33 protein-coding genes (1 of these 33 cut by a window edge) are annotated in these 43,830 nt (G+C 67.5%); 10 read left to right on the plus strand and 23 right to left on the minus strand.

What is annotated here, in order from left to right:
- Positions 1-305, plus strand: the 3' end of a protein-coding gene (locus FHR90_RS03710) for an oxygenase MpaB family protein (RefSeq protein WP_183274770.1). Its footprint begins 538 nt before the window's first position; the window shows 305 of its 843 coding nt (coding positions 539-843); its start codon lies off the left edge, out of view; its stop codon occupies positions 303-305.
- 25 nt (positions 306-330) lie between these two features.
- Here FHR90_RS03710 and FHR90_RS03715 read toward each other — a convergent pair whose 3' ends face one another.
- From FHR90_RS03715 to FHR90_RS03755, 9 genes are all read right to left on the minus strand, one after another.
- The gene (locus FHR90_RS03715) at positions 331-1,401 is read right to left on the minus strand and encodes a beta-propeller fold lactonase family protein (RefSeq protein ID WP_176623939.1); all 1,071 of its coding nucleotides are present in this window, start codon (positions 1,399-1,401) and stop codon (positions 331-333) included.
- Positions 1,402-1,450: 49 nt separating this feature from the next.
- Entirely contained in the window at positions 1,451-2,506 is a 1,056-nt protein-coding gene (locus tag FHR90_RS03720) for a YncE family protein (protein WP_218062036.1), read from the minus strand.
- 47 nt (positions 2,507-2,553) lie between these two features.
- Complete coding sequence (locus tag FHR90_RS17715) at positions 2,554-4,590, minus strand: lipoxygenase family protein (RefSeq protein ID WP_176623937.1); 2,037 nt, start codon at positions 4,588-4,590, stop codon at positions 2,554-2,556.
- Between the two features lie 475 nt (positions 4,591-5,065).
- Positions 5,066-6,133 (minus strand): peptide chain release factor 1, encoded by a 1,068-nt coding sequence (gene prfA, locus FHR90_RS03730; protein WP_176623935.1) that lies wholly within the window; start codon positions 6,131-6,133, stop codon positions 5,066-5,068.
- Entirely contained in the window at positions 6,130-7,374 is a 1,245-nt protein-coding gene (gene hisS, locus FHR90_RS03735) for a histidine--tRNA ligase (RefSeq protein ID WP_183274771.1), read from the minus strand. Before hisS ends, prfA begins: the two co-directional genes overlap by 4 nt.
- A 45-nt stretch (positions 7,375-7,419) precedes the next feature.
- Entirely contained in the window at positions 7,420-8,577 is a 1,158-nt protein-coding gene (ispG, locus tag FHR90_RS03740) for a flavodoxin-dependent (E)-4-hydroxy-3-methylbut-2-enyl-diphosphate synthase (protein WP_176625923.1), read from the minus strand.
- A 115-nt stretch (positions 8,578-8,692) separates the two neighbouring features.
- Complete coding sequence (locus tag FHR90_RS03745; RefSeq protein ID WP_183274772.1) at positions 8,693-9,949, minus strand: helix-turn-helix domain-containing protein; 1,257 nt, start codon at positions 9,947-9,949, stop codon at positions 8,693-8,695.
- Entirely contained in the window at positions 9,946-11,031 is a 1,086-nt protein-coding gene (locus FHR90_RS03750) for an NAD(P)H-dependent flavin oxidoreductase (RefSeq protein ID WP_408871422.1), read from the minus strand. Before FHR90_RS03750 ends, FHR90_RS03745 begins: the two co-directional genes overlap by 4 nt.
- Positions 11,015-12,253 (minus strand): aspartate kinase, encoded by a 1,239-nt coding sequence (locus tag FHR90_RS03755; protein ID WP_394367856.1) that lies wholly within the window; start codon positions 12,251-12,253, stop codon positions 11,015-11,017. The genes FHR90_RS03750 and FHR90_RS03755 overlap by 17 nt, the downstream gene beginning before the upstream one ends.
- A gap of 97 nt (positions 12,254-12,350) precedes the next feature.
- On the opposite strand from FHR90_RS03755, the gene ubiG reads away from it, so the two are divergent.
- Entirely contained in the window at positions 12,351-13,097 is a 747-nt protein-coding gene (gene ubiG, locus FHR90_RS03760; RefSeq protein ID WP_183274774.1) for a bifunctional 2-polyprenyl-6-hydroxyphenol methylase/3-demethylubiquinol 3-O-methyltransferase UbiG, read from the plus strand.
- A 74-nt stretch (positions 13,098-13,171) separates the two neighbouring features.
- On the opposite strand, the gene FHR90_RS03765 is transcribed toward ubiG, so the two are convergent.
- The 4 genes from FHR90_RS03765 to FHR90_RS03780 all read right to left on the minus strand — a co-directional run bounded on the left by FHR90_RS03765 (position 13,172) and on the right by FHR90_RS03780 (position 22,085).
- Positions 13,172-16,189, minus strand: coding sequence for a TonB-dependent receptor domain-containing protein (locus FHR90_RS03765; RefSeq protein ID WP_176622554.1), 3,018 nt, complete (start codon positions 16,187-16,189; stop codon positions 13,172-13,174).
- 297 nt (positions 16,190-16,486) lie between these two features.
- The gene (locus FHR90_RS03770; RefSeq protein WP_246330003.1) at positions 16,487-19,561 is read right to left on the minus strand and encodes a TonB-dependent receptor plug domain-containing protein; all 3,075 of its coding nucleotides are present in this window, start codon (positions 19,559-19,561) and stop codon (positions 16,487-16,489) included.
- A 418-nt stretch (positions 19,562-19,979) separates the two neighbouring features.
- A complete protein-coding gene (locus FHR90_RS03775) occupies positions 19,980-21,317 on the minus strand; it encodes a dihydroorotase (RefSeq protein WP_176622552.1) in 1,338 nt (445 codons plus the stop codon).
- Positions 21,318-21,326: 9 nt separating this feature from the next.
- Positions 21,327-22,085 carry an AIM24 family protein gene (locus FHR90_RS03780; RefSeq protein ID WP_176622550.1) on the minus strand — a complete coding sequence of 253 codons (759 nt, stop codon included), beginning with the start codon at positions 22,083-22,085 and terminating at the stop codon, positions 21,327-21,329.
- 110 nt (positions 22,086-22,195) lie between these two features.
- Here FHR90_RS03780 and FHR90_RS03785 point away from each other — a divergent pair, with 110 nt between their 5' ends.
- Positions 22,196-23,065, plus strand: a complete 870-nt coding sequence (locus tag FHR90_RS03785; RefSeq protein WP_176622548.1) for an AraC family transcriptional regulator — start codon at positions 22,196-22,198, stop codon at positions 23,063-23,065.
- Here FHR90_RS03785 and asnB read toward each other — a convergent pair.
- The 3 genes from asnB to FHR90_RS03800 are packed head-to-tail and all read right to left on the minus strand — an operon-like array spanning position 23,054 to position 26,783.
- On the minus strand, positions 23,054-24,829 hold the full coding sequence (asnB, locus tag FHR90_RS03790) for an asparagine synthase (glutamine-hydrolyzing) (protein ID WP_183274775.1): 1,776 nt from the start codon (positions 24,827-24,829) through the stop codon (positions 23,054-23,056). The genes FHR90_RS03785 and asnB overlap by 12 nt on opposite strands.
- A complete protein-coding gene (locus tag FHR90_RS03795) occupies positions 24,829-25,839 on the minus strand; it encodes a glycosyltransferase (protein WP_183274776.1) in 1,011 nt (336 codons plus the stop codon). The genes asnB and FHR90_RS03795 overlap by 1 nt, the downstream gene beginning before the upstream one ends.
- Positions 25,840-25,865: 26 nt before the next feature.
- Positions 25,866-26,783 carry a glycosyltransferase family 9 protein gene (locus FHR90_RS03800; protein ID WP_176622613.1) on the minus strand — a complete coding sequence of 306 codons (918 nt, stop codon included), beginning with the start codon at positions 26,781-26,783 and terminating at the stop codon, positions 25,866-25,868.
- A gap of 145 nt (positions 26,784-26,928) precedes the next feature.
- On the opposite strand from FHR90_RS03800, the gene ygfZ reads away from it, so the two are divergent.
- The 4 genes from ygfZ (at position 26,929) to FHR90_RS03820 (ending at position 31,853) form a co-directional block, all read left to right on the plus strand.
- On the plus strand, positions 26,929-27,771 hold the full coding sequence (gene ygfZ, locus FHR90_RS03805) for a CAF17-like 4Fe-4S cluster assembly/insertion protein YgfZ (protein ID WP_176622611.1): 843 nt from the start codon (positions 26,929-26,931) through the stop codon (positions 27,769-27,771).
- On the plus strand, positions 27,768-28,190 hold the full coding sequence (gene hisI / locus FHR90_RS03810) for a phosphoribosyl-AMP cyclohydrolase (protein WP_176622610.1): 423 nt from the start codon (positions 27,768-27,770) through the stop codon (positions 28,188-28,190). The genes ygfZ and hisI overlap by 4 nt, the downstream gene beginning before the upstream one ends.
- Positions 28,187-29,329 (plus strand): lipid-A-disaccharide synthase, encoded by a 1,143-nt coding sequence (gene lpxB, locus FHR90_RS03815; RefSeq protein WP_176622608.1) that lies wholly within the window; start codon positions 28,187-28,189, stop codon positions 29,327-29,329. The genes hisI and lpxB overlap by 4 nt, the downstream gene beginning before the upstream one ends.
- A 175-nt stretch (positions 29,330-29,504) precedes the next feature.
- The gene (locus FHR90_RS03820) at positions 29,505-31,853 is read left to right on the plus strand and encodes a TonB-dependent receptor family protein (protein WP_246330004.1); all 2,349 of its coding nucleotides are present in this window, start codon (positions 29,505-29,507) and stop codon (positions 31,851-31,853) included.
- Positions 31,854-31,855: 2 nt separating this feature from the next.
- Here the strand turns inward: FHR90_RS03820 and FHR90_RS03825 are convergent, their stop codons facing one another.
- The 7 genes from FHR90_RS03825 to FHR90_RS03855 form a co-directional block, all read right to left on the minus strand.
- Entirely contained in the window at positions 31,856-33,250 is a 1,395-nt protein-coding gene (locus FHR90_RS03825; RefSeq protein ID WP_176622604.1) for a diguanylate cyclase domain-containing protein, read from the minus strand.
- 166 nt (positions 33,251-33,416) lie between these two features.
- Positions 33,417-36,005 (minus strand): cation:proton antiporter, encoded by a 2,589-nt coding sequence (locus tag FHR90_RS03830; RefSeq protein ID WP_176622602.1) that lies wholly within the window; start codon positions 36,003-36,005, stop codon positions 33,417-33,419.
- Positions 36,006-36,130: 125 nt separating this feature from the next.
- Positions 36,131-36,733, minus strand: coding sequence for a thiamine phosphate synthase (locus FHR90_RS03835; RefSeq protein ID WP_183274777.1), 603 nt, complete (start codon positions 36,731-36,733; stop codon positions 36,131-36,133).
- Positions 36,730-37,506: a thiazole synthase gene (locus tag FHR90_RS03840; protein WP_183274778.1), complete on the minus strand. Its 777-nt coding sequence runs from the start codon at positions 37,504-37,506 to the stop codon at positions 36,730-36,732. The genes FHR90_RS03835 and FHR90_RS03840 overlap by 4 nt, the downstream gene beginning before the upstream one ends.
- A gap of 12 nt (positions 37,507-37,518) precedes the next feature.
- Positions 37,519-37,716 carry a sulfur carrier protein ThiS gene (gene thiS / locus FHR90_RS03845; RefSeq protein ID WP_176626631.1) on the minus strand — a complete coding sequence of 66 codons (198 nt, stop codon included), beginning with the start codon at positions 37,714-37,716 and terminating at the stop codon, positions 37,519-37,521.
- 5 nt (positions 37,717-37,721) lie between these two features.
- Positions 37,722-38,669 carry an FAD-dependent oxidoreductase gene (locus FHR90_RS03850; RefSeq protein WP_183274779.1) on the minus strand — a complete coding sequence of 316 codons (948 nt, stop codon included), beginning with the start codon at positions 38,667-38,669 and terminating at the stop codon, positions 37,722-37,724.
- On the minus strand, positions 38,666-40,003 hold the full coding sequence (locus FHR90_RS03855; protein ID WP_176624347.1) for an amino acid permease: 1,338 nt from the start codon (positions 40,001-40,003) through the stop codon (positions 38,666-38,668). Before FHR90_RS03855 ends, FHR90_RS03850 begins: the two co-directional genes overlap by 4 nt.
- A gap of 88 nt (positions 40,004-40,091) precedes the next feature.
- On the opposite strand from FHR90_RS03855, the gene FHR90_RS03860 reads away from it, so the two are divergent.
- The 3 genes from FHR90_RS03860 to FHR90_RS03870 all read left to right on the plus strand — a co-directional run bounded on the left by FHR90_RS03860 (position 40,092) and on the right by FHR90_RS03870 (position 43,619).
- On the plus strand, positions 40,092-41,987 hold the full coding sequence (locus tag FHR90_RS03860) for a potassium transporter Kup (protein WP_176624349.1): 1,896 nt from the start codon (positions 40,092-40,094) through the stop codon (positions 41,985-41,987).
- 162 nt (positions 41,988-42,149) lie between these two features.
- Entirely contained in the window at positions 42,150-42,638 is a 489-nt protein-coding gene (locus tag FHR90_RS03865; protein WP_176624351.1) for a DUF3465 domain-containing protein, read from the plus strand.
- Positions 42,639-43,619 carry an MBL fold metallo-hydrolase gene (locus FHR90_RS03870; RefSeq protein ID WP_176624353.1) on the plus strand — a complete coding sequence of 327 codons (981 nt, stop codon included), beginning with the start codon at positions 42,639-42,641 and terminating at the stop codon, positions 43,617-43,619.
- Positions 43,620-43,830: the final 211 nt, after the last annotated feature.

Below are 43,830 nucleotides of genomic sequence, written 5' to 3' on the forward strand. Positions count from 1 at the left end.
TCGGCCTCGCGCTGGGTGCTGCGCCCGTGCCACGCTCGCGACGCGAGGCGCAGGCGCTGATGGCCTCCACCCGGCCGCAGCTGCGCGTGGATGACCGCACGGTGGAGGTGGCCCGGCTGCTGCGTGAACAGCCGGGCGGCAACCTGCCCGGACCGATCCGCGGCCTGCTGATGCAAGCCGCGCTCGACCTGCTGCCCGGCTGGGCTCAGGCGATGCATGCGCGCACCCCCCTCCGGCCACCGCGTCCGCTGGTGAGGCTCGCGGCAACAGGGGCGGCATCGACCCTGCGCTGGGCGCTGCGCTGAACGACGGAGCGCCCGACGCGTCGGATCAGAAATAGACGCCGGCGACGGGTCCGGTCCCGGTCGACAGCACGTTGCCGACCTGCTGGAAGGTCGAGGTGTCGTAGGTGGTCACGTGCCCGGTCAGGCCCGGCGGCAAAACGTAGAAGAAATCGTAGATGAAGAAGCGCAGCGCGGGCGGCAGCGCCGACACGGGGCCAAGATCGCTCAGATAGGCCTTGGTGCCGTCGGGGCTGAGGCCGACGAACGCCGGCGCGTTGGTCGTCGGCATCTTCCGCACGATCTTGTCGGTGGTCATGTCGATGACCGTCACGTCATAGGTGCCGATATCGGCGACCCACATCTTCCTGCCATCCGGCGTCAGCGTGCCAGAGAGCGGCCAGCTCCCGGCGGGCAGGGTAATGGTGTCGGCGATCGTCATCGTGCGCGTGTCGATCTTGGTGATGTTCGACGTCGTGAAGTTCAGCGAATAGACATAGATGCCGTCCGGACTGATGGCCGACCAGGCCGGCACCATGCCGCTGACCGTGATCGCGGACAGACGCTGGCCGGTGGCGGTATTGTAGACCTCGAGCCCGTTGGACGTATTGAAGACATACAGCTTGCTCCCGTCGGGGCTGACCTGCACCGCCATCGGTCCCATCGCGGTCGGGATCGTCCTGACGATGCTGTCGGTCGTGGTGTCGATCACCTGCACGACGTTGGCATTGGTCGGCACGTAGAGATAGCGGCCATCCTTGCTCAGCTCGAACGACGCATACGGGTCGCCCATCATGCTGATGGTCTTGCTGACCGTGTTGGTGGCCGTGTTGATGACGCTGACCTGCCAGGGCAACAGGCCGAAATTGTCGACATACACCTTCGAGCCGTCCGGCAGCGCCTTGAGCACGATCGGATGCGTGCCGACGCCGATCTTCGTGGTCAGCGCGCCGGTATTGGTGTTGAACACGTAGACCGAGTTCTCGTCATCGACGGGAATGTAGATGGTCCCGGCTGCGGGAGCGGCCAGCGCGTTGCCGCAGCCCAGCACGGCCAGGCCCCCGAGCAGGGAGGCACGCAGCGAGCGTGCGAGCACGCCCAGGGCTGAGATGTATTTCATGATTTGCTCCGAATGAGATCGAGATCGCGGGTTGAAGACCGGGAAGGGCCTATGGCGCCGCCGGGATCCACGCACCGATACCGGGTCCGGGACGGACCACGACCGGGGCACCGACGATCCGGTCGGTGGCGGGATCGAAGGCGATGATCTGGCCATTGCCGAGCCAGCCCAGCGTGACGAGATTGAGGAACGAGATGCCCTCGCCGAGCGGTGTGACGAAGGCGGCGGTGGATGCGCCGAGATCGGAAATGTAGCCGCGTGTGCCATCATCGCTGAAAATGACCGCGACCGCGGAACCGGCGGTGGGAATGACGCCGCGGAGCCTGTCGGTGACGACATCGTAGATCCGTACGCCGCTGCCGCCGAAGACGCTCACATAGAGCTTGGTGCCGTCAGGGGAGAGGATCGAGGTGAAGGCGCCCGGCTCCGCGGGCGTGTAGACGCCGTTGAGACTGGTGGGAATGATCGATGTCAGCCTCCAGTTCGCGACATCGATCACACCGATCGAATTGACCGTGTCCACATAGAGCTTTTTGCCATCCTTGGTGAAGGTGTACCAGAACGGCGCGACGCCCCCGGTGGCGATCGGCGCCCTGATCTGCTGGCCCGTCACGGGATCGTAGGCGCCGATCCGGCCATCGGCAAAACCGACATAGAGGGCGCCATCCGGGCCCGGGATGGCACCCACCGGCACGGCGGCAAACCTGAGGCTGCGCACCACCGTGTCGGTGGCGACATTCATCACCTCGACGGTGAATCCCGCCTCCGGGAGATAGACCTCCTTGCCGTCGTTCGACATGAACGCGCCCAGCGGCACCGAGGCCACCGCGATCGTGCGCTGCGTGTTGTGCTTGAGGTCGAGCACCGTGACGCTGGCCGGCAGCAGGCCGAAATTGTCGATATAGACCTTGCTGCCGTCGGGCGTCCTCGCCATGACCGCCGGGCGCGACGCCGGCAGCGGCACCGTGAAGCGGTTGACGACCCGGTTGGTCGCACCGTCGATCACGGCCACCGTGTTGCTGTCCACCTCCGGCACCAGCAGACTGCCGCTGGGAGCGGCCTGGGCGGTGACGCTCGCGCCGATCCACAAGGTCGCGGCAAGCACACCAGAGATCCGCGATCCTCTTGTCTTCAAGGGCATGTTTTTCAATCTCAGATATTGGTGCTGGTCGGAATCCGGCTCGGCAGCAGATACGGGTAGGGATAGCTGCGGGTGGTGTTGGCTGCGTTGATCTTCGCCTCGATCGCCGTCAGCGCCGCCCGATATTGCGACAGCGGTCCGCCCGTTGCGGTGATCGCCGGATCGGTGAGGGTCGACAGATACGCGAAGTTGGCGCTCTGGTAATTGCCGAGCGAGCGGTAATGCACCGAGCCAAGCAGATACAGGAAATGCATCTGCGCGATGGCGGCCACCATGTTGGGCAGCAGCGCGTTCCAGTTCTGCTGGCTTGCCGACAGGCCCGATGGCGGCGGCGCGTTCATCACGCCCGAATAGACCGGCTGGTAGACCATGAACTGGCTTTGCGGAAAATTCACCGCCGCGTGCTGGGCGGATGCCGTGAACATGATCATCGCGACGACCTGTGCAAGCTGGCTGCGCGAGGTGATCGGCCTGAAGCCGAGGATCTTGCCGCTGGAGGCAATCTCCGTCACCCAGGCCGAAAGCTCGCCATCTCCGACCACGTCGGCGTCAGACTTGTAGTACACGCCGATATAATTCGTCGCCCAGTCGAGCAGCGCCTGCCAGATCAGCAGCGCATCGTCGCGATATGGGTATTCGGGCAGCACGCTGCTGCTGGCGACGCCGCGGTTGGCGAAATCCACCGGCGGCATCTGATTGTAGAAATCGAAGGCCAGTCGGTCGCGGGCCGCGGCCTGCTGGGCTGCGGCAATCGGACCCCCGAGAATGAGATCGCCGAACGTATCGGGCGACATGATGATCGCCGCCGCCAGCTCGTTGATGAAGATATCGCCCTCGTAATGCGGCAGCAGCAGCACGCTCAGCGGATGGTTCGGCGCGAGCTGCCGGTGCGTCGCGACGCAGAATGCCTCGGAGACGAGATGCGTGCGGCCGAGATGGACGAACATCTCATGATAGTTGAAATCTGCCGTGTTGACGACGGTCTTCGCCATCTGCCAGGCCCAGTAGGCCTGGCTGCTGGACGCGGCGGTGCGACAGATGATCGGATTCGTCGCCGGGTTCTGGCCACACTGGATCGCCACCGCCGACAGCGTCGCGGCACCCGGCAGCAGCGCGAACAGCGCGATCGGCGCGGCGACATAGCCTGTCCCGGTCAGGGTCTTGCTGGTGCCACCGGCCGGCGCCATCGCACCGAGCTCGACATAGTCGAGAATGAACAGACGCTTGCCGGCAAGTGCCGCCGACAAGGTGTCGGTCGTGTTGAGCGCGGCCTGGTACTGCGCATTGGTGATCGGGAACTTCGTCGGAATGGCACTGATCGACGTCAGCAGCATCGGGTTGGGTCCACCGACACGCAGATAGGCGAACATCGCGTCGTCATGGAGATAGCCGGCAATCTCGGGGCGCGAGATTGCGGTGAACAGCGCATCGTAACTCGCAGGCGTTCGTGTTGCAGTCGTCGATGTCGACGACAGCGCAGTCGTCAGCACCGTCAGCGCGCTCTCGCCCATCGTGCCGAGTTGCGTGAACAGTGCCTGCAGACTCGTCTGGAGCTGACCGGCCAGCAGCGCGTTCACCGTCGCGTCGCTGCCGGTCTGAGCCTGAACGAACAGGGACTGGCTCGCTGCCAGCGTGGTGCGCGCGGAGGCGAGCTGGCTGTTGATGCTGGAGAGCTGCGCGCCGACCGCCTGCCCTCCCACCGTGGCGACCGCGCCCAGCAGGTTCGCAACGATGGTGATGCCGACGGAGATCGCGCCGATCAGCCATTCGATGGTCGGCAGTTCCTGGGTAGGCAGCAGCGCCGAAAGCGGCACGCCGGGCAGCGTCGGGAACTGGTCGGTCCAGACATACTGGAGCTGCATCGATGCGATGGCCGCACGCCGGGTCACTGCATCGATGATGCTGACTTTCTGCGGCAATGTCGGCACCGAGACCGTGGCGGTCGTCGTGAGCGGCATCGACGCCGCGGAGGCGATTTTCGACAGGTTCGGGAACACGGAGAGGGCCGACAGCCCGGTTCCGGCTGCAAGGAACTCGCGACGACGCACGTTCGATCTCCAGCGGCTCAGGATTTCGGCCGCCGCACCCGGCCGAAGGGTGCGACGTCGCGCATTGTCCGGACACACCCGACCCGTGCACCGTCCACAACCACGGGGCGGGGCGAGTAACACTCAGTGACGAATTGCCAAGGGGGGGGGTGCCTTACGTATGCGTTACGTTCCGCTTTAGATACGTATCAAAATTTCGTCAATTCCAAATTCTCTCGATATCGTGATAAATTCGAGACAATGTCAGATGGATACGGCCGCCCTCAGGCCGTCTGCCAGCACAGAGCCTCTTTCAGTATCCGGCTGTGAGGCCCGTCGGGGGCGGGGACACGCCCGGGATGCGCTTTGCGAGGGACCTGAGTGGACCGGCACAGCCAGTCGTCGCCGGCGACGCCATCGGCAGCGCGAGCGCTGCACAACCGTACCGTAACGGGATGTCAGGCGTTGCCCGGCGTCATCCCCGGGGCACCCGGCATCAGACGCCCGCCGCGGCGAGCAGGGCGGCCTGCTCCTCCTGGGTGAGCGCGTCGACGAACTCGTCAAACTCGCCCGCCATCACCCGATCGATCTTGTAGAGGGTCAGGTTGATGCGATGATCCGAAACACGGCCCTGCGGGAAGTTGTAGGTGCGAATGCGTTCGGAGCGGTCACCGGTGCCGACCTGCGAGCGCCGGTCGGCCGCGCGCGCATCGGCGCTCGCACTGCGCTGCGCCTCGTACAGCCGCGAACGCAGGATTTTCATCGCCTTGGCACGATTCTTGTGCTGGCTGCGCTCCTCCTGCATCGCCACCACGGTACCAGTAGGGATGTGGGTAATGCGCACGGCCGAGTCGGTCTTGTTGACGTGCTGGCCGCCCGCACCCGACGCACGATAGGTGTCGATGCGCAGGTCGGCCTCGTTGATCTCGACGTCCACCTCCTCGGCCTCCGGCAGCACCGCCACCGTGATCGTCGACGTGTGGATCCGCCCCTGGCCTTCGGTCACCGGAACGCGCTGAACCCGGTGCACGCCGGATTCGTATTTCAGTCGGGCGAACACCCCCTTGCCGGAAATCTCCGCCACCCCTTCGCGCAAGCCACCGAGCTCGGATTCGCTCGCCTCGAGCAACTCGAAGCGCCAGCCGCGCAGATCGGCATAGCGCCGATAGGCGTCGAACAGCTCGCGCGCGAACAGGGCCGCCTCGTCGCCGCCCGCCGCGGGCCGGATCTCCACGATCGCGCTGCGCTCGTCGGCCGCATCGCGTGGCAGCATGGCAATCCGGATTTCATGACGCAGGCCCGGCAGGCGGCCACGCAGCGCGTCGAGTTCGCCGATCGCCAGCTCGCGCAGCTCGGGATCCGACAGCATCGATTCGAGCCCGCGCTCTTCCGCCTCCGCATCGCGCAGCGCACCGATCCGCCCGACCAGCGGCTCGAGCTCCGCATATTCACGCGAGGCGGCAGCGAATGCCTCGCCGGCAAGTTCCCCCGAGCCGAGCATCGCCTCAAGCTCGGCGAACCGCCCGACGATGCGGTCCAGACGCTCGTCGAGCGACGCGCTCATCGGGCAGCGAGATGGGCAGCCACCGAATTCAGCGCGAGATCCTGCTGCTCGCCACCCCGCAGGTCACGCACCCGGGCGACGCCGCGTTCGAGCTCGTCCTCGCCGATGATCACCGCATGCGTCGCCTCGATACGGTTGGCGCGCTCCATGCGCCGCTTGAGATTGCCGCGATACCCCATCTCGGCCCGCAGGCCGGCGCCGCGCAGAGCCTGCAGCACGCCGATCGCCGCCGCCTCGGCCGCCTCACCGACGGGGATCACGCTGACGGTGGCCGCGATCGCCGGCGGCTCGCCGGCCAGCATCGCCAGGCGCTCGATCCCGCCCGCCCAGCCAATCGCCGGCACGGCCGGGCCGCCCATCTGGGCCACCAGCCCGTCATAGCGTCCGCCGGCCAGCACCGTGCCCTGGGCGCCGAGCCGGTCGGTGGTGAATTCGAACGCGGTGTTCACGTAGTAGTCCAGACCGCGCACGATGCGCGGGTTGTGGACGTACTGCACGCCGAAGCGGTCGAGGCCCCGCCGCAACCCATCCCAGAACGCCTGCGCCGCATCGGACAGGGACGCGCCGATCAGCGGCGCATCCGCGAGAAGAGCGCGATCCTCGGGGGCCTTGCTGTCGAGGATGCGCAGCGGATTGCGCTCCAGCCGGAGACGGCTGTCTTCGGACAGGCGGTCGCGGAAATCATTGAAATAGCCGACCAGTGCGGTGCGCCAGGCGGCGCGGCTTTCCGCGTCGCCAAGGGTGTTGAGCTCCAGCGTGGTCTCGCCCGCGATGCCCAGGGCCGCGAGGATGTCGCGGGCCAGCGCGATCGCCTCGGCATCGGCGAGCGGCTCCGGCGGCCCGATCAGCTCGGCGCCGATCTGGTGAAACTGCCGGTAGCGCCCCTTCTGCGGCCGCTCGTAGCGGAACATCGGCCCGGCATAGAACACGCGCTGCGGGAGCGACTGGGTCAGACCGTTGGTGACCAGCGCCCGGCAGATCGCCGCCGTCCCCTCGGGGCGCAGCGTGAGGCTGTCCCCGCCGCGATCGGCGAAGGTATACATCTCCTTCGCCACCACGTCCGACGTCTCGCCGAGCGAGCGCGCGAACACCCGCGTCTCCTCGAAGATCGGTGTCATCCACTCGTCGAACCCGTAGGTGGAGGCGACACGACGTGCGGTATCGACCACATGGGCGAAGCCGCGCTGCTCCGCGCCGATCAGGTCGCGCGTGCCGCGAACCGGCTGCGGTGTATCACTCATCTCTCGAACAACCAGACCTGACCGAACGTTTTGAAGAAGAAAGCCTTACCCGATATGCTCGGGAATGCGCGACGCGGCTGCCGCCTCCGCGGCGGTCTGCGCGGCCTCGGCGGCCTGGATCTCGGCCACCTTCTGCTCGACCAGCTCGATCACGTGCTCGACCATGTCGCCATCGGCGGTGGTGTGGTCCTGCTTGCCGGCCGAGTAGACCATGTGCCGTCCGGAGCCGCCGCCGGTCACGCCGAGATCGGTCATCAGCGCCTCGCCCGGCCCGTTGACCACGCAGCCGATGATCGACAGCGTCAGCGGCGTCTCGATATGCGCCAGGCGCTCTTCCAGCGTCTGCACGGTCTTGATGACGTTGAAGCCCTGACGCGCACAGGACGGGCAGGAGATGATCTTGACGCCGCGATTGCGCAGGCCGAGCGATTTGAGGATGTCCCAGCCCACCCGGACTTCCTCCTCCGGCTCGGCGGAGAGCGACACGCGCATGGTGTCGCCCACCCCGGCCCAGAGCAGCGAGCCGAGCCCGATGGAAGACTTCACCGTGCCGGCGCGCTGGCCGCCGGCTTCGGTGATGCCGATATGCAGCGGGTGGTCACACACCTCGGCAAGCTGGTTGTAGGCGGCGACCGCGAGGAACACGTCGGACGCCTTCACCGAGATCTTGAACTCGTGGAAATCGTGGTCCTGCAGGATCTTGGCATGCTCGAGCGCGCTCTCGACCAGGGCGTCGGGGTTGGGTTCGCCGTATTTCTCCAGCAGATGGCGCTCCAGCGAGCCGGCATTTACCCCGATGCGGATCGAGCAGCCATGGTCCTTCGCGGCATTGACCACTTCGCGCACCCGGCTGGCATTGCCGATATTGCCCGGATTGATGCGTAGGCAGGCCGCGCCCGCCTGGGCCGCCTCGATGGCGCGCCGATAGTGGAAATGGATGTCGGCGACGATCGGCACGTTCACCTCGCGCACGATCTCGGCGAGTGCCGCGGTGCTTTCCTCGTCGGGACAGGAGACGCGCACGATGTCCACCCCGGCCAGTTCGGCGCGGCGGATCTGGGCGATCGTCGCCTCCGCATCCGAGGTCAGCGTGTTGGTCATCGTCTGCACCGTGATCGGCGCATCGCCACCGACCGGCACCCGTCCGACATGGATCTGTCGCGACTTGCGGCGGGTGATCTGCTGATACGGGCGGTACATCATGAGGCGTCTGTCTCCGGACGGGTCGGCGCGCACGCGGCCGACACGGTCGATTATGCCCCACAACGCCGCCCGCGGTCACCCCGCACGCGACAGATGGGGTCGCGTCGCAAAAAACCTAGGGCTGACCGGCCGGCGGCGAGGCGGCACGATGCTGCTGGAGCTGGATGTTGTTGAGATCGTCCGCACTCGGCTCGTGCGACGGCACTGCGACCGGCTTCGGACGACGCGGATGTGTCGCCTTCGTCCCGCTGCCGCTGAAATCGGCCGGCAGTCCGGCGACACCCGGCGACGGCGGCGCGGTCGCGGCGGGTGCGGGCGGTGCGGCGGAGGAGGCGGGCGGGAACACCGCCTGCGGCGAAACCGCCATGCCTTCGCCACCGAGCTTGACGTTGCGCAGCACCGCCCCGTCGCGGCCGAGCACCGGCGCCTCGACGCCGCCGGTGGCGATCGCCAGCCCACCGGCATTGCCCACCGTCATCACCGCCTGCCCGGCCCCCGGCGGCAGCACCCAGCGATCACCGGGCTGCATGGTGTGGTCATAGAGCACATGGCCATCCCGGCGCACCTGAACCCAGCTCGCGGCCTTCGCCACCAGCGCCACCTCGCCCGGCGCAACGGCCGGCGTCTGCGGGGTCGCCTGCGTCGTGACCGACGGGGGCGGGGCGGGCTGCGGAACAGGTTGCGGCGTCGGCTGGGGGGCGGTCTGCACCGTCTGCGGCACGGCGGCGGGGGCCAGCGCGGCAGGCAGCGGAGCGGGCACGGACGTCTCCGCCGGCGCCGGCGGCAATACGCTCGGCGGACGCGCCGCCTGCCCGTCCGGCAGCACGGAAGCCACCGCCGGGCTGGGCTGCTGGGCGGTCGGCGGCGTCGGGGCGCCGCCTGCCGTCACTGCCGGCGCGGGCAGCGGCGGCACGCTCTGTGCGGGCACCGTGACATGGCTGCTGAGATGATACCAGCCGGCATAGACCAGCCCGATCACCACCAGGCCGACCAGCACCGCAGCACCTGCCGGCACGCCGCGTTCGGGCATCGGGGCGGGGAAAGCGAGCTCCGGCTTGCGGTTGACGTCGCGCGATTCGCTGCGGAAGCGGCGACAGAGCGGTTCCGGATCGAGGCCGAGAATATTGGCGTAGCTGCGCAGGAAGCCCAGCGCATAGGCATTGCCCGGCACCGATTTGAGGTCGCCGCGCTCGATCGCTTCCAGATAGGGAAGACGGATGCGCAGGGCGGAGGCGATCTCGCCGAGATCCCAGCCCAGCGCCTCGCGGCGTGCGCGCAGCTCGTCGCCGACACGCCCCGCCGCCGTGGCACCGGCGCCCGATGCCTGACCTCCGGCAGCCCCCGACGCCATCCGGACGGTCTCGGTCTTCATGCCGCGCTGTGCTCCGACCGCTGATCCGTCCCCGCCCCCTCGCCGCGCCGGGCCAGGGCGGCGATGGCCTGCTCGACCAGTGTGGAGACGATGGTCGCCACCGGCAACACGTCCGATACCATGCCGACCGACTGCCCGGCCATCACCGAGCCGTTCTCGACATCGCCGTCGATCACCGCCCGGCGCAGTGCCCCGGCCCAGAACTGCTCGATCTCGAGCTGGGCCGCGTCGCGCGTCAGTTCGCCCGACTGGAAGCGCTGCAGGGTCTCGGCCTGATGGGCGAGGAACCGCCTGGTGCCGGCATTCACCAGCCCGCGCACCGGGATCACCGGGAAGCGCTCGTCAAGCTGCACCGACGGCAGCGCATCGCGGGCGGAGGCGCGCAGGAAGGCGCGCTTGAAATTCTCGTGCGCGATGCTCTCGCTCGCCGCCGCGAACAGCGTGCCGAGCTGCGCGCCCGAGGCGCCCATCTCCAGCATGCCGGCCACCGCATCGCCGCGCCCCAGACCGCCGGCGACGAACACCGGAACCTCGCTGATATGCGGCAGGATCTCCTGCGCCAGCACGGTCAGCGACACCGGCCCGATATGCCCGCCCGCCTCGGAGCCCTCGATCACCAGCCCGTCCACCCCGGTGCGCACCAGGCGCTTGGCCAGCACCAGCGCGGGGGCGAACGCGATCACCTTGGCCCCGCCATCCTTGGCCCGGCGCATCGCCGCGCCCGGCGGCAGCCCGCCCGCGAAGACGATGTGACCCACGCCGGCGGCAAGGCACACATCGACCAGCGCATCGAGCTGGGGGTGCATGGTGATGAGGTTGACGCCGAAGGGCTGCGTGGTCAGCGCCTGGGTGGCGGCGATCTCGCGCTCCAGCAGGTCCGGCGTCATCGCCCCGCAGGCGATCACCCCGAAGCCGCCGGCATTGGAGATCGCCGAGACCAGGTGGCGCTCGCTGACCCAGCTCATCGCCCCGCCGAGAATGGCGTAGCGGGTGCCCAGCAGCGCGCGTCCGCGCGCCCAGAGCCGCTCGAGGCGCGCCGCCGCCGCGACCTGGGCCTGTGCGGTGTCAGACATCGAGGTCATAGGCGCTGTGCAGCGCACGCACCGCGAGCTCGGTATAGTCGTTGGCGATCAGCACGCTGACCTTGATCTCGGAGGTGGAGATCACCTGGATGTTGATCTGCCGCTCCGACAGGGTGCGGAACATCGTGGATGCGACGCCGGCATGGCTGCGCATGCCGACACCCACGATGCTGATCTTGGCGACATCGGGGTCGCAGAGCAGCTCCTCGTAACGGATGGTCTCGCGCATCTCGCCCAGCAGCACCTGCGCGCGGGCGAGGTCGGACTTGCCGACGGTGAAGGTCATGTCGGTGCTGCCGTCCGCACCGGTAGACTGCACGATCATGTCGACATTGACGTTGGCTTCCGCCAGCGGCCCGAACACCGACGCCGCGATGCCCGGCCGGTCCGGCACGCGCCGCACCGTCAGTCGCGCCTCATCGCGCGAGTAGGCGATGCCGGCGACAATTTCCTTTTCCACGATCTCGTCCTCATCCACCACCAGCGTGCCGGGAAGCGCACCCTCCCGCGGGGCGGGGCCATCCGTGAAGCTGGACAGCACCTGTACCCGCACGCGTTCCTTCATCGCCAGCTCGACGCTGCGCGTCTGCAACACCTTCGCCCCCACCGAAGCGAGCTCGAGCATCTCCTCATAGGTGATCTTATCGAGCTTGCGCGCCTTCGCAACGATCCGCGGATCGGTGGTGTAGACACCGTCCACGTCCGTATAGATATCGCACCGATCCGCCTTTAGCGCGGCGGCGAGGGCGACCGCCGAGGTGTCGGACCCGCCGCGGCCCAGCGTGGTGATCCGCCCCTCGGGGCCCAACCCCTGGAAGCCGGCCACCACCGGCACCACCCCCTGCTCCATCGAAGCGAGCAGCGCATCGGGCTCGATGCGGCCGATCCGTGCGCGGCCATGCGCGCCGTCGGTGTGCAGCGGGATCTGCCAACCATGAAACGAGCGGCTTTCGATGCCGATCGCCTGCAGCGCGATCGCCAGCAGCCCCGACGTCACCTGCTCGCCGGTGGCAACCACGGAATCGTATTCGCGCGGGTCGTGCAGCTCCATCAGCGCATCGCACCAGCCGACGAGCTGATTGGTCACCCCGGCCATCGCCGAGACCACCACCGCGACCTGGTCGCCAGCCGCGACCTGGGCGGCGATCCGGCGCGCGGCGGCGCGGATACGGTCGAGATCGGCCATCGACGTGCCGCCGAATTTCATCACGATGCGGGCCAACTCGATCCCTCGGTCCTGCGCTGCGCCATCATGCGCGGGCGATTTGCCTCGGCACGGGCAGCGGCGTCACATACAGGCGACAAGGGAATGCGGCAACATGGTTGAAACGATACAGAGCCCCAAAACGACGCGAGCGTCCTCGGTGCGCGAGGACGAGATCAGCCGCTTCGACGCGCTGGCGGAGCAATGGTGGGGCACGGACGGGCCGATGGCCGCCCTGCATGCGATGAACCCGCTGCGCATCGGCTGGATCACCGCGCGGCTGCCGCCCGCCCCCGACGCGCACCGCCTGCGCGTACTCGACCTCGGTTGCGGCGCGGGCCTGGCGAGCGAAGCGCTCGCGAGGGCGGGGTTCGAGGTCACGGGCATCGACGCCGCCCCGGCCGCGATCGAGGCGGCGCGCACGCATGCGGTGGCGGAGGGCGTGGCCGTGACCTACCGCGCCACCAGCGCCGAGACGCTGCTCGACGAGGGCGCGCGCTTCGATGCCGTGGCCTCGCTGGAGGTGATCGAGCATGTCGCCGACCCGGCCGCCTTCCTGGCCATGATCGCGGCCCTGCTGGAGCCGGGCGGCCGCGCCTTCATCTCGACGCTCAACCGCACCCTGGCCTCGCTGGCCATCGCCAAGATCGGCGCCGAATATGTCGCCCGACTGCTGCCGGTCGGCACCCATCGCTGGCGCAGCTTCATCACCCCCACCGAACTCGCCCGGATGGCGCATGCGGCCGGCCTGCGGATGACCGACCTCGCCGGCATGGTGCCCACCACGCCGAGCGGCCGCGGCTCCTGGCGCGCCAGCCGCAACACGCAGGTCAATTACATCGCCATGCTGGTGAAGGCCTGAGAGCCTGCCGGAGAACAACGAACCCCCGCCGGTTGCCCGGCGGGGGTCGATGATCGCGCAACGAGCGCTCGGGATCAGAACTTCGCAGTCGCGCCGAAGTGGAACATCCGCCCGATGATGCCGGAAGACGCCCAGGCGGGATTGTACTGGTAGCCACCGTAGGTGCCGGTATCGAGCGGCGGCTTGGTGTCGCCGACGTTATACATGTTGGCGTAGAGCTGGACGTTCTTCGTGAGCTGGTAGGACAGCGTCAGATCGACGTCCCAGAAGTGACCGACATGGCAGTTTGCAGGGTCGCCGGCGAAACCGGTCTGTGCCTGGCTGCAATCGTCGGCAGTGCCCGGACCGGTGATGTCCTCGGCGGTCGTCTTGTAGCCCGATGTGTAATAGGTCGTGACCGTCAGAGCCGCCTTCTTGTAGCCGAACGTGTTCGACCAGTTCGCACGCCAACGCGGCGTGCCGGATGCAGAGGTGATGTTGGCCGGACCCAGCGTCCCCGCATAGCGCTGCGTTCCGATGCCCGGGTAGGTGACGTTGTAGTTGAAGACGTAGGTCGCCTCGCCGGTGCTGACCCAGGTCACATCACGCAGATACTTCGTCGGCAGCGGGATCGTCGCCTGAAGCTGCATGTCGAGACCGGAGGTGACCATCTTCGCAGCATTGATGTAGCCCACATTGACCACACCGGGGCGCGAGAACGCGTTCGGATAATCCGGATCGGGGACGTCGGCGACGACGTTGCTCGGCAGCGTGCCCTTGCTGGCGAACCACTCGGCGATCGGGCCGCTGTAGTCGGCGAGCGTGATGTAGTGGCTCTTCTTGATATGGTAGTAGTCGGTCGTGAAGCTCAGCCAAGACTTCGGCTGGAACACGAAACCGCCTGTGAAGTTCGTCGCCAGTTCCGGCTTCAGATCCGGATTGCCGACGGTGTTCAGTCCGAGGCTGTAGGCCTGTGTGTACTGGTTGTTGTGGTGCTGGGCGAGGAAGGTCGGATCGGTCGGCGTGTAGGTGATGTAGCCGATCGACGTCGAGTTGGTCTCGGCGAAGCTGGGCGCACGGAAGCCCTTCGAGAACGTCCCGCGCAGCGAGAACTCCTTGATCGGCTTGATCACCACACCGACCTTCGGCGAGAAGTGGCCGAAACCCTCCGAGTAATGGTCGTAACGGCCGGCGACGTCGACATTGAGCTGCTTGATGATCGGCAGGCCGACCTCGAAATATCCGGCCGAGGTACGGCGCGAGCCCTCCGCGCTGAAGCCGTTGATGGTCAGGTACTGCTGCGCCGCCGCCGCCGCCCCACCCGGAATAATCGGGTTCATCGACGGATCGTCGAGGGATTCCGAGCGGAACTGACCGCCGATGCCGAGATCGGCCATGCCGCCTGGCAACCGGAACAGGCCCTTGCTGATCGTCATGTCAGTCGCATAGAGCTGCGAGTTGCTGTTCTGCACGAGGACGTGACCCAGCTTGGCACGCTCGGCGGCCGAGTTCTGCGATGGATCGACGAAGTTGTAGCTGCCATCGGCGACGGCGTCGAGGATGCCCTGATAGCTCAGCACGCCCTTCTCGGTGCGCGTCAGGTCCGAGGACATGCCTATGAAGGAGAGGCCGTATTTCCAGTCACCACCCCAGTTCGACGGGTAATAGCCATTGACCGCCGCGCTGCCGCGATAGACCTGGCTGAAATCCTCCGTCGAGCGCGGGATATCACCGAAACGGTAATAGATGCGCGCCACATAGCCCTGCGAGGCAAACGGATTGTTCGGATTCAGCTGGCCGTTCGTCAGACGAACCGGCAGGTAGATATTGGCCGTGCTGATATTGCTGTTGGCGCTCGCGGTGCGGATGCTCTGCGGTGTTCCTGTGTAATAGACGTCGTTCTGCGAATACAGGAAGTTCGACGTGAACTGCACATACTGGCTCAGATTACCAGTGAAATGCGCATAGCCGCTGATGCGACGGTCGTCGGGGGTAATCACCCGGAAATCCGAGACATAATTCTGCTTGCAGATCGTGCCTGTCGAGGTTGCGACCGGGGCGAGACCGTCGCAACCCAGCGTCGAGCTGATCGGCTGATAGTTGCCCTTGTTGCTGAATGTGCCGGCAAGCCCCGGCAGCACGCCAGCCGAGGTGACGGTCGCCGGACGCACCACAGCGGTCGTCGTCGCACCCACGGCGGTTGCGCCGTAGCTGCCGTCGCTGCCACCGATGCCGGTGAGGTCGGAACTGTTGTACGGATAGCCGCGCTGGCGGTTATACAGCATATCGTCCTGCTGATACTCGCCGTTGATGTAGAAATTGTAGCCATCGCGATTCAGGTCGCCGATGCCATAGGTCGCATACAGGCGCTGGTGGCCGGAATCGCCGCGCTGGCTGACGCCACCTTCGGCGCCACCTTCGAAACCCTTGATCTCCTTGCGCATGATGATGTTGACCACGCCGGCCACCGCATCCGCGCCGTAGGTCGCGGACGCGCCGTCCTTCTCGACGTCAATCGTCTGCACCGTCGACATCGGGATGCTGTTGATGTCGACAAAGTTGCGCTCGCCGTCATCGGCCAGCGGGTAATAGGCCGAGCGCTGACCGTCGATCAGCACCAGCGTCGAATCGACCGTCAGGCCACGGAGCGACGGCGCGGACGCGCCGTTGGCGAAGGCGCCGTTGGCCGAGAACGAGGCCGGAAGGTTGCCGGCGTTGTTGGCCGAAAGCTGCTGCAATGCAGCCGCGACGGTCACGATGCCGCGGCGCTGCAGTTCCTTCGCCGTCAGCCGGGTGATCGGGGACGCGGAGGTCAGGTTCGGATTGCGCAGGATCGAGCCGGTGACGACCACGTCCTCGGTGCCGCCCGCCACAGTGCGGGTCGAGCGGGTCGGCGCACCGGTATAGGCGGGCTCGCTGACAGCAGCCGGGGCGACCGCGCCGGTCGACGTGGCCGTGTAGGGAACGGATTTCGAAGTCGCAGCCTTCTTCTTGGCATGCGCCGGCACGACGCAGTGGCCGTGCTTGTCATGCACCTTGCCGGGCGCGCAGGTCGCGGCGTCGACGGTGGTGGCGAAGAAGGTCAGACAACCGGCCGCGACCGCTGTCGTCAACAGAAGGCGGTCACGCAAGGAGGAAGAAGTGGTCAAACCGGAAGCTCCCCGTAGTCATCACGGCGGCCGCGTAACAGACGCTCACATACCGTGACATTCAGTCGTGGGTCGTTCCGTATTATTTTCGACACGTATCAGCAATGACTGTTTTGTCATTTTTCCAACGGAAGCCCGTCACCGTTGCCATCAAGCAACACCCCAGGTATGCATTCTGCGCATGACTATGACGCGATCGTGAACAAAAAAGGGCGGGGCCCGAAGGCCCCGCCCACGTCGTCGAACTGTTGGATGCCCCTGTCAGAACGTGGCGTGCACGCCGAATTGGAAGTTGCGCTGCACGACCCCGTTCTGCGACCAGGCCGGGTTGTAGAGATAGCCGCCATAGGTCGCGAAATCATACGGCGAGCGGAAGCCGAGCAGGTTGTAGACGTTCACGTAGGCCGTGAGTTTGGGCGTGATGTCGTAGCTCACCGTCAAATCGACGTCCCACCAGGCCTTCACATGGCACTGCGACGGCGAGAACGACCCCGTCAGCTGATTGGCGCAGTCATATCGGCTGTCGGGGCCGGTCTGGTCCTCGGCCGTCGTGCGGTATCCGCTGGTGTAATAAACGGTCGGAGTGACCGAAAGCTTCTTGTAGGTGAGCGTATTCGACCAGTTCGCCTTCCAGTGCGGCGTCCCGGACGCCGACACCGCGCCATAAGGACCAATCGTTCCCGCGAAATGTTCGGTTCCACCACCGTTCGGCAATGTCAGGTTGAGGCTGTGGACATAAGTCGCCCGGCCCTGGCTCACCCACATCACGTCATGAAGCAAGCCGGGCAGGCGGCTATGTGCCTGCAGCGCCAGGTCGAAGCCGTCGGTGGTCTCCTTGTTGGCATTGACATAACCCACATCGATCTCCGCAGGGCGGAGCGGCGCACCCGCCGCAACGGCCGTATCCGGAATGTCGGGTCGCACGGAGACCGGCAGGCCGGTCGACGGATAGGCATTGTTGTTGGCGATCCACGCATCCGCCACACCGAACACGTTGATCGGGTTTGGTGTGATGTAGTGGTTCTTGCGAATGTAGTAGTAATCAGCCGTCAGGCTCAGCCACTTGGTCGGTTGAAACACCGGACCGCCCGAAAAACTGGTCGAGGTCTCGGGCTTCAGGTTCGGATTGCCGATCGTCCGCTGCCCCAGCGAGTAGCTCTGCGCATAGGCCGTGGGGGCACCGCCCACCGAATGGGCCGCAATGAAATCCGGATCGGACGGCGTGTAGGTCGTGTAACCGACCGTCGTGCCGCCGGTCTCGGCGAAGCTCGGCACCCGGAATCCTTTCGAAAAGGTCCCGCGCAGCCACAGTTTTTCTGTCGGCTTGAACGTCACTCCGACCTTCGGCGAGAAATGGCTGAAGCCCTCGGAGTAATGGTCGTAACGGCCGGAGACGTCCGCATCGAGCATCTTGATGATCGGCGCATTGACCTCGAAGAAGCCCGACTCCACCCATCGATGCCCGAACGCGCTCACCGGGTTGATCAGGCCCGTGTATTGGTTGGGATCACCCAGATCGTAGGTATTCGCGCTTGGGTCGTTGAGAGCCTCGTAGCGGAAGTTGCCACCGATCGCGAGCTTGACCATTCCTCCGGGAAGATGGAACAGGCCTTTGCTCAACGTGCCCTGAAGCGAATATTCTTCCGATCGAGCGTGGATGTGATTCTTGGGCGCGATCGAATCGAGCACCGCCTGCGAATTCTTCGACGGGTCGACGAAATTGTACGAACCGCTGGTGATCGCATTCTCGATGCCGGCAATCGTGGGCACGCCGGTGATCGTCTGGTCAAGCGTGCTGTTCATGCCGACAAAGTTCGCGTCGTAATCCCAGTCGCCACCCCAGCTGGACGGCACATAGCCGTTGTAGTCCAGTGACCCGCGATAATTCTGGCTGAGTTCGGTGGTGGTGGGGATCAGGTCACCGAACAGGTAGTTGATCTCCGCCGGTTCGCCCTGGGCGGCAAATGGGTTGTTCGGATTGAGCTGACCGTTCGGCAAATACACCGGCAGCGGGGTGGTGAGTGTATTGATCGAACGATCCTGGCTCTGCACACGCACGGCACTCGGCGTCGTTCCGGTGACGACCGACTGCACCTGGCCATAGGTGAACATCGCGACCAGCTGCGATTTGTCGGTGACATTGGCGGTGAAATGCGCCGTCGCATCGATGCGACGCAGCGACGGTGAGATCTGGGCGTATTGCTGGGCATTGCGCTCGCACGCTTGGCTCCGACCGTTGTCGCCGGCAGACGCGATGCCCGTCACCAGAGAGCCGACGCCGGGCCCGCTGCACCCGGCCGACGGATTGAGCAACTGCCATGCTCCGACACCGCCCGTCCCGCCATCACTCGGACGCACGATCGGCACGGTCGTCGCGCCGAAGCGCTGGATCGCGCCGGAGGAGTTGAGGCCGTTGTTGTAATTGCCGTTACTGCCGCCGAGGGCGGTTTCGTCCCCGGTATTGTACGGCGCACCGGCCTGACGATAATAATACGGGTCGTCCTGCTGATACTCTCCGTTGATATAGAAGTTGTAGCCATCGCGGCTGAGATCGCCATGCCCGTAGGTCAGCGAGAGCTTCTGATGGCCGGACTTGCCGTTCTGAGCGACACCGCCTTCGGCATTCGCTTCCCACCCCTGGATCTGCTTGCGGGTGATCAGGTTGACCACCCCCGCCACCGCGTCGGCGCCATATGTGGCGGAGCCGCCATCCTCCAGCACGTCGACCGTCTGCATGATCGACATCGGGATCCAGTTGATGTCGACGAAGTTCCGTTCGCCGTCATCCGCCAGCGGATAGTACGACAGCCGCTGCCCATCCATCAGCACCAGGGTCGAGTCCGTGCTCAGCCCGCGAAGTGATGGAGCCGACGAACCGGCCGCAAAACCACCGCCCGCAGACCACGAGTTCGTCAGTGTACCTGCACCATTCGAAGACAGTTGCTGCAGAGCATCAGAGACGGATTTCACGCCACGACGCTGCAATTCCTGCGCCGTCAAGCGTGTAACCGGGGAGGCGGACCTGGTGTTCGGATCACGAAAGAGCGAGCCGGTAACAACGATGCTTTCGGACGCGTTCGCCGGTCGTGGCGCCGCATCGGCGCGCTCAACCGGCACCGAGGGCGCTGCCGTCGGCGCGGAAACGACGGGAATCGCTGCCGGCGCCGAAACGCGCGCGCGCTTGGGAATCACGCAATGACCATGACGGTCATGAACCTTGCCGGGTGCACACGCAACGGCGGCGCGGGCTTCGGACCCGGCGAGAAGGACGAGACATCCGGCGGCAGCGGCTGTGGACAGCAGCAGAGCCCGGCGCAAGGAAATCGGATCAGTCAACACGGCCTACCCTTCACAGGAGCGGATCGGCAAGGAAACGCTGTCGTTTCGTTGGCCCTACGCATTCAGTGAGTCGGGGTTAAACTTCGATTCATCAAACAGCAATGAGCCTTTGAGCCGCGGACGCCAATCCGTGCGCATGCGTTGCGCGCCTGCCACATCCCTGCCATGTGGCAAACGTATGAGTTCATTTCAACAATGTTCCGAAATAGATGTTCCTGAACCGGATCGTTCCGACGTCGCCGTAGATCATGAGCCGATCACCTCGATGGGATCGTTTCTGAGCAAGGAAACTTTGCAAGCGGGCATTTTCCCGCTGACAGGACCGTTCGACCTGCCTTTTTGATATCACGTATCTGTGATGTTCCGCTCGCAAGCCGCCGTCCGGCGCCGGCGCTACGCGACTGGCGTGCGGGCCTCAGTCTCCGATGCGCTCGCCTGCGAAGCGTGCGAGGCGTCCGCACGGTGGCCCGACGATCATGTCGTCGCACATCGCCACCCGTCCACGCAGGACCGCCGCCACCGGCCAGCCGGCAACCTCCATGCCGTCGAACGGCGTCCAGCCGGCGGGGGTGACGATCCAGTCATTGGTAATGCGACGACGGGCGCCGAGATCGACGATGGTGAAGTCGGCATCATAGCCCGCGGCGATGCGGCCCTTGCCCTGCAGCCCATAGACCCGCGCCGGACCGGCCGCCATCAGATCCACCATGCGCCCAAGACTGGTGCGCCCGGCATTGACGTGATCGAGCATCACCGGAACCAGCGTCTGCACCCCGGTCAGGCCGGCCGGGGTCTCCGGCCAGGGCTTCGCCTTCGCCGAGAGCGGGTGCGGCGCATGGTCGGAACCGATCGTGTCGACGGTGCCGTCATTGATCGCCGCCCAGCTTGCCTCGTAATGGCGGCGGTCGCGGATCGGCGGATTCATCACCGCCAGCGCGCCCAGCGTCTCGTAGCATTCGGGTGCGATCTGGGTCAGGTGGTTGACCAGCACCTCACAGGTGGCGATGTCGCGAAAATCCTTGAGGTAATCGAGCTCTTCGGCGGTCGAGACATGCAGGATATGCGCCGGCCGCCCGGTCTTTCGTGCCAGCGCCATGATCCGGCGCGTGCCGAGAAAGGCACATTCCTCGTCTCGCCAGATACGATGGTTGTCGAACGCATCGCCGACGGAAAACAGCTTGCGACGTTCCTGGAGGCGGTATTCATCCTCGCTGTGGAACGCGATCCGGCGAGCGCCTGCGCGCATCACCGCCTCGATGCCGGCGTCGTCCTCGATCATCAGATCGCCGGTCGAGGAGCCGGCGAACAGCTTGATCGCACACACCCCCCTGCCCTGCTCGTACTCGGCCAGATCGGGCGTGTTGGCCCGGGTCGCACCGACATAGATGCCGAAATCGGTGTGGCTCTCGCGCGGCGCGTAGTCGCGCTTCCAGTCCAGCGTCGCCGCATCGGTGATCGCCGGCTTCGTGTTGGGCATGTCGAACACGGTGGTGATGCCGCCGAGCAGCGCGGCGCGGGTGCCCGTCGGGATGCTCTCGACCGACGCATCGCCGGGGTCGCGCAGATGCACATGCGGGTCGATCAGCCCGGGCAGCACGTGCAGGTGCCGTGCATCGAACCGTTCGTGCGCCGCGTCGGCCGCACCCACCGACAGCGACGCGATGCGCCCGTCGACGATACCGAGATCGGTCTGCACGATGCCCCAGGGCAGCACCACGGTGCCGCCGGCGATGATCAGGTCGTAATGGCTCATCCGCGCGGCTTAGCGCAGCGAGCGGAACAGCGCACCTGCCAAGCCACCGATCGCGGCATCCTCCGCCCCGCCCTCGCGCACCTCGCCGACCAGATAGGGCGCGATCGCGTGGGCGAGGTTGGGCATGGTCATCGTCTGCAGCCAGATCCGGCCCGGGCCGGTCAGACGGGCGAGAAAGAAGCCGTCCCCGCCGAACAGCTTGTTGCGGATGCCGGGCAACATGGTGATGTCGAAATTCACGCTCGATTCAAACATGCCGACATGGCCGGGATGCACGTCGATCACCTCGCCCGGTGCAAGATCGTGCACCACCACTTCGCCGCCGAGCTCGACCCAGAACCGCCCCTGCCCGGAGACATGCTGGAGCCGGAACCCGTCGCCACCGAAGATCCCCGCGCCGAGCGAGCGCTGGAACCCCACCGCCAGGCTAACCCCCGCCTCCGCACACAGAAACCCGTGCCGGTGGATGAGATAGGAGCGTCCGCCGCCCACCTCGTGGCTGTCGATCGTGCCCGGCACCTTGGCCGCGAAGGCCACCGAACCGGGCCCGCCCTCGGCGGTATATTCGGTCATGAACAGCCCGCCACCGGCGAGCGCGCGCCCCAGAGCGCCGAACAGGCCGGACGATCCGGCTGCATTGGTGGTGGTGTGCAGCAGCACATTGGGCGTCTTCCACGCCAGCTCGCCGGTCTCGGAGACCAGTTTTTCATACGCATCGAGCCCGATCACCAGAACGGGCATGGTGGTGCCGATGATCTTGTGCTGCATGATCTGGACGCTCCCGAAACGGTGCCGGCACTACAGCACCGCCTGCGGGCAGCGAAAAGAGCAGGATCGGTCAGGACAGAGCTCCCCTCCCCCATCGACATTCGGACGCGATGAACGACCCTACCGCCCTGACCATCGCGACCATGCTCGCCTGGATTAACGACCACCGCGACGAACCGCTCACCCTCGAGCGCATCGCCGCGCGGGCGGGATACTCGCCCTTCCATTTCGCCCGGCTGTTCGCTGCCGCGACCGGCACGGGGGTCATCGCTCATCTCCGTCATCGCCGGCTCGTCGCGGCAGCACGGCGGCTGCGCGACCAGCCCGGCACCAGCCTGGTCGGTCTCGCTCTCGACAGCGGCTTCGATTCGCAGGAGGCCTTCACCCGCGCCTTCCGTCGCACCTTCGGACTGACCCCCGGCCGGTTTCGCACCGGCCATGACCTCGAACTCCTGGAGGCCAACATGCCCGCATCGCATTTCCACCCGCCGCAGATCACCCTGCTGCCGGAGCTTGTCCGGCTCGGAACACTCACCCTCGCCGGCTTGTCGCAGCACTTCGACGAGGACAGCCGGGCAGAGATCCCGCTGCTGTGGTCGCGGCTGCTGACATGCCTGCCACTGCCGGGACAGGTTCCCGGCCGCGCCTCGTATGGGGTGATCTCGTCCGCAAGACGCGGCGAAGGGGAATTCGACTATCTCGCCGGCGTGGAGATCGACGCCGGGACCACGACACTCCCCGACAGCCTTACACGGATTTGCCTCGCACCAGCCTGCTATGCGGTGTTTCGCATCGGACTGACCGGCGGACCGATGCACCCACAGATCAGGTACGCGATGCTGCGGATCTGGGGCACACGGCTCACAGAAGCAGAACTGACGCCGACAGGAGAGCCGGACTTCCTTCGCAATGACGGTGTCCGGCCGCCGATCGAGCCCGGTGCCGCGCTCGCCTGCCACATCCCCGTCTCAACCGGCTGAACCCAGCACCTCGAATACGTCGCCGTCGACCGGCACCGCGCGCACATGCGCGCGGTGCCACAGCGCATAGAACAGCAGCGTCCAGGCGGCATGGCGCGCCCGCGACGATGCCGCATCGACGAACAGCGCGCGCACACGGTCGGGATGGGCGATGGCGGCGATTGCCTCGTCTGATGCGACCAGCGTGCCGAGCCGCGCGCCCTCGGCCGCGATCCAATTGCCGATCGGCACGGTGAACCCCTGTTTCGGCGCGAAGGGACGCGCCGCCGGGGCATGCTGCTCCACCCAGCGGCGCAACAGGTACTTGCCGCGACCGTCACGCACCTTCAGCACGTCCGGCAGGCGGAACGCAGCCGCCGCCACCTGCGGGTCGATCAGCGGCGTGCGGCCCTCGACGCCGTGCGCCATCAGGCAGCGGTCCAGCTTGATCAGCAGGTCGTGCGGCAGCCAGTCGGCGACGTCGGCGGCCTGGGCCGCGGCGAGGCGCGAGCGGCCCGGTGCGGCGACCAGGGCTGCGGCCTCGAACCCGGCCCGCCAGCCCGACGGCACCTCGCGCAGCAACCCGCCGAGTCCGTCGAACGTGCCGTGCCGGCGCATCGCCCGACGCCCCCGCCACCAGGGACGCATCGCATGGCGGTAGCGGCCGTAGCCGGCGAACAGCTCGTCGCCGCCCTCGCCGCACAGCACCGCCTTGACCGAACGCCGCGCCTGCCGCGCCAGCAGCCAGGACGGGATGATCGCGTAATCGGCGACCGGATCGTCCATCGCGGCGACGATGCGCGGCAGGTGACGCCACACCTCGCTCGCGCCGATGCGCAGCACCTCGTGATCTGCACCGACGCTGTGCGCCATGGCGCGGGCCGTCTCGCTCTCGTCGGCAGCACCGGGGACATCGAACGCGGCGGTGAAGGCGCGTACCGGCGCACCACCTCGCCGCGCCATCGCCGCCAGCACCGCGGCACTGTCGATGCCGCCGGAGAGGAACATCCCGTAAGGCACCTCGCTGCGACAGTGCAGATCCACACTCTCGTCGAGCGCGCGATCGAGGCGCGCGAGGGCGGCCGGCTCGTCGATCACCTCGGGCGGACCCTCGGGCAGGGCGGGCAGGCGCTCGCGCGACAGCACCCGGCCGCCGGCGATGCGCAGCGTCTCGCCGGGCAGCACGCGCCTTATGTCGGGGAAGATCGTGTCGGCACCGGTGGTGAACTGGAGTTGCAGCAGTTCACGCAGCCGCTCGGGACGCACGCCGCGTCCGGCGAGGCCGGCGGCGAGCAATGCCTGCGGCTCGGAGGCGAAGGCGAGGCCATCCGGGCGCTCGACGAAGTAGAGCGGCTTGATGCCGAACGGGTCGCGCGACAGGACCAGCGTGTCGGCACCGCGCTCGTGGATGGCAATGGCGTACATGCCACGCAGCGCCCGCGCATAGGCGGCCCCTTCGCGCAGCCACAGATGCAGCGGCGGCTCACAGTCGCTGCCCGTCGCAAAGCGCACTTCCGGCATCGCGGCACGCAGGGCGAGATCGTTGTAGATCTCGCCATTGGCGACGATCGCCGCAGGGCCGGCGAAGATCGGCTGCTGGCCGCCAGCGAGGTCAATGAACGCGAGCCTCGTATGCACCAGCCCGACCCGGCCGAACTGCACGTGGCCCTGCCCGTCCGGGCCGCGATGGGCGAGGGCAGCGGCGAGGCGCGACAGCGTTTCCGGATTGGCGAGGTGACCGGGGACGGTATCGGCACGTTCGGCGACCCCCGCGATGCCGCACATCAGCCGCGCCCCGTCATCGCGGTTAGCCGCTCGCGCCAGCGTTCCAGCACCACCGATTCGCTGAACGCCGCCTCGTAGGTCGCCCGTCCAGCGCGCGCGAGACCCGCCGCGAACGGACGGTCGTCGAGCACGCGGGCGAGCGCGGCGCCCAGCGTAGCATCGTCCTCGCGCGGCACCAGCAGGCCGTTGCGCTCCGGCACGATCAGTTCGCACGGCCCGTCCGCGTCACAGGCCACCACCGGGCGATCGGCCGAGAAGCCCTCGATCACCACATTGCCGAGCGGCTCATGGCGAGACGGGCAGCACAGCACGTCGCTCGCGGCCAGCAGGGCCGCGCCGTCGGTCCGCCAGCCGAGCAGGAACACCCGATCGGCCACCCCTACCGCGCGGATCAGCGCCTCGAGGGCGTCGCGCTCCGGCCCCTCGCCGGCGATCAGCAGGCTCGCTCCGGGCACGCGCGCGATGGCGCGGATCAGCACGTCGAATGCCTTGTTACGGTGCAGCCGGCCCAGGGCAAGCACCACCCGGCCGGGGCTGACGCCCGCCGGCAGTGCTGCGGGCAGGGCACCGCGCAGGTCGTCGGCGAAATTCGGCACGTAATGTGTGGTGGCAGGATCGCGCCCCTGTTCCACCATCCAGTGCACCAGGCCGCGCGTGTTGCCGATCAGGTGGCGGCAATGACGGTAGTTCTCCAGATCATAGAAGCCGCCGAGCCGGCCCGCGCTCACCCAGTCGCCCTGCGGCAGTCGGCTGGCCGCACGGTTCATCCAGGCGATAGCGATATCTGGGGCGAAATGGCGCAGCGTGCGGCGCAGGGCGGGGCGGGTACGCCAGTCCAGCGCACCGCCGAAGCGCAGGCCGACCGGCTCGACCCCCGACGCGCGCAGCCGGCCGATGCGGCCCGGCTCGGCGCGGATGACCGGCAGCACGCGCAACCCGGGCTGACGCGACTGTGCGCGTACCAGCCGCTCGTAGAACAGTTCCGCACCGCCCCGGGGCGCGCCGGCCATGACATGCGCGACCCGCAAGGGGGGTGTCACGCCGCTGCCTGCACGCGCCCCGGTTGCAGCAGACGAAGGGCTCCGTCCAGCACCGTCTCGACGGCGAGCTGGTCGATCGGCGCATGTCCCTCCGGGCCGGGCGCAACGCAGGCCAGGGTCTGCGGGCCGGTCGGACCGTATTCGCTCACCCGGCTGGGTCCGAACAGGCCGAGAGTCGGTGCTCCGGCCGCACCCGCGACATGCATCAGGCCGGAATCATTGCCGACGAACAGCGCGCAGCGGCGCAGCGCCGCGGCAACCTGGGGGATTTCGAGGCCGGCCAGCACGATCGGCGCGTGCGAGTCCAGCGCGGCGACCAGCGGCGCCGCCATCCGCGATTCCGCCTCGCCGGGACCAGCGAACACCACCGGCACCGCGTTCGGATGGCGCGAGGCGATCGCCTCGAACAGGGCGGCGTACTGCGCCGCGGGCCAGATCTTGCCGCTCCAGTTGGCCGTGGGGCCAAGCCCGACATAGAGCGGGCCGGAGGGCAGCAGCGCGCGGGCGCGCGCTTCATCGGACTCGTCGGTCCAGATTACCGGCATCGGCGGCTCGGCAAGCCCGAGCACGCCGGCAAGATGGGCGAGCCGGTGTCCCGGCCGGCGGCCACCGCGCATGATGCGCCGGCGCCGGGCGGGCAGCATCAGGGTGACGGCGGAACCGCGCAGATCGACGGCGAGGTCCCACGGCCGCAGGCAGGTGGCCCACAGACCCGCCCAGTGCAGGTCGAAGCGGCGCTTCTCGATCACCAGCGTGTCGTCACGGTTCGGCAGCCGTGCGAACACGCCCTCGGCGACCGGACCACAGGCGATGGTGAAGCGGGCGTCAGGATGGCGCTGGCGGAGATGCTCGACGAGGCCTGTCGACAGGACGGCGTCACCGAGCCGCGTCGCGGTGATGAACAGGATGCGCATGCGCGAGCCGATAGCATGCCGGACCACGCACCCCCAAGCGGCATGAGCGACGCTCAGGGCCGCCCGGCATGGGGGCGGCCATGCATGGCTGGCGTGGCAGGAGCGGTGCTTGTCGCGGCGATGGGCTGCGCCCACAGTCAGGATCATGGAAAAGACCGCCCTTCTACCTGATCGCGCCGTGATCTCCGTCACCGGAGCCGACCGGGTGTCGTTCCTGCAGGGGCTGGTGTCGAACGACGTCACCCTCGCCGCTCCCGGGCGCGCGGTATGGGCGGCACTGCTGAGCCCGCAGGGCAAGTGGCGGGCGGATTTCTTCATCCTCGACGCGGGAGACCGGCTGCTGCTCGATGTCGAGCGCGGCCAGGCAGACGAGCTGATCGCCGCGCTGACCCGCTTCAGGCTGCGGGCGAAGGTCGAACTGGCGATCGCACCGCTCCGTGTGCTCGCGGCCTGGGATGTCGGCGACGGCACGCCCGCCTCGGCCGGCCCGGAGGCGATCGCCGCGCCCGATCCGCGCCTGCCGGAGGCCGGCTGGCGCATCCTGGTACCCGACGGCACCGGACCCGGCCCGGACGCGGTGGACGACATCGACTGGGACCGTCACCGGCTGCTGCTCGGCCTGCCGGACGGCTCTCGCGATCTCGAGCGCGACCGTACAGTGCTGCTGGAAGCCGGTTTCGACGAGCTCAACGGGATCAGCTGGACCAAGGGCTGCTATATGGGACAGGAACTCACCGCCCGCACCCGCTATCGCGGCCTGGTCAAGCGGCGGCTGGTGCCGGTGGCGTTCGAGGGCGCCGCCCCCGCCCCGGCGACGCCGATCCTGCATGAGGGGATCGAGGTCGGCTCGGTGCGCTCCTCGCGCGACGGGCTCGGCCTCGCCCTGCTGCGCATCACCGACCTTCATGCGCCACTCTATGTCGACGACCACCACCGGGTCTGCGTGCATCTGCCCGACTGGATGCGGCTGCCGGAGGCGTCGTCATGAGCGCCGGCTGGGTGGCTCCCGGCGCGGAGGCGATCGAGGCGATCGTCGCCGCGGCCCGCTTCGATGCGACCGGGCTGATCGCGGCGATCGCCCAGGCCGCGGATGGCGAACGCGAGGTGCTGATGCTGGCCTGGATGAACGAGGCCGCGCTGCGCGAGACGCTGGCAACCGGGCGAGTCTGCTACTACAGCCGCAGCCGGCAGGCACTGTGGCGCAAGGGCGAGACCTCGGGACAGAGGCAGCAGCTCCGCAGCCTGCGTCTCGACTGTGACGGCGACGCGGTGCTGATGGCGGTCGAACAGACCGGGGTCGCCTGCCATACCGGGCGGGTGAGCTGTTTCTATCGCGAGGCCGGTTCGACCGGGTTGCTGGACGCGACCGCGCCGCTGGTCTCGCCCGAGACGCTCTACGGACGATGAGTGCCGCCCCGCTGGTGTGGCTGCTCGCCGGCGAGGCGAGCGGCGACGTGATCGGCGCGCGGCTGATGGCCTCGCTGCGCGCGCTGCGTCCCGAGCTGCGCTTCGCCGGGGTCGGCGGGCCGCGGATGCAGGCGGAGGGGCTCGAAAGCCTGTTCGAGATGCGCGAGCTGTCGGTGATGGGGCTGGTGGAGATCCTGCCGCGCGTGCGGCGTCTGTCGCGACTGATGGCGGCAGCCGAAGCCGATATCGCCGCGCGCCGCCCCGATCTGGTGGTGACCATCGACAGCCCCGGTTTCGCGTTGCGACTGCTCGCACGACTGCGCGGCGTGACCCGCATCCATTATGTCGCGCCCCAGGTCTGGGCGTGGCGCGAGCATCGGGTGAAGCATTATCCGGGGCGCTGGGAGCGGCTGCTGTGCCTGTTGCCGTTCGAGCCGGCGTTCTTCGCGCGGCATGGCATCGAGGCGCGGTTCGTCGGCCATCCGGTGCTGCAATCGGGCGCCGACCGGGGTGACGGCGCGCGCTTCCGCGCCCGGCACGACATCGCGCCGGATGCGCCGGTGCTGATCCTGATGCCCGGCAGCCGTCGCAGCGAGGTGCCGCGCCTGCTGCCGGTGTTCGGCCGTACGCTCGCGCTGCTCAAGGCACGCTTTCCCGATCTGGTGGCCGTGGTGCCGGTGGCACAGGCGGTAGCCGACACGGTGGAGCGGGCGGCACGCGACTGGCCGGTCACCTGCGTGATCGCCACCGATCTCGCCGACAAGCACGACGCCTATGCGGCAGCTGGCGCGGCACTGACCAAATCCGGCACCTCGACGCTCGAGCTCGCCCTGGCCGGCGTGCCGATGGCGGTGACCTACCGCGTCAATCCGCTCACCGCGGCAATCGCGCGGCGGCTGATCCGTGTGCCGCATGTGGCGATGATCAATCTGCTCGCCGCCCGCGCTCTGGTGCCTGAACTGCTGCAGGGCGACTGCCGGGCGGACCGGCTGGCCATGGCGGTGACGACGTTGCTGACCGACGCCGAAACCGCCGGAGCGCAACGCGCTGGGTTTCGCGCCGCGATAAGCGGTCTCGCCCCTCCCGGCGGCACTCCCTCCGATCTCGCGGCCCGCGAGGTGGCGGCGCTGCTGCCCTGAGGAACGCCCGAGTATGGCGTAACCAATCGTGAGTTTGTTGCGGGCACAATCGGCTCTCTGCTAACGAATCGATCTGCATGTCGGCTATGCGACGAACGCATAGCTTGCGAGGAGATCGCTGATGGCCCCCAAATATGCCCCTGTCCTGCCGCGCCGGAGGGCTGCGCGACCGGCCATGGCTCTGATCACGACCCTGACATTCTGTGCAGGCAGCCCCCTCACGCTGGCCGACGCGGCGAAGCCGAAGGCCAGATCCCATCATCGCCCTGCGGCGAAGCCGGTGGCGAGCAGCGTCGAGACGGTCAGCGTGGTGGCCCGGCGCGCACGACCGCATGCGGCGGTCGAGGTGGTCAGTCGTGAGCAGATGGACCGCTTCATCGCCGGCAGCTCGCCGATGCAGATCCTCGCCCGGACGACGCCGGGGGCGAACTTCACTTCCGACGACGCCTTCGGCCTCGATACGGTGGCGAACCTGCTCTACGTGCGCGGCTTCAACCAGACCCAGCTCGGCGTGGCGATGGACGGCATCCCGATGGGCGGCCAGGGTTTCCACAACTGGAACGGCCTCGGTGTCGACCAGATGCAGATCCAGGAAAACATCACCGGCCTGACCATGTCGCAGGGCGCGGGCGCGCTCGACATTCCGTCGGCGCAGACGCTGGGGGGTGCGATCACCTTCACCACCGACGATCCCGAAGACAGGCTGGGCGGTCGCGTCAGCCAGCTTTTCGGCAGCAACAACGGCTTCCGCACCTTCGCCCGCATCGACAGCGGCGTGCTGAACGCGACCGGCACCAAGTTCTACGTCTCGTACGCACGCACCGCGCAGGACATGTGGAAAGGCTTCGGCGACCAGCAGGAACACCAGGCGAATGCGAAACTGGTTCAGCCGATCAACACACGCGGCAAGATCACCGCCGTGTTCGACTACTCCAATTTCGACCAGTACAACTATCTCAGCCTGACCAAGAACATGTGGCGCCTGCTCGGTCGAGACTACACCTATCTCAAGCCGGATTACGAGCTGGCCAAGGAGTATGCCGTCGCCGCACAGAACGGCACCATTCCGGCCGGACTGCCGGCCGGCATCACCGCCGACGAGGTCGGCGACATCGCCTATGACGGCACCCAGGAACAGCGCAATTACCTCTCGGCAGTCACCGGCGACTACAGGCTGACATCGCAGCTGAACTCGAAGACGATCGCCTATGCGCATGTCTCCAACGGCGTGTATCAGGGCACCAACAATTTCCTCACCTCGCCCGATTCCGGCGTGCCGATGGTCTCGCAGGCCGGCCATCCCGACGTGCGCCGGATCGGCTTCACGCAAGCCTTCGACCTCAAGCTCGACCACCACGATATCCAGACCGGCGTGTGGTACGAGAACGACCGCTTCCGCTACCCGTCGCGCCTCTACGAGGACGGCGTCGACGCCGCGCACAACTCCAAGAGCGACTACTATGCCTGGCAGGCGACGACATGGTGGTCGGATGCGTTCAACACCAACACCTTCCAGTATTATCTCCAGGACAGCTGGCATCTGCGGCCCGACATGGTGCTGCTGGCGGGGTTCAAATCGCTGGTGCAGACCACCCATGGCGGCACCAAGGAAGACAACAGCTCCGATCTCGCTGCCTGGGGCGTGTATTACAGCCATCCGGCGGCCGGCAGCCTGACGGCTGCGAACGGATTCCTGCCTCACTTCTCCTGGGACTGGCATTTCCTGCATCATCACGAGCTTTACTGGGATATCGCCGAGAACATGCGCGCCTATGATTTCGGTTCGCAGTCCGGGTCGGGAAATCCATGGGGCGGGCTGGGCAGCTCCACCAACTCGGCGCAATCCGTGTTCGATGCAGCCCGCCAGACGCTCAGACCGGAGCGCTCCTGGAACTACGTGGTGGGCTATCGCTTCGATTCGACGATCTTTTCGGGCAGCGCCGACTACTATCACACCGATTTCATCAACCGCCTCGCCGCCATCACCACCGGACCGGCCGACAATGCCTATTCGGCCTTCGTCAATGTCGGCCACGAGACGATGAACGGCGCCGACGTGCTGGGCACGATCCGGCCGCTGCGCGGGCTGGAACTCACCAACAGCTTCAGCTGGAACGATGCGACCTATGAAGGCGCGCTGCCCTCATCCGGCGGCGACAGCATCGACATCAAGGGACGCCACCAAGTCTATTATCCGAAATACATGTACAAGGCCAACCTCAACTACACGTATCACGGCGTGGTTTTCAATTTTGCCGCGACGTACAACGCCAAACGCCCGATGACCTATACCAACGACGAATACATTCCCTCCTACTGGACGACGGACCTCACCGTTTCCTACGATTTCGTCAACATCCCGCATCTGCGCGACCTGAAGATTTCCTTCGGGATCACCAACCTCGCCAACCAGAACTATATCGGCGGCGTCTACGGTGCCGCCGCGATCAGCGGCGACGACAATGCCAACCTGTTCGTCGCGGCACCGCGTCAGTATTTCGGCACCGTGGCGGCGCGGTTCTGATGTCACGCCACCGATTGCAGTGAGGCCGCAGGCGCATGGGCGACGCGGAAGGTTGCGCGCCCTGCGGCCTTGGCGGCATAGAGCGCCTCGTCGGCGCTCTGTATCAGCGCGCCCTCATGGCAAAGCGGGGTGCTGATCGCCGCACCGATGCTGACTGTCACGGCACGGCCAGGCAAGGCTTCATAGGGGCGCTGCAGGATGTCGAGGACGCCGTCGCAGCGACGCGCGCAGTCGGCGACGCTGTCGATGGGAACCATCAGCACGAACTCGTCCCCGCCGAAGCGCCCCGCGCGGCCGTCGCACTCACCGGCGATCGACAGCAGCCGTCCGGCAAAAGCCTGCAGCAGCCGGTCGCCGCTGGAGTGGCCGAACGTGTCGTTGATCGATTTGAAGTGATCGATGTCGAGGAACAGCAGCGCGAAGCGGTGCCCGGAGTCCAGCGCCGCGCTCAACTGGCGCCGAAACAGCCAGCGGTTCATCAGCAGTGTCAGCGGATCGTGCGAGGACGCATGACGCAGGCGGATCTCGCTGCGGCGCAGACGCCGCTCCGAGCGGGCACGCTCGGCAAGCATGATGTTCGCCGGCAGCACGGTCAGCAACAGGGTGATGAGGAAGGGCTGAAGCAGGATATAGCCCGGCCAGCTCCCATGCTGCGCCGCCAGCATCGCCATCGGGCCCACGCCGTGTGCCGTCAGCGCCGACGCGCAGGTGGAGACGACGAAGATGGTCATCAGGATCAGCGACGGCCCGAACTGCATCGCCAGCCACGACAGGCACGGATAGAGCAGCAGGTAGCATTGCGTGCCCGCGAAGACGAAAGAGACGACCGACGCACCGGCGGCCAGGAGTGGCAGGACCGCCCCGGCGAGGCGGCGACGCCGCCACAGGCCCGACAGATCGATCCTGCGCAGACCTGAATGCGCAATCACGACTGTCATCGGCATTGCCAGCAGCAGGCCGAGCGCGTCGCAGCAGATCCATTGGATGAAGTCGAGTCCGAGCAGGCCGCCACCGTTGATCAAGGCCGTCAGCAGCGTTCCGACGCAAGCCTCCACGCAGGCAGAGACCAGCGCGATGAGGCCGAACACCGACAGTCTGCGGATCCGCGTCAGATCTGTGGTCGCGCCGCAGAAGCGCCGCGCGGCAGCGGCGGCGATGACTGACTGAAACAGGTTGAGCAGCACGTAGAGAGCGTTATTGGTCAGTGACCAGGGCTTGAGCAGGTTGAGTGCGAAGTTGATGACAAGGCAGGCAGCAACCACGGCCACGACCTGCCCCGACCGCAGCACGAGGAGTGCCGCGCTCAACGCGGCATTGGCGCTCCAAAACGAGGAATAGCCTTGCTGATCGCAGCACAGCAGCCGCACGACCAGTGCATTCAGCGTGAACCACGCCACCAGCAGCGCGGCATCGCCCGTCGATCGTCGCCGCTCCGCCTGCCTCGCGAATGTGAGCCGCATCGCGCCCTCCCGCCCCGTCGCGACCTGCAGACACGAAGGGGCCCGACGCCTGCGAGACCGATCCTAGGCAGCAAGGCGTTAACGGGAAGTTGAGGCGTGCGGCCTAATCGTCATAGGCGGCGCGCAGATCCGACAGGCTGCCGCTGGCGATGCGCATGAGCTGGCGGCGCTCCTCGAGCCCCAGATCGGGTACGCGGTCGACCTGGGGATCCGGCATCACCGCCGCCTCCGGCAGCGCCATCACATTGCGCGCGATGACCGGATGCTCGGCGACCAGACGGCGGAAATCGGCCCGGCTGAGGGCCAGCAGGTGACCGAAGCTCAGCGAGCGCACCGTGGCCGGCAGCGGCCGGTCGTCAAGCACCTCGCGGCCGCCGACGATGCTGCCGGGGCCGAACTCGATGTCGTGTTCGGCGATGTGCGCCTCCAGCCGCCCCGCGCTGACCAGATAGACGGTGCGCGGCTTGCGGTCGCGTTCGAGCAGCGTCTCGCCCGGCCAGGCGAAATGGATCGAGGCGGTCATCGCCAGATCGTGCAGGGCGGCATCCGGCAGGTCGGCGAGCGCGGGGAAGCGGCGGATGCGCTCCTCGATGCCACCCTTGAGGTTGAATTTCAGCCGCCGGTCGAAGGCGTTGCGACGGGTTTCCACGTCGCGCAGGATACGCTCGTGCAGTTCCTCGCCGATCAGCGCCTCGTCGAGCATGTCGTCGTATTCCTGGCTCTCCAGACGCAGCGCGATCAGCCGCAACAGGCGCGATTCGAGCGCCTCCGCGTAGCCCGAATAGTGCAGTCGCATGGTATCGAGTGCGGCAGAAAGCTGCTTCTCGCGCCGCTCGATGACTTCGGAAACGATCTCGGCGACGCGCCCGCCCAGCATCGGCTCCATCCGGCGCTGCATGAAGCGGCGCAGCGCGGTCGAGATGAGATGCGTGATCATCAGCATCTCGAAGCGTTCCATCATCGCATACATCAGCAGCCGGTCGATGCGGAAGCGATAGTGGATCCACTGCGCGAGGCGAAAGCGGAAGGTGGGCTGAAGGCGCCGTCGCGCGGCACGCACATAGCCGTAGCGGCCGTCCATGCGCGCGCCGTCGATCATCGCCTCGGCGGTGCGCAGCAGGTTCTCCATCACCGGGCGCGACAGGCCGCGGATCTTGAACAGGTCGAGCAGGATCGAGCGTTCCTGGGTCGCCGCGGTAATCAGCGCGAGCGTCACGCGCTGGCGGTCGGTGAGCGCGGTGTCGAAGGTGTTGGCCTCCTCCTCGTCGGCGATGCGGCGGTCGAGATGCTCGACGACATGGCGGACGGAATGGCCGGAAATGCCGAGATCGGAGGCAAGCTGCCGCGTCTTGTCGCGCACCTCGCCCAGGCCAAGGGCGAGCACCTGATGATGCAGGGCGGAATCGATCGGCGAAAGCTGGTCGAGCTTGAAGAACAGCACCAGGTAACGCAGCGTCACCCCGTTCACCAGCAGGGTGATGAGCACGAAGCCGGTGGCGATGACGCCGACGAAATGCGCGACCGCAGCCGAGACGTTCTGGTTCTCTGTCACGGCGAGAGCAAGGGCAAGGGTGATCGCGCCGCGCAGACCACCCCACCAGATCGTCACCTTGTAGGGGTTGGGCACCGGCCGCGACAACCCGGCGATGGTCAGCAGCGGCAACAGGCCGAACAGGATCAGGCCACGCGCAGCCAGGGCGGCGACCAGCGCGACAGCGATCAGCACCCAGTCCCAACCGGTCATGCCGAACAGCAGGCGCGGCACCAGCATCGAGGCCAGCACGAACACCAGCGAGCCCGCCCAGAACACGAGCTGCTCCCACAGTTCGCGCAGGAAGCTCCAGGTCTTGGGGCGCAGCGTCGAGGGACCATAGACCGACACCGTCAGCCCGGCCGCGGCGGTGGCGACCACGCCGGAGAAGCCGAGCATGTCGTCACAGACGATATAGGCGATGTAGGGCAAGGCCAGCGTCAGCGTGACCTCTCCGGCGACCGTGCCGCCGAAGAAGGTGATCAGCCACAGCGTCACCCGCCCCATTACCACGCCGACGGCGAGCGCGCCGACAAAGGAGACGACGAACGTCCACGCCGCCTGCATCACGCCCACCTCGGCGTGGGTGGTGGTGGCGTGCAGCAGGATGGTGAAGATCGAGATCGCGGCGGCGTCGTTGAGCAGCGCCTCGCCCTCGACCAGCCGGGTCAGCCGGCTCGATGCGCCGATGTCGCGGAAGATCGCGCTCACCGCCGACGGATCGGTGTTTGCCACGATCGCGCCCAGCATCAGGCACACCGTGAGACTCATGTTGGTAAACGGATACAGCGCGAACCCGATCGCGGTGAAGCTGACCATCACCGCCACCACCGCCATCAGCAGCACCGTGGTCAGGTCGTGCCACAGGCGGCGCACGTCGATCGCAAGCGCCCCCTGGAACACCAGGATCGGCAGGAAGATCAGCAGGAAGATCTCGCTGTCGCCGGGGATCTGCACCAGCGTGCGTGCGGCATCGTCGAACCTGTTGGTCAGCGGCGTGCGCAGCAGCACATCGGCGAGACCGCCGATCAGTACGCCGACGAAGGCGAGCAGGATGGTCTCGGGCAGCTCCAGCCGGCGCGCGACCGGCTGGATGGCGCTGACCACCACCAACAGGATGGCGATGGTCAGCAGCACGGCGGAGAGGCCGGAAATCATCATCGTGTTGCGGCAGCCTCCGTCGATCGTGTCGGAACAGCAACGCCTGCTCAGGCATCAGGCAGTATTGTGCCACCGATTATCCGTCACGCCGACCCCGGACCGGGTAAAAATGCCTCACCGACCGATCAATCCGTCTCCACTGCCGCGATCCAGGCGCGGGCGCGTGCTTCGGGATCGGCATGCGCGAGCACATCGGAGACCACCGCCACCGCATCGGCCCCGGCCGCGCGGCAGGCGCGGGCACGCTCGAGGGTGATGCCGCCGATCGCGACCAGCGGCAATGCGCCGATCCGGGCGCGCCAGGCCCCGAGCCGGGCGAGGCCCTGCGGCGCCCAGGGCATCTTCTTGAGCGTGGTCGGCCAGATCGGGCCTAGGGCCACGTAGTCAGGGGCCACCGACAGCGCACGGTCGAGCTCGGCCTCGTCATGCGTACTGACGCCCAGTTTCAGCCCGGCGCGTCGGATGGCGGGCAGGTCGGCGGTATCGAGATCCTCCTGGCCGAGATGCAGCGCCTGCGCGCCCTGCGCGACCGCCAGCTCCCAGTGATCGTTGACCACTAACAGCGCGCCTGCCGCCTGACAGGCCGCAAGGGCCGCGTCGATCTCGCGCGACAGCCGCACCGTGTCGTCGGACTTGATCCTGAGCTGCACCAGCCGCGCGCCGGCGCCTGTCAGCCGCGACACCCAGGACGCACTGTCCACCACCGGATAGAACCCCGGCAGCCTCACTGGAACGGCGTGCCGAGCACCGGCGTGGAGGGAGCGGCCATGTCGCGCATCGGCACCGGCCCGGCCTCGAACCCGGCGCGGCCGGCCTCGATCGCCAGCGCCATCGCCCGCGCCATCGCCACCGGATCGCCCGCCCCGGCCACCGCCGTATTGAGCAGGATGCCGTCGAACCCTAGCTCCATCGCCGCCGCGGCGTGGCTCGGCAGGCCGATCCCGGCGTCGACGATCAGCGGGATGTCGGGATGATGCGCCCGCAGCGCACGCAGGCCGTAGACGTTGTTGAGCCCCCTGCCCGTGCCGATCGGCGCGCCCCAGGGCATCAGCACCTCGCAGCCGGCGTCGCGCAGATGTGCGGCGGTGACCAGATCCTCGGTGCAGTAGGGCAGCACGCGGAACCCGTCGGCGGTGAGCTCACGCGCCGCCTCCACCAGGCCGAACGGGTCGGGATGCAGCGTGTCGGCCTCGCCGATCACCTCGAGCTTGATCCAGTCGGTCTCGAAGATCTCGCGCGCCATCTGCGCGGTGGCGATCGCCTCGCGTGCCGAATGGCAGCCGGCGGTATTGGGCAGCACGCGCACGCCGAGTTCGCCGAGCAGCGCGAAGAACCGCTGCTGTCCCGAGGCCGCGCCGCCGGTCTCACGTCGCACCGACACCGTCACCACCCCAGCCGACGAGGCACGCACCGCATCGGCCAGCACCGCGGGCGAGGGATATTGCGCCGTGCCGAGCAGCAAGCGCGAGGCCAGCTCGACGCCGTAAAGACTGAAACCCATCGTCGCGCGCTTTCAGCCGCCCTGCATCGGGCCGACGATCTCGACGCTGCTGCCCGGCCGCAAGGCGGCGGAACCGCGCGCCCGGACGGCGACGAAATCGCCGTCCAGCGCGGTCGCGACCCGGGCCGAGGCCAGGCCGAGCTCATCGATCAGGGCGGCGAGGTCACCGGCCACACAGTCGCGGCTCTCGCCGTTGAGCAGGATCTGCATGAGGGTCAGTCTAGCGCCGACACCGCCTGCGCGCCAAGCCACGGGCCGAGCAGGAAGCCATGGCGGAAGGCGCCATTGGCGTGCCAGACTCCAGCCGCGTCGCGGATCAGGGCGGGCAGGTTGTCGTCGAAACCCGGTCGCAGCCCCGCACCGAGCTCCAGCATCTCCGCCTCGGCGAAGGCCGGGTGCAGCGCGTAGGCCGCGTTCATCAGTTCGACCGCCGAGCGCAACGTCATCGGCCCCGCACGGCCACCTTCGAGCATGGTCGCACCCACCATGAAGCGGCCATCGCCACGAGGCACGACATACAGCGGGATACGTGGGTGCAGCAGCCGCACCGGACGCGACAGCGCCACCTCGCGGCTGGACAGCATCACCATCTCGCCGCGAATGCCGCGCAGACCGGCCAGTGCGTCGGTCGCCGCCGTGCCTCGGCAGTCGAGCCGGCGATCGCCGGGCAGCGGCGCGGGCTCTGCCTCGAGACAGGCGACGCCGTGCCGACGCAACGCCCCGGCCAGCGCGTCCAGCGCGCGGCGCGGGTCGAGATGCGCCTCGCCGGGGAAAAACAGGCCCTGGGTGAAGCGTCCGGCCAGAGCGGGCTCGAGTTCAGCGATCGCCTCGGCATCGACGCGCTCGTGACCGCTGGTGCGGGCGGCAAAGCGGGCCAGGTCGGGCACGTCGCGGCTGGAGGCGACGACCAGCGTGCCGGCGCGCACCACGCCCGGGACGTGCGCCGCCCACCAGTCGATTGCGCCGGCCGCGCGCTCGACCAGCACCGCGCCCGCCGCCTCCGCCTCGCACCAGGGGGCGAGCATGCCGCCGGCCAGATGCGAGGCGCCAGAGCGCGTCGGCACGCCGGCGGGATCGACCACCACCACCTCGCGCCCTGCTTCGGCCAGGCAGGTGGCGGCAACCAGCCCGGCTACCCCCGCGCCACGCAGGACGATCCTCATCCGAAGCGCCGACGCAGGCCCCAGCCGAGCCCGGCGACGGCGAGCGAGGCGAGGCTGAGCAGGAATTGCGGCCGCTGCGCCGGGATCAGGCTCATCGCGATACAGACCCCGGCAATGCCCGCCAGCACGATCGCGCTGGCCAGGGGAATCATCATCCCCTGCGCGCGGCGCCAGCGTCCGTAGCCGGCGGCGATCAGCGCGTAGACGAACAGGATGGTGGTGCCGGAGGTCGCCACCAGGAAGGCGAACACCCGGTCGGGCGAGACGATCGAGGCGATGGCGGCGAGGAACCCGGCACTCGCGCCGGCCAGCGTGGCGCGCACCGGTACGCGCGAGCGCCCCACCGCGACCAGCGCCTTGGGCGCATCGCCGCGCCCGGCGAGCTCGAACATCATCCGCGAGGTGACATAGAGGCCCGAATTGAGACAGGACAGCACCGCGATCAGGATCACCACGGTCATCAGATCGGCCGCACCCGGGATGCCGAGGCGTTGCATGGCGGTGACGAACGGCGAATGGCCAGGGCGGATGCCGGGCCAGGCGACGATACACAGCACCAGCGCGATCGCGCCGAGATAGAAGGTCGCGATGCGCAGCGCCACGGTGCGGGCGGCACGGGCGACGTTGCGCGGGGGATCGTCGGATTCGGCGGCCGCGATGGTGGCGATCTCTGAGCCGGTGAGCGAGAAGATCACTACCGGCACAGCCGCCGCGACCCCCGACAGGCCGAGCGGCAGCAGCCCTCCTGCCCCGGCGAGGCGCGACAGGCGGGCCGCCTCGGGTCCGAAGGCGCCGAACAGGGCGGCGAGGCCGAGGGTGATGAACAGCCCGATCGCCGCCACCTTGAGCAGCGAGAACCAGTATTCGAACTCGCCATAGGCCCGCACCGAGAGCAGGTTGACCGCCGTCATCGCCGCGATCAACACGAGGCCGAGCAGCCAGACCGGGGGCGCTGCGGGACCGAGCAGCCCGGCCAGGAGCGAGGCCCCGGCCACCGTCTCCGCACCCACCGCCACCACCCAGAAATACCAGTACAGCCAGCCGGTGACGAAACCCGCCCAGCGGCCCAGCCCGAACGCCGCATAGCCGGCATGGCTGCCGCGGCCGGGCTCGGCGATCGCCATCGCGCCCAGCATGCGCATCACGAGCCACACGATCAGCCCGGCGAAGGCGTAGCTCAGCAGCACCGCCGGACCGGCGGTGGCGATCGCCGCCGAACTGCCGACGAACAGCCCCGCGCCCACCACGCCTCCGAGCGCGATCATCGCCACGTGGCGCGCGCGCAGCGAGGCGGCGAGTGCGCCGGTGGCCGGGGGAGAGAGGGTCGCACTCATCGGAGGCGAGTGTTCCGCTTGTATCGTTTTGATGCAAGGCGGCACCGGCATCTCGCCGCCCGGTCAGGGTCGTGCCAGTGTGCCGCGCATGACGCAGAAGACGCCATCGAAGCCTGGCAAGCCGCTCGCCACCGCCATGCTGGCCGCTCTCGGCATCGTCTACGGCGATATCGGCACCTCGCCGCTCTATACACTGCAGACCGTGGTGCAGTCCTTCGGACATGTGCCGGGCACGGCCGACGTGCTGGGCGCGCTGTCGATGATCTTCTGGGCGCTGCTGATCACCGTCTCGTTCAAGTATTGCGGACTGGCGATGCGCGCCGACGTGCATGGCGAGGGCGGTATCCTGATGCTGATGTCGCTGCTCGGCGCCTACCGGACCGGAGCGGCGGTGCTGACCACGATGGGACTGTTCGGCGCCGCGCTCATCTATGGCGACGGCGCCGTCACCCCGGCGATCTCGGTGCTGAGCGCGCTGGAAGGCCTGAACGTGCTCACCGATGCGGCCAAGCCGTTCATCCTGCCCGGCGCGGTGGCGATCCTGGCCGGGCTGTTCGCGGCGCAGTCACTGGGCACGGCCGTGATCGGCCGCGCCTTCGGGCCGGTGATGGCGCTGTGGTTCGCGGTGATCGGGGTGATCGGCGCCATCCATATCGTGCGCGACCCCGCCGTGCTGGCGGCGGCCGACCCGGCCTACGCGCTCCACAGCTTCATGACATTGAAATGGCAGGGCTTTTTGGTGCTCGGCGCGGTGGTTCTCGCCATCACCGGCGGCGAGGCGCTCTATGCCGACATGGGCCATGTCGGGCGCCGGCCGATCCGGATCTCGTGGTTCACTCTGGTGCTGCCCTGCCTGTTGCTGAGCTATGCCGGCCAGGCGGCGGTGCTGACGCACAAGCCGAATACGCAGGACAATCCGTTCTTCACCGCCTTCGACGAACTGCATCTCGGCCATGGCGCGCTGATCGCGCTGGTGATCCTGGCCACCGTCGCCACCATCATTGCCAGCCAGTCAATCATCACCGGCGCGTTCTCGCTGACGCGCCAGGCGATGCAGCTCGGCTGGTTCCCGGGCCTGCGCATCCGGCAGACCTCGGCCGAGGAACACGGTCAGATCTACGTTCCGGTGGTGAACTGGACGATGATGGTCGCCACTCTCGGCCTGGCCCTCGCCTTCCGCAGCTCGGCGCGGCTGTCGACCGCCTATGGCACCGCGGTCTCGACGACGATGCTGCTGACCACCATCCTGCTGATCGTGCTGATGCGCCGGCGCTGGCAGTGGCCGTGGCTGGCCATCGTGCCGATTGGCGGGCTGCTGGCGGTGGTCGATGGTGCTTTCTTCGCGGGCAACATGCTCAAGCTCACCGATGGGGGCTGGGTGCCGCTGGCGATGGGGGCGGCGATCTTCGTGCTGATGACCACCTGGCGGCGGGGCCAGCGCGCGATCGGCAAGCGCCTCGCCACACTCGACGAATCGCGCGAGGCGCTGATGGCCGAGCTGGTCGCCGGCACACTGGCGCGCACGCCGGGCACAGGCATCTTCCTGACCGGCAGCAAGCGCGCCATCCCCGAACCGATGCGCCTGCTCGCCTCCCAGGTCCGCGCGTTGCCCCGCACCGCGATCGCATTATCCGTGGTGTTCAGCGACGAGCCCTATATCTTCAGTGACGACAAGGTCAGTTTCGAAAAGACTGGCCCGGGCATGTTCAAGATCGTCGCCACCTTCGGCTTCGCGGAGATCCCGAGCCTCAAGCGCGCCCTCGACCTCGCTGCCGCGAAGGGCTGCCCGGTCGATGCGGAGCATGTGATCTTCTATTCTGCGGCCGAGGACGTGATCGCCGCCCCGGATCGCGCCGACCGCATCCTGCCCGCCTGGCAGCGCTGGCTGTTCGGACTGTTGCGGCGCAATGCCGTGCGCCCGGTCGATCTGCTGTCGCTGCCGCGGGAGCGTTATCTCGCCCTCAGCCGCCAGCTCGAACTCTGAGGGCACGATGGGTCTGGAACGGCCATCTGGCGCGCGTTTGCTGTGCTTCGGTGCTCACGGCCATCAAGGCCGCTCCGCTCCGATGCTCGCAGGCCGCACGCCATCTGACCATTCCAGACCCATCGTGCGACTCCCCACCATCATCAAACAAGGTCCCCGATCATGCTTCGCCCTGGTCTGATCGCCGTTCTTGCCTTTGTCGCCAGTCCAGCACTCGCGCATTCGCATCATCATCGCCATGCTTCGGCCGGCAACAACGTCACCGTGCAGGCGGCGAACTGCGACAATGCGAAGTTCCTCGCCGACCAGAAGCGCTTCGCCAGCGGCGAACTGCGTGACGATGTGCCCGAGACGGTCTGCGGCACGGCAGGACAGGTGCTGCGCAGCAAGACGACCCGCTCGGGACTGCACGGCTATTTCTATCTGACCCTGTCGGGCGGCGCTGGCGGCAGCATCGAGATCGTCTCCGATCTCGACGAGATGAAGGCGCCGGCCTGGCCCTGGGTGAAGACCGGCGACACGGTGCAGGTGACGGGCCGCTACTATTATGACAGCGCCTCGCGGCAGGGGATCGACTGGACCCATCACGGATCGTCGCGCAAATGGCCGTTTCCCGGCTCGGTGACGGTCAACGGCACCGTCTATCAGTAAGTGGCCCGCAACCCGTATTATTCAGGCCCGGTCAGCGACCATTTCGACGGCCTGCATTTCCGCAACCCCGGCGAGACCAACACGAACCGCTCCTTCGCGGCCGTGCTGCGCTGGCGCTGGCAGACACGCCACCAGCGCGGGGCATGGCCCGACCATGTCGCCGTCACGCCGGTAGTGCCCGAACGACGTGTCGACGGACTGCGCGCCACCCCGGTCGGCCATTCCACCGTGCTGTTGCAGATGGACGGCCGCAACATCCTCACCGACCCGGTCTGGTCCAAGCGCGCCGGCCCGTTCAACCGCATCGGCCCGGTGCGCGTCGCCGCACCCGCGATCCGTCTCGAGGATCTGCCGCCGATCGATGCGGTGCTGCTGTCGCACAACCATTACGACCATTTCGACGTGCCATCCCTCAGGCGCCTGCACCGCGACCATGCGCCCCTCTTCGTCACCCCGCTCGGCAACGACACGCTACTGCGCCGTCACCTGCCGGATGCGAAGATCGCCGTGCGCGACTGGGGAGATCGCATCGACATGGCCGGACTGGCGGTACACCTCACGCCCGCCCTGCACTGGTCCGCCCGGACCCTGCGCGACCGGCGCGCGGCCCTGTGGTGCGGCTTCGTGATCCGCTCGCAACACCATGGGGTCTACTATGTCGGCGACAGCGGGTATGGTGACGGCACGATCTTCCGTCAGATCGGCCGCGACCATCCCGGCCTCGACCTCGCCCTGATCCCGATCGGCGCCTACGCACCGCGCTGGTTCATGGCCTCCGCCCATGTCGACCCGCAGGATGCCGTGCGCATCTTCACCGATTGTGGCGCGGCGCACGCCATGGGCGTGCACTGGGGCACGTTCCGGCTGTCGGACGAGGCCTACGACGCCCCCGCGCAGGAACTCCATGCCTCCCTCGTCGAGGAAGGCCTGCCGCCGGACCGCTTCCTCCCGGCTCGAGCGGGACTGTCGCGGGATTTCTGATCGTGCCTCAAGCGGGCTCCAGTGCCAGACGTGCCCAGCGTTCGTGCGTGCACCACACACCGTCTATCTTGAGGTATCCCGGTGAAAGGCCTTCCTTGCAAAAAGCAAGTCGCCTGTGTACCGCCCGCAGATTGTGAGACACCGATCTGAAGCCTACGCGGCGACGGCCGCGAGTGGAAGCTGCGCGGCGCGGATTGCGGCCGGTGGCCGG

It is taken from the genome of Endobacter medicaginis, from assembly GCF_014192375.1.
In the GTDB taxonomy this organism is placed as follows: Bacteria; Pseudomonadota; Alphaproteobacteria; order Acetobacterales; family Acetobacteraceae; genus Endobacter; species Endobacter medicaginis.

What these genes read in the sequence shown, in the direction of transcription:
- prfA (WP_176623935.1), bottom strand. Translation starts at nt 6,133, where the DNA reads ATGAGCGCGTCGCTCGACGAGCGTCTGGACCGCATCGTCGGGCGGTTC.
- hisS (WP_183274771.1), bottom strand. Translation starts at nt 7,374, where the DNA reads ATGAGTGATACACCGCAGCCGGTTCGCGGCACGCGCGACCTGATCGGC.
- FHR90_RS03780 (WP_176622550.1), bottom strand. Translation starts at nt 22,085, where the DNA reads ATGCAGCACAAGATCATCGGCACCACCATGCCCGTTCTGGTGATCGGG.
- FHR90_RS03830 (WP_176622602.1), bottom strand. Translation starts at nt 36,005, where the DNA reads ATGATGATTTCCGGCCTCTCCGCCGTGCTGCTGACCATCGCCATCCTG.
- ubiG (WP_183274774.1), top strand. Translation starts at nt 12,351, where the DNA reads ATGGTTGAAACGATACAGAGCCCCAAAACGACGCGAGCGTCCTCGGTG.
- FHR90_RS03865 (WP_176624351.1), top strand. Translation starts at nt 42,150, where the DNA reads ATGCTTCGCCCTGGTCTGATCGCCGTTCTTGCCTTTGTCGCCAGTCCA.
- thiS (WP_176626631.1), bottom strand. Translation starts at nt 37,716, where the DNA reads ATGCAGATCCTGCTCAACGGCGAGAGCCGCGACTGTGTGGCCGGTGAC.
- FHR90_RS03820 (WP_246330004.1), top strand. Translation starts at nt 29,505, where the DNA reads ATGGCTCTGATCACGACCCTGACATTCTGTGCAGGCAGCCCCCTCACG.
- FHR90_RS03850 (WP_183274779.1), bottom strand. Translation starts at nt 38,669, where the DNA reads ATGAGGATCGTCCTGCGTGGCGCGGGGGTAGCCGGGCTGGTTGCCGCC.
- ispG (WP_176625923.1), bottom strand. Translation starts at nt 8,577, where the DNA reads ATGATGTACCGCCCGTATCAGCAGATCACCCGCCGCAAGTCGCGACAG.
- lpxB (WP_176622608.1), top strand. Translation starts at nt 28,187, where the DNA reads ATGAGTGCCGCCCCGCTGGTGTGGCTGCTCGCCGGCGAGGCGAGCGGC.
- asnB (WP_183274775.1), bottom strand. Translation starts at nt 24,829, where the DNA reads ATGTGCGGCATCGCGGGGGTCGCCGAACGTGCCGATACCGTCCCCGGT.
- FHR90_RS03840 (WP_183274778.1), bottom strand. Translation starts at nt 37,506, where the DNA reads ATGGGTTTCAGTCTTTACGGCGTCGAGCTGGCCTCGCGCTTGCTGCTC.
- FHR90_RS03775 (WP_176622552.1), bottom strand. Translation starts at nt 21,317, where the DNA reads ATGAGCCATTACGACCTGATCATCGCCGGCGGCACCGTGGTGCTGCCC.
- FHR90_RS03800 (WP_176622613.1), bottom strand. Translation starts at nt 26,783, where the DNA reads ATGCGCATCCTGTTCATCACCGCGACGCGGCTCGGTGACGCCGTCCTG.
- ygfZ (WP_176622611.1), top strand. Translation starts at nt 26,929, where the DNA reads ATGGAAAAGACCGCCCTTCTACCTGATCGCGCCGTGATCTCCGTCACC.
- FHR90_RS03715 (WP_176623939.1), bottom strand. Translation starts at nt 1,401, where the DNA reads ATGAAATACATCTCAGCCCTGGGCGTGCTCGCACGCTCGCTGCGTGCC.
- FHR90_RS03795 (WP_183274776.1), bottom strand. Translation starts at nt 25,839, where the DNA reads ATGGCCGGCGCGCCCCGGGGCGGTGCGGAACTGTTCTACGAGCGGCTG.
- FHR90_RS03785 (WP_176622548.1), top strand. Translation starts at nt 22,196, where the DNA reads ATGAACGACCCTACCGCCCTGACCATCGCGACCATGCTCGCCTGGATT.
- FHR90_RS03750 (WP_408871422.1), bottom strand. Translation starts at nt 11,031, where the DNA reads ATGACCTCGATGTCTGACACCGCACAGGCCCAGGTCGCGGCGGCGGCG.
- FHR90_RS03855 (WP_176624347.1), bottom strand. Translation starts at nt 40,003, where the DNA reads ATGAGTGCGACCCTCTCTCCCCCGGCCACCGGCGCACTCGCCGCCTCG.
- FHR90_RS03745 (WP_183274772.1), bottom strand. Translation starts at nt 9,949, where the DNA reads ATGAAGACCGAGACCGTCCGGATGGCGTCGGGGGCTGCCGGAGGTCAG.
- FHR90_RS03860 (WP_176624349.1), top strand. Translation starts at nt 40,092, where the DNA reads ATGACGCAGAAGACGCCATCGAAGCCTGGCAAGCCGCTCGCCACCGCC.
- hisI (WP_176622610.1), top strand. Translation starts at nt 27,768, where the DNA reads ATGAGCGCCGGCTGGGTGGCTCCCGGCGCGGAGGCGATCGAGGCGATC.